Source organism: Marinobacter sp. NFXS11 (assembly GCF_040148675.1).
Lineage (GTDB): Bacteria > Pseudomonadota > Gammaproteobacteria > Pseudomonadales > Oleiphilaceae > Marinobacter.
The window spans coordinates 1,138,503-1,196,173 of record NZ_JAGDDV010000001.1; the positions used below are offsets into that span (position 1 = coordinate 1,138,503).

Sequence of the window (57,671 nt, forward strand, 5' to 3'; positions counted from 1 at the left end):
GGCGGCAACACGGCCACCAGCAGGGTAACGATCTGCCAAACGCAAACCGTTTTGCGTCTGAAACTGTCGGGCAGCGGGGCGTTCAGCCAATCGAGGAAGTGGGTCGCAACAACGAAGGCATAGCGAACAAGGCCCAGGGCCAAAACCCAGGGACCGGCCTTGCCCAGAGCCAGGACAGCCACACTGAGGCCGAGAATAAACAGGGCATCCAGTTCCATGTCGAAGCGGGCGCCAAATTTGCTCTGGGAGCCGGTGGCTCTGGCGACTTTGCCGTCTACGCCATCCAGAATCAGCGCCAGCAATGCCATCCAGGCATAGAGCCAGAGGCTGTCATTGAGGTGGTCGGCAAAGGGGGCCAGAGCTACCAGGACTATCACCAGGCTGCCTCTCAGCAGCGTCGCCCGATTTGCCCACCCGAAATCCCGGGACTCGGGCCAGAACCGGATGATCAGGGCACAAACCGCCAGGTAAAGCGCCGCTGCCAGCCAGTAGACAAGGACGGGGGGCTGGGTTAACCAGCCGGTGACTGCGCAGAACAGGGCGACAAGCCCAAAGCCCCAGGCGAGATCCAGGGCAAGTGGCATCCTTTGCGAAGCTGAATGGCCGTTAGAATCCATCACTGAACTCCAGCGTATAGGTTTGCAGGCATCAGAGACCCCGAATGCGCTGTACACTGACTATAGTTGATATAGCTAAACATGCTTACGAGCATAGACCGTGTTCAGACCTTAAGGTTCAGCCCTGAGAGGGCGACGACCAATACGTTTGAGAAGACCGCCAAAAAGGAGCACCTTTTGCATCGCGACCCTGATGAACCGAACACCGAATCGATGGCCCGGGCCTGGTGGGTAACCGGCGCCGGCAAGGGCGAGATTCTGGAAAGGCCACTGGCGATTTCCGGTGACGAAGAGAAAGACGAATTGGTCACGGTTCAGGCGCTCTATTCGGGTATTAGCCGGGGCACGGAATCACTGGTTTTCCACGGCCGGGTACCAAAGAGCGAATACGCTGCAATGCGGGCGCCGTTCCAGCAGGGTGACTTTCCCTGGCCGGTAAAGTACGGCTACGCCAGCGTCGGCAATGTTGTGGAAGGGCCTGCCGAGTTAGTGGGACAGACAGTGTTTTGCCTCTATCCGCACCAGAATCGCTACCGGGTGCCGGCGTCGGCGTTGACGCCTTTGCCCAAAGACCTGCCCGCCGAGCGAGCAATACTTGCCGCCAACATGGAAACCGCTGTAAACGGCCTCTGGGATGGAGCGCCAGCAGTCGGTGACCGCATTGCCGTGGTTGGTCTTGGTGTTGTTGGCCTGCTCGTCGCCTGGCTGGCGAGTCGTATCCCGGGAGCCCGCGTTACCGCGATCGACACGAATCCAGAGAGACAGGCCGTTGCCGAACAGCTCGGTTTGACCTTCAGCAGTGAGTCGGCCCCTGATGATCACGACCTCGTTATCCATGCCAGTGGCCACCCTTCGGGCCTGGAGACCGCCCTTGGGCTGGCAGGGCAGGAGGCGACCATTGTGGAAATGAGCTGGTACGGGGATCAGCTGGTATCTGCACCGCTGGGGGCCGCCTTCCATCCGCGGCGTCTGACCCTGAAATCCAGCCAGGTGGGCCAGATAGTGCCATCTCGAGTCCCACGGTGGGACTATCGCAAACGCCTGGCGCTTGCATTGGAATTGCTCCAGGACGATGCGCTGGATGCGCTGATTACCGGCGAGTGCAAGTTTGATGATCTACCAAAATCCATGGCGCGAATTCTGATTGATGGCCGGGATACTCTGTGCCATCGCGTTGTTTACTGAAAATCCAAAATTGCCTGCTAAGGAGAGACTATGTTCGGTTTGACGGTCCGGGACCACATGATGATTGCCCACAGCTTCAACGGAGAGATCTTTGGTCCTGCGCAGAAGGTTCATGGTGCCACCTATGTGGTCGACGTGACCTTTGAGCGTCACCAACTGGATAAGGATGACCTGGTGGTCGACATTGGCCTGGCTTCCGAACTTCTCAAAAGCATTCTCTCCGAATTCAATATGCAGAACCTGGACGAACTGCCGGAACTGCGTGGCCGGAATACCACCACTGAATTCATGGCCAAACTGGTTTTCGATCGTATGACGGCAGCCATTCATGGTGGCCGTCTCGGCGAGACAGGAGAAGGGATTGTCAGCCTGAAAGTCACCCTCTCGGAATCCCACATTGCCTGGGCGAGCTACCATGCCGGAATCTGACAAACCGGGCTCCCTGGAGTTTCTTGTCCCGGGTGATCCGGAACAGAACACGGGCGGCTACCGGTATGTCCGCAAGCTGGTGGAGGCTCTGGGCGAGGCGGGTTGCAATGCCCGGGTCAGCGGTTTGCCCGGGCAGTTCCCACGCGCGGACAGGGTTGCTCGCAATGGGATGGATAAGAAACTCGCGAGCTTACCTGATGGCACCTCTGTGGTGCTCGATGGCCTTGCCATGGGTGGTCTGCCGGAGATTGTTGAAAAGCATTCCCAACGCCTCAACCTGATCGCGCTGGTACACCACCCCCTGGCTGACGAAACAGGTATCAGCGAAGCCAATAGGCAGTGGTTTCTTGATTCCGAAAAACGGGCGCTCGGGTTTGTATACGGGGTGATCACCACCAGCCAGCACACGGCCGCCCGTCTGGCGGATTACGAGGTGCCCGCTGAGATGATTAAGGTGGCCGAGCCGGGTGTGACCCGAGCCGCAACCCCAATAGTCTTTGGCGAGTCGTCGCAAACCGGTACCCCTCACATTCTGTGCGTCGCTCATCTGTCACCCCGAAAGGCCCAGCATCAATTGGTGGAGGCGCTGGAAAACCTGAAGGGCGTGTCGTGGCAATGCACGTTGGCAGGGTCTGACAGTCGTGATCCGGAATACAGCCAGCAGGTTCTCCGTGCGATTGCAGAAGCGGGCCTTGAAGACAGGATTGCGCTGGCAGGGGAGGTCGAAGAAGCCGGGCTGGCCGAGCTCTACCGCAATGCGGATCTCTTTGTACTGCCCTCCCTGTACGAGGGCTATGGCATGGTGATTGATGAGGCGCTGGCGGAAGGGCTACCCGTTATTTCCTCCGATGGCGGCGCCCTTGCCAACACGTCTGCCAGGCCCGGTGTGGTTCAGTATTGTGCGGGCGATGTCAGGGCCCTTGAGGCGCGCCTCAGGAACTGGTTGGAACACCCGGAACAGCTTGAGCACGCCCGTAAACTTGCCGCGAGGGAATCCCGACGAATCCGCTCATGGGCGGATACCGGCAAAGATGTCTTAGATGCACTGCACTACTTCAGTGGCCTTTCCACGCATCTTCACCAGCATTCGGAATTCGAGAGCACATGGCTGGCAGCCCGGGAAGCAGCGGATCACCGGGCTCGCTCACAAGGGCTGACCGATCAGCTCAATCAATGGTTGTTGAATCGTTATGATGGCTTGTCGCCCGAGAGCCACTACCCGATGCAAATTGTCGACATTGGTACCGGTCGGGGCTCCAACGCGCTTTTCCTGGTGCCGGCGCTGCAGGTGCCCCAAACCTGGTTGGCGCTGGATCAGGATTCTGCGTTGTTGCGGGAGGCCGGACAGCGTGTGGACTGCCTGGATGTGCCGTTTGAAACCCGCACGGCTCAGCTGACCTCGGAAAACATGGAGCAACAACTGCCCCGCAAGGCGGACCTGATAACAGCGTCGGCACTGATTGATCTGGTTTCACAGCCATGGCTGGACGCGTTAGCCCTCGCAGCCGCAGGAAGGAAGTCCGCGATGCTCATTGTGCTGAGCTACGCCGGGCACTTTGAGCTGTGTCCCGAGCATCCTGATGATGAGCTGGTGAAGACTCTGGTAAATCGGCACCAACACGGCGACAAGGGAATTGGTGCCGCGCTCGGGCCGGAGGCCAGCACTGTGTTGCAAGACCTGCTGGTTGCCGAAGGTTACCGGGTTGAACTGGCGGAATCTCCCTGGATGCTGGATGGCACGGATCACGCGTTGGCTAAAATGCTGATGCAGGGCTGGATCGACGCGGCCATTGAGCAGTCACCTCACGAGGCGGACCGATTGGCACGCTGGCTGGAGACACGCAATCACCAGTTATCCGAAGGGAATCTGATGATTGTTGTGAGACATCTGGATCTGCTGGCGCTGCCACCTGAGGCATTGCCTTGACCGAACTGCGTCAAAGGCAGGTGAAGCTGGCGGCCCGTTGGTTATTGACGGTTCTCGTTATCGGATTCGTGATCCGCTTGATTGATGCGGGCGAGCTCTGGCAGGAGCTTGCCCGCTTTTCTCCCTATGTCCTGGTTCCCGCACTGGCACTTACGGTCTTTCAGGTGGCGTTGTCTGCCTGGCGATGGCGTTACACCGTCGAACGGCTCGGGCTGCCCCTGGCCTATGGAGTAGCGGTACGGGAGTACTATCTGGCGACGTTTCTGAACCAGGTGTTGCCGGGAGGTGTGCTCGGCGACGTAAACCGGGCCTGGCGACATGGCAGCGGCGCCGGAGAGCGCCTCTCCGCGGTGCACGGGGTTGCCATCGAGCGACTTTCGGGCCAACTGGTGTTGGCGCTCATAGTCGTCACATCGGGCAGCTGGCTGCTCGGTTCCGGACGGGTAACGGCTGGTCACTGGAACGGCGGCCTCTGGCTGGGCGTCGGCATTATTGCGGTATTTCTTGCATTCTGGTTGGCCCTGAAAACCGGGCTGGCGGTTTATCTTCGGCGGCTCAGGCGGGATCTCTATCAGACTTTGCTAAACCGAACGGTGTTGCCGGTCCAGATTGGCTCATCTTTACTGGTGCTGGCCAGCTATCTTGGGGTGTTTCTCTGCCTCGCCTGGGGCGCGGGCTATATCGAAAGTACAGAGTCGGCGGCCATCATTGCCAGTTTGGGCAGTATCCTGCTGCTGAGCATGGTGATACCGCTGACGGTTGCCGGCTGGGGCATCCGCGAGGGCGCGGCAGCCTTGCTGTGGCCGATGGCGGGATTGCCTGCGGAGCAGGGTGTGGCGCTCAGTGTGGGGTATGGGGCATTGGTGTTGATTTCCAGCTTGCCCGGGGTAGTTTTTTTGTTCCCTGGCCGGCCGGAGAAGGGGTGAGTCCGGATTGTTTGTCGGATTACGCCGTCGGCTAATCCGCCCTACGTATCACGTGAAAAATCGAGGTCGAAAAGCATATCGCTGCCGAGGTTTATAAGCTGGGCGCGGGGCCGCAACGCATCATCCAGAAAGTCGATTTCTGGAAGCGAGAAGGCTGGTCTGCCGCTCCCAATGATCATGGGCGCGACCATCACGTGCAGGCGGTCCAGCAAACCAGCGTTCAGGAAGCATGAAACGGTAACACCACCCCCTTCCACAAAGACTTTTTTCAGCCCCAGGTCTGCGAGAACCTCAAGGATCAATCTCGGATCGACGGCATCTTCGGACTCGGCATCCCCGAGACAGGGAATCTCTGTAACCCCGGAACCGATTGATGGATTCTTCGCTTTCTCGTAAGTTCCTGCCACCAACCTCAGGGTTGGGGCTTCGCCATCGGTGAACAGGTGATGGCTGTCCGGTACGCGATGGTGACGATCAATGACCACGCGCACGGGGTTGCGGCCACTGGTGCGGCGAACGGTCAAACGGGGATTATCGGTAATGGCGGTTCCGGCCCCGACAACGACCGCATCCGACACTGCCCGGATCCGGTGCAGATGGGTAATCCCATCGTCGCCATTGATAAAACGGGAGCGACCGGTAACCGTTGCAATGCGTCCGTCCAGGCTTTGGCCCAGCTGACCGATAACTTTTGGGCTGCCATCGTCTGGCACGGGCCGGCAAAGAGGTAGGAATACCGAGAGCAGATCCTTCGCCTCACCCGTGGCCGGTTGGATCAGGTGCCAGACCCCGTGGCCGTTGAGTTTTACCGCTTCTTTGTCGGTTCCCGGCAATGGCAGTGTCACATTGCTGCGGTTAACTGCGCTAAGCACCAATTCCCATGCCGAGTCGATATCCAGGGTTCTTGCCGCCATAAATAGCCTGTTTGGTTGTTGCCATCTTCAGTATAGGCAGATTGTGTGCAAAGCTATATGTACGTTACATTTCCGGATTGATTCACTTCGCAGGGCATTATCGGGACGAGTATCCCGGCTTGGATGACGAGGTAAGTGGCCATGCAGCATGCGCAACCCATTCAGCACTGGGAGCCAGAAAAGCCTGAAGACCATGGGCAACTTGAGCTGCCCGGTATTGCCCTGGATAAGAGCGACGAACTTCTGGAGTCGCTGGATGAGCTGGAACAAGTCCTCGAGAAGGTCCAGCTGACCACGGAAGAAGCGGAGCTTCTTCGCCGGTTCCGCAGGACAAGTGCGGAAAACCGGCGAATGATTCTGCAAATCCTGGGCAACTGATCCCGCCCGGGTTTCTTACTTGCCTTTCTTGTAGATATTCTCGTAAACGTAGTTGGTGGCTTCCACAAAGCCATCAATGCTGCCGCAATCGAACCGGCGCCCTTTGAACTGATAGGCCAGTACGCAACCATTTTTCGCCTGTTCGAGAAGAGCATCGGTAATCTGGACTTCACCGTTCTTGCCCGCCGGGGTCTTCTCAATAATGTCGAAAATGTCCGGCGTAAGAATGTACCTCCCGATAATCGCCAGGTTGCTTGGGGCATCTTCCGGAGCCGGTTTTTCCACCATGTCGGTAATCCGGTAGAGGCCATCTTTCATGGATTCACCGGCAATCACACCGTATTTGTGGGTTTCGTCGGCCGGCACTTCTTCAATGGCAACAATGGAGCAGCGGAACTGGTTGTAGAGCTTAACCATCTGCGCCAGCACGCCATCTTCACCATCGGGGCCAATGCAGAAATCGTCAGCCAGCACCACCGCAAAGGGACTGTCACCCACCAGGTTGCGACCGGTCAGGATGGCGTGGCCAAGGCCTTTCATTTCATTCTGTCGGGTAAAGGCAAAGCTGTTGTGGTCGATCAGTTCACGGATGGAATGTAGCAAGTCTTCCTTGCCGGAGCCCGCAATCTGGTGCTCAAGCTCATAGCTGATGTCGAAATGATCCTCAATGGCCCGTTTGCCTCGACCAGTTACGAAGCCAAATTCATGAATACCGGCTTCCGCAGCTTCCTCAACACCATACTGAACCAGGGGTTTGTTCACCACAGGAAGGATTTCCTTGGGCATCGCCTTGGTGGCCGGAAGAAAACGGGTGCCGTAGCCGGCGACGGGAAACAGGCATTTTTTGATCATATCGTTCGTCCTTTGGTGGTCGGTTTCACGCCCTGTGGGCCGCTCAACGCCTCTGCGTAAGCCTATGAACAATTGTTCTATCACAAAGTGTGCCGAGTTTACCCAAGTTGTAACGACAAATGCAGGGGCGTGTTGGAAATTGTAAGGTTTAGCAAAGAGATGTGGCCTGCTAGGGGAGGGTTTCTTCAAGGTCATCAACACCGAAAATTTCTCTGATCAGAGGTCTGTTTGTGCGATCCCTCTTGCCTCCTTGCACCTACTTGGTGCGATTCGGCCAGCGTAGGTTCCTTACCCGAATAGGCTCTCTACCTTTTATTGTTCGTACATAGTTCACGTGATCTTCTCTATGGCAATCTATAGCCCGGTACAGGAGGGGCGAGAACAATGGACAGACGAACGCTGATCAAGGGGCTGGGAGCACTGGTAAGTGCCGGCGCGTTACCACTGTCGCCCCTTGCGATGGGTGCCGGCCTCCAACCAGTATCTGGAAGCAGTCCCCGTGCCTTCAGCTACGCCTGGCTCAAAGGTCGGGCCCGGGCATTGGCAGCTGAGGCGTATGTCTCCCATGAAGACGAATTGCCCCAATCACTGAAATCCATTTCCTGGGATGACTACCAGGCCATCGCCTTCAGGCCCGACCGGGCGCTTTGGCGTGACGACGATACCGCTTTCCAGATTCAGCTCTTCCACCTGGGACTTTATTTCCAGCAGCCCGTCAAAATTCATGAAGTGGTTGATGGTGACGCTACCGAACTGGCCTATCGACAGGATTTGTTCCGTTACAACGGCGATCAGCCCCTGGGCGATTTGCCAGAAGACCTGGGCTACGCCGGTTTTCGGATTCATTACCACAACAACTTTGCTCTGGATCTCGCCGCCTTCCTGGGCGCCAGCTATTTCCGGGCGGTGGGCTCCGAGATGCAGTACGGTCTGTCGGCCAGGGGGCTGGCGATTGATACCGGCATGAATCGGGAGGAAGAATTCCCTCGGTTCTCGGAATTCTGGCTGGAGAAGCCGGCACCGGGCAGCCAGCTGCTTCGGGTATGGGCGCTGCTGGATTCACCCAGCACCACCGGTGCCTATGCGTTTGTGCTCGACCCCGGGCGCAACATGGTCATGGACGTGGATGTAGCGCTTTACCCGAGGACCGAAATCACCCGGGCAGGGATTGCGCCGCTGACCAGTATGTACCAGGTGGGTGAAAATGACGATCGCATGGGCTACGACTGGCGGCCCGAAATACACGATTCAGACGGCCTGGCCATACGTAACGGCAGCGGCGAATGGTTGTGGCGGCCCTTGGTGAATCCCGCGAATCTACGGTTCAACAGTTTCCAGGATAACAACCCCGTCTGCTTTGGCCTGTTGCAGCGGGACAGGAATTTCGACCATTACCAGGATGACGGCGTGTTTTACGATCGCCGGCCCAGCATCTGGGTGGAGCCCCGGGGAGACTGGGGGCGGGGCAGTGTTGATCTGGTGGAAATCCCCACTGTGGATGAAACCTTCGACAACATCGTCGCCTTCTGGCATCCGGAGGAACCTCTGTTGCCAGGCCGGAAATACCTCTACAGCTACCGCCTGCACTGGGGCGAGCAAGCTCCGTTGCAACCTTATGAGTTAGCCACGGTGCAGGCAACCAGGACTGGACTGGGCGGTGTCGTGGGCCAGGAGCGCACCTATTTCTCTTGGCGCTTTGCAGTTGATTTCGCCGGCGGCGCGCTTGAAATGCTCGCCAAGGATGCAGAGGTAGAGCCGGTCATAACCGTGAGCCGCGGAGACGTTGAAATTACTTCCGCAAGACCATTGTCTGCAATCGACGGCTACCGGGCCATGTTTGACCTCGTGCCAGATGATTCCACTGAACCTATCAATATCCGCCTGTACCTGAGGCTGGGCGGCGAGCCGCTGACGGAGACCTGGCTATATCAGTACACTCCGCCACCGGTCGCCGAACGCCAGATCTACTGATTGGCTCTATCTATTGTAAACAATCTGCAGCTCAATTTAGCTAATATTGTTGACAATATGATCGCTCAAGCGTAGCTTTGCTCAAAATCAACCCGGTTTTGTTGACAACCTATGGCTGAGTTACTGTCTACCACCTACACCCGCGCCGATGAGGCGTTTGATTGTCTGCAAACGGCAATCGTCAAAGGGGAACTGGCGCCCGGCGAAAAGATCGGCGAACTGGAGCTTTGTTCCCGTTTTAACCTCACGCGCGGCCCGCTCCGGGAAGCGCTTGGCCGTCTTGAATCCCGCGGCCTTCTGGTGCGCCGTCCCCACGCCGGCGTCAAGGTGGTTTCAGTCAGTGCTTCCGAGCTGATGGAGCTCTACCGTATACGCGAAGTCATGGAGGGGTTGGCCGCTCGACAGGCCGCCGAGCGCATGACCGACCAAGAAATTGCCGACCTACAGGCCACCCTCGACACCCACGAACGCATGATCGAAGAGGCCCAGGGCCAGGCCTATTACCAGGCCGAAGGGGATTACGACTTCCACCACAGAATCGCCACGGGCAGCCGAAACACCAAACTTGCCCAGATGCTGCTTGGTGATCTTTATTACATGGTACGGATGTACCGTTACCGTCTCAGCACCTCCACCGGGCGCCCCCAGCGGGCACTGGGTGAACACCGCCGTATCGTCGAGGCCATCGCCCAGCGCGACGGCGAACTCGCCGAATTTCTGATGAAACGCCATATCAACGCCGCAAGACAGAACATCGAGAAAAAGATCCAGGAAGGCGAACTGACAATTTAACGTAGGTCGGATTAGCCAAAGGCGTAATCCGGCAAAACAAAATCAGAATCCGTAGGTCGGATTAGCCGCAGGCGTAATCCGACAACAAGAATCCAAAAGAGAAGAGGCCAACACCATGTCCAACAAACTCAGCCCCGGCGCCCGCTTCCGCAAAGCGCTCAAAGACAACCAGCCCCTGCAGATTGTCGGCACCATCAACGCCTACGCCGCCATGATGGCCGAGAAAGTGGGCCACCAGGCCATTTACCTTTCCGGCGGCGGCGTCGCAAACGCCTCTTATGGCCTGCCGGATCTGGGCATGACCTCTATGAACGATGTGGTCGAGGACGTTCGCCGTATTACCGCAGCTACCGACGTGCCACTGCTGGTGGATATCGATACCGGCTGGGGCGGCGCCTTCAACATTGGTCGCACCATCCGCGAAATGGAACGTGCCGGAGCCGCCGCTGTCCACATTGAAGACCAGGTTGCCCAGAAGCGCTGTGGCCACCGCCCAAACAAGGAAATCGTGTCCCAGGAAGAAATGGTCGACCGCATCAAGGCCGCCGTGGATGCCCGTGAAGACAAAGACTTCTTCATCATGGCCCGTACCGACGCGTTCCAGAAAGAGGGCCTCGAAGCCGCCATCGAGCGCGCCAAGGCCTGCATCGAAGCCGGCGCCGACGGCATTTTTGCCGAAGCGGTTACTGAGCTTGAACACTACAAGGCCTTCTCCGAAGCCCTTGACGTGCCTATCCTGGCCAACATCACCGAATTTGGGGCCACACCGCTCTACAACCGAAAGGAACTGGCTGAAGCTGGCGCCGACATGGTCCTGTACCCGCTCAGCGCCTTCCGTGCAATGAACAAGGCAGCCCTGACTGTTTACCAGAACATCCTGGAGAAGGGCGACCAGAAAGACGTGGTTGATATGATGCAGACCCGTATGGAGCTGTACGATTTCCTGAACTACCACGATTTCGAGCAGAAGCTGGATCAGCTGTTCCAGCAGAGCAAGGGTTAACCTGGTTTGTTGGATTACGCCTTCGGCTAATCCAACACCCCAAACAAGATAAAGATGGGAGACAACAATGGCTGAAGCAAAAAAACTGAGCGGCGCAGGCCTCCGTGGCCAGGTAGCTGGCGAAACGGCTCTGTGCACCGTCGGCAAAAGCGGCGCAGGGCTGACGTACCGTGGCTATGACATCGCGGATCTGGCTGAAAAAGCCCAGTTTGAAGAAATCGCCTATCTGCTGCTGCGCGGCAAATTGCCGAACCGTGAGGAACTGGATGCCTACAAGAAAAAGCTCCAGAGCCTCCGTGGCCTGCCGGCTGCCCTGAAAACCGTGCTCGAGCAGATTCCCAAAGACGCGCATCCGATGGATGTGATGCGCACCGGCTGCTCCATGCTGGGCAACCTGGAAACCGAGCAGGATTTCAGCGAGCAGGACGACAAGATCGACCGCATGCTGGCGGTGTTCCCGTCCATCATCACCTACTGGTACCGCTTCGCCCACGAGGGCGTTCGGCTCGAAACCGAAAGCGACGTGGACTCTATCGGCGGTCATTTCCTGGAGCTGCTGCACGGCAAGAAGCCCAGCGAACTGCATGAGAAGGTGATGAACGTCTCCCTGATTCTCTATGCGGAGCACGAATTCAACGCATCCACCTTCACTGCCCGCGTCTGTGCGTCCACCCTGTCTGACATCCACAGCTGCGTTACCGGAGCCATTGGCACCCTGCGAGGACCTCTGCACGGTGGTGCAAACGAAGCCGCTATGGAGCTGATCCAGCGTTTCCAGACTCCAGAGGAAGCTGAATCAGGCCTGCTGGGCATGCTCGAGCGCAAGGAAAAGATCATGGGCTTCGGTCACGCGATCTACAAAGAATCCGACCCGCGCAACGCCATTATCAAACAGTGGTCTAAAAAGCTTGCGGAGGAAGTGGGCGATACCGTGCTGTATCCGGTATCCGAGCGCTGTGAGGAAGTCATGTGGCGCGAGAAGAAACTGTTCTGTAACGCGGACTTCTTCCACGCCTCTGCCTATCACTTCATGGGCATCCCGACCGAGCTCTTCACCCCGATCTTCGTGATGTCTCGCGTATCCGGCTGGACCGCCCACGTGAAAGAGCAGCGCGAGAACAACCGCATCATCCGCCCAAGCGCCGATTACACAGGCCCGGCGGATGCCAAGTGGGTTCCGATTGAGGAGCGGCCATGAACACTGAATACCGCAAGAATCTGCCAGGTACCGACCTGGACTATTTCGATACTCGCGAGGCCGTGGAAGACATCCAGGCCGGCGCGTACGACAAGCTCCCGTACACCTCCAAGATCCTGGCTGAGCAACTGGTTCGCCGGTGCGATTCCGAGGTGCTGACGGATTCCCTGAAACAGCTGATCGAACGCAAGCGCGACCTGGACTTCCCCTGGTATCCGGCCCGCGTGGTGTGCCACGACATTCTCGGTCAGACCGCGCTGGTGGATCTGGCCGGCCTGCGTGACGCCATTGCCGAGAAGGGCGGTGACCCCGCCAAGGTGAACCCGGTAGTGCCCACTCAGTTGATCGTCGATCACTCCCTGGCCGTGGAGCACGCTGGTTTCGAGAAGGACGCGTTCGAGAAGAACCGCCAGATTGAAGACCGCCGAAACGATGACCGGTTCCACTTCATCAACTGGACCAAGACCGCGTTTAAAAACGTGGACGTGATCCCTCCCGGCAACGGCATCATGCACCAGATCAACCTGGAGAAGATGTCTCCCGTGGTTCAGAATCGCGATGGCGTAGCCTTCCCGGATACCTGCGTCGGCACTGACAGCCACACCCCGATGGTTGATGCCCTGGGTGTTATTTCCGTGGGTGTGGGTGGTTTGGAAGCCGAGAGCGTTATGCTGGGGCGCGCTTCCATGATGCGCCTGCCGGATATCGTTGGTGTAGAGCTGACTGGCAAACTGCAGCCGGGCATCACCAGTACCGATATGGTCCTCGCCATCACTGAATTCTTGCGTAAGGAAAGAGTGGTAGGCGCTTACCTGGAGTTCTATGGCGAAGGCGCAGACAGCCTCAGCGTGGGCGACCGTGCCACCATCTCCAACATGACTCCGGAGTATGGCGCCACCGCCGCGATGTTTTACATCGACGGCCAGACCATCGACTACCTGAAACTGACCGGTCGTGAAGACGATCAGGTTGCTCTGGTAGAGAAATTCGCCAAGGAAACCGGCCTCTGGGCGGACAGCATGAAAAACGCCGAGTACGAGCGTGTGCTGAAGTTCGATCTGTCCAAAGTGGCCCGCACGCTGGCTGGCCCCTCCAACCCCCATGCGCACCTGCCCACCTCCGAGCTGGCAGAGCGCGGCATTGCCGGTGAATGGGAGCAGGAAGAAGGCAAAATGCCGGATGGCGCGTGCATCATCGCCGCCATCACCAGCTGCACCAACACCAGTAACCCCCGCAACATGGTGGCTGCCGGCCTGATTGCTCGCAACGCCAACAAACTGGGCCTGACCCGAAAGCCCTGGGTGAAAACCTCCCTGGCACCGGGCTCCAAAACCGTCAAGATGTACCTGGAAGAAGCCAAACTGCTGCCCGAGTTGGAACAACTCGGCTTCGGTGTGGTGGCTTTTGCCTGCACCACCTGTAACGGCATGAGCGGCGCCCTGGATCCGAAAATCGCCCAGGAAATCATGGATCGCGATCTGTTCTCCACAGCCGTGCTTTCCGGTAACCGGAACTTCGACGGTCGGATTCACCCTTACGCCAAACAGGCGTTCCTGGCATCTCCGCCGCTGGTTGTGGCCTATGCCATTGCTGGCACCATCCGCTTCGACATCGAAAAAGATGCCCTCGGTTACGACCAGGACGGTAACCCCGTCACCCTGAAGGACATCTGGCCGGACGACGCAGAAATCGATGCCATCGTGAAATCCAGCGTGAAGCCGGAACAGTTCCGCAGCACCTACATTCCGATGTTCGACATCACCCGGGATGCCCAGGCCAACACCAACCCGCTGTATGAGTGGCGTCCGCAGAGCACCTACATCCGCCGTCCGCCGTACTGGGAAGGTGGCATGGTGGGTGAGAAAACCCTGAAGGGTATGCGTCCGCTGGCGGTGTTGCCGGACAACATCACCACCGACCATCTGTCGCCCTCAAACGCGATCATGATGAACAGTGCCGCTGGTGAGTACCTGCACAAGATGGGTGTGCCGGAGGAAGACTTTAACTCCTACGCCACCCACCGTGGCGACCACCTGACCGCCCAGCGCGCTACGTTTGCCAACCCCAAACTGTTCAACGAAATGGTCCGGGACGAAAACGACAACGTGAAGCAGGGCTCCCTCGCCCGCATCGAGCCCGAAGGCAAGGTTGTCCGCATGTGGGAAGCCATCGAAACCTACATGGACCGCAAGCAGCCGCTGATCATCATCGCCGGTGCCGACTACGGACAGGGCTCCTCCCGCGACTGGGCCGCCAAGGGAGTGGCACTGGCAGGCGTAGAAGCCATCGTGGCCGAAGGCTTCGAACGGATTCACCGCACCAACCTGATCGGCATGGGCGTGATGCCCCTGCAGTTCGAGGAAGGCACAACCCGCAAGACCCTGGGCATCGACGGCACCGAAACCTACGACGTGGAGGGCACCCCTGCGCCTCGCGCAGAGCTCACGCTGGTCATTCATCGGAAGAACGGCAGCACCGAGCGCATTCCGGTCGTCTGCCGCCTGGACACCGCTGAAGAAGTGTCTATCTACAGCGCTGGTGGGGTGTTGCAGCGGTTTGCGGAGGATTTCCTGCAATCGGAAGGTGCGGCATGACACACAAGCCACAAATAAAAATCCCCGCCACGTACATGCGTGGCGGCACCAGCAAAGGCGTGTTCTTCCGGCTGAAGGATTTGCCGGAAGCCTGCCAGAGCCCGGGCGAAGCCCGGGACAAATTGTTGTTGCGGGTGATCGGCAGCCCCGACCCCTACCAGAAGCAAATCGACGGCATGGGCGGCGCTACCTCCAGCACCAGCAAGACTGTGATCCTGGCAGAACCCACCCAGCCGGATCACGACGTCGACTACCTGTTCGGCCAGGTCTCCATCGACAAGCCCTTTGTGGACTGGAGCGGTAACTGCGGCAACCTCACCGCCGCCGTAGGCGCTTTCGCCATCAACAGCGGCTTTGTGGCCAAAGACCGTATTCCGGAAAATGGCACCTGCACCGTGCGCATCTGGCAGGCCAACATCAAGAAAACAATCGTTGCCCACGTGCCCATCACCAACGGTGAAGTGCAGGAAACCGGCGATTTTGAGCTCGACGGCGTGACCTTCCCGGCCGCCGAAGTTCAGGTGGAATTCATGGACCCGGCTGATGGCGAAGGCTCCATGTTCCCCACCGGCAATCTGGTGGATGACCTTGAAGTGCCGGGCGTAGGCACCCTGAAGGCCACCATGATAAACGCCGGTATCCCCACCATCTTCGTCAACGCCGAGGACATCGGGTACAAAGGCACCGAGCTGCAGGACGACATCAACTCCGATCCAAAAGCCCTGGCCAGATTCGAAACCATCCGGGCCCACGGCGCAGTGAAAATGGGGCTGATCCAGAACATCGAAGAAGCGGCCAATCGCCAGCACACCCCGAAAGTGGCCTTCGTGGCCAAACCGTCTGAATACGTGTCCTCCAGCGGCAAGAACATCGGCGCAGGGGATGTGGATGTTCTGGTCCGAGCGCTGTCCATGGGCAAGCTCCACCATGCCATGATGGGCACGGCGGCGGTGGCCATTGCCACGGCATCGGCGGTTCCCGGAACCCTCGTGAACCTCGCCGCTGGAGGCGGTGATCGTACCCATGTGACCTTTGGCCACCCATCCGGCACCTTGCGTGTGGGGGCAGAGGCGAAGGAAGTGGATGGTCAGTGGACTGCGACCAAAGCCATTATGAGCCGGAGTGCGCGGGTTTTGATGGAAGGTTGGGTGAGGGTGCCTGGCGATAGCTTCTGACGGAATCTATAGTGGGGGCAAGGAGGCTCCCCTATGTCTGCAACATTTGATCTTAACGAACGTCCCGACTACGACGAAGTCTTGCAGAAAATCGCGGACTACGTCCTTACCTATGAAATAACCAGCAAAGAAGCCTGGAACACCGCCCGCTACTGCTTGATGGACACTCTAGGGTGCGGTCTTTTGGCTCTGCGCTTCCCGGAGTGCACGAAACACCTTGGCCCCATTGTTGAGGGGACCATGGTGCCCCATGGTGCCCGGGTGCCCGGAACGTCTTTCCGGCTTGATCCGGTGAAGGCAGCCTGGGATATCGGTTGTATCGTTCGTTGGCTGGATTACAACGACACCTGGTTGGCTGCGGAGTGGGGGCACCCCTCCGATAATCTCGGTGCCATACTGGGTGTCGCGGACCATCTCTCCCAGAAACGGATTGCCGAAGGCAAAGAACCCTTAACCATGCGAACCGTTCTGGAGGCCATGATTATGGCCCATGAAATTCAGGGCATTCTGGCACTGGAGAACTCATTTAACAGGGTGGGGCTGGATCATGTGGTTCTCGTGAAGGTCGCCTCCACAGCCGTTACCGCAAAACTGATGGGAGCGGACCGCGAACAAATGTTGTCGGCTCTGTCGCACGCATTGGTAGATGGCCAGTCACTCAGAACCTATCGCCACGCCCCGAACGCCGGCTCACGAAAATCATGGGCAGCAGGCGATGCAACAGCCCGAGCCGTGCGACTGGCTGACATCGCCATGCGGGGTGAGATGGGCATTCCAAGTGTACTCACTGCTCCGCAGTGGGGCTTCTACGATGTGCTGTTCAGTAAAACCAACAAAGACCAGAAGCTCAAACCGGAAGGAAAACGTGAATTCTCACTACCACAGGAGTTCGCTTCCTACGTGATGGAGAACGTCCTGTTCAAAATCTCCTTTCCGGCAGAATTCCATGCTCAGACGGCAGCTGAAGCGGCCGTCATCCTGCATCCGCAGGTTAAACATCGGCTGAATGAGATAAATAAGATCGTGATCACCACTCATGAATCTGCGATCCGAATCATTTCCAAGGTTGGGAAGTTGGCAAACGCCGCAGATCGGGATCATTGCCTGCAATATATGGCTGCCGTGCCACTTGCCTTTGGTACCCTTACCGCGGAGCATTACGAAGACAGTTTCCATCGTGCTAACCCAATAATTGATGAACTTCGGGATAAAATGGAAGTAGTTGAGGATGAGAGGTATACCCGGGAATATCTGGAACCGGAAAAACGCTCCATCGCTAATGCGATTCAGGTGTTTTTCAATGATGGTTCGAATACGGACAAGGTTGCGGTCGAGTATCCGATAGGTCATCGTCGTCGTCGGAAGGAGGGTATGCCGCTTCTGGAAGAAAAGTTCCGCTCCAATCTCGGGACGCGACTTCCGTCAAAACGCTGTGATACTGTCTTCAAGTTTTGCAAGGATCAAAAAAAACTGGAAAACACACCTGTTCATGAGTTCATGAATTTACTGTTGATTTAACGGTCCCCGGGGCGGATTACGACAAATTTCTATTTTCGCCCCGGAGCCAGCGGCTTCACATTGCTTGAGGGACTGTAGCGGTCCTCATTGTCCTTTGGGTCTGACGTCATCTGCGAAAGCCTTCTGTCTATACTCTCGAGGGCTTCAGCGATTCTCAACAGTGCCTGAGATGAATCAGCTTCTGCCTCGTTTTGATGCGGCGGACGCTGCCGAGCCTCCACCATGTCCTTCTTAGGGCGCTGACGACTTGGCTTTTGGTCAGCTGACTCGTCGGTATCGTCCTCACCAAGTAGGTCCTTCCGAATACCTTTCAGGTCGAAAGGATCTATGAACGGCCGATCTTCCGAGTAAGCGCACATCATCATTCCGTCACAGAGCTTATTAATCAGTCTGGGAATGCCATGGCTGAGCTTGTGAATCTCACGAACTGTGTCGTCATCAAATAGCTTGTTACCGCCGTGCCCCGAAACAAGAAGTCGGTAATCAATGTACTCTGCCGTTTCTGCAGCTGTCAGCCCTTCTAGGTGAAAGAACAGTTTTACACGCTGAGAGAGCTGCGGTATCGCAGACACTGCAGTCTTTAGCTCTGGCTGCCCAAGAAGGATTACACGCATTGAAGGTCCGCCCATACTTTCCATGCCGGTCAACATTCGAATGTCTTCAAGGTTTTCTCGGGTCAGGTTCTGAGCTTCATCAATCGTCAAAACTACGGGCGTTCCTGCGGCCGCCATTCGTTCAAGGTACTCCGTGATCTGAAAGAGCATGGCGACCTTGCTGTCATCCTCCACTTTCAAGCCTGCCTTGCGAAGGATTAATCCAAACAGATCTTTCGACTCAAGATTGGTGTAGGAAATATTGAGTAGCTTCAGGTCGCCCTCAAGGTTTCTGATAGTTTTCTTGAGCAAGGTAGTTTTTCCGGAGCCTATCTCGCCACTAATTACGACAAAACCTTCCGAGCTCCAGATGGCCGAAGACATATAGACATATGCACGGGAATGCTGCTGACTCATGTAAATGAAATCATCTTCCGGTGTAATCCGAAAGGGGTGCCTGTGCAGTCCAAAAAATTCAAGATACATTGTTAACAACGTCCTTTGCCCGGCTAGGCCAGGCGCACCATTTGGGAGTTTCGAGTCAGAGTTTCGTCAGGATCGTAAGCATTGTAACTTTCACTGACCGTGCCAAACCTGAAGTCCTGTAGGAGCTTTTCCAGGCGACCATAGCAATGGTCAAGGTTGGTGTAGTGCCTGAACCTTGAGAGCCAGCTGGCATTGTTGTATCGCGGTTGGTCGGGATCTATCTCCCAAGGATGCAGGTAAAACATCTGCGGGCGCGTTCCGAAGCCGGATGCGTTACGGAACAGATATCGGAACAAAGGATAGGGAAATTGCCTGAAGTAACCTCCGCCCGCAGCGGGAACTGAGAGACCAAATACCTTTGCCGTGGTCAGTGGGAACTCCCTGATAACATTGCCACTCTCAGTTTGAATCGTATACGGCGCTTTTGGCGAATCTGGAATTCCATAACGATCATGGCGGATCGGAAAAATGCTCGAGTCCCAATTGAAGCCGGCCTCGCAGAGAATGTCGAGCGCCCAGAGTGACGCCCTCGTGATCGAGTAACTGGCCGCTCGATAGCCGTGAATGGGTTTGCCGGTAATGTCTTCGAGGAGTTTTTTGGACCGGATGGTTTCCTCCCGGAAAACTTCCCGGGATTGGTTGTAGATCAACTGGTGGCTATATCCGTGTGAGGCAATCTCATGACCGTGGTCAGACAGTTTTCTGATCAGGTCTGGAAAGCGGTCTGCAACCCAGCCAAGAACAAAAAATGTCGACTTGACGTCATACTGATTGAACAGGTCTAACAGCCTTTCCGTATTTTGGACAACTCGACTGGGGAGGGCATCCCACTGGCTCGGTTTTATTACGTGAGAGAGAGCAGCAACGTGAAAGTAATCTTCCACATCAATACTCATTGCGTGAAGCGGTGATCTTGCGTCCGGGCGTGGCATGGGTACTCCTTCCCAACTAACACCAATAATTTGATTTTCTCCCAGATAGTTGCCGATTACAATCAGTCTTCACTCGGAAGTTCTGGGCAACATAAAACAATGTAAAAGGATGTTACATAAAGATACAATCTGTTGAGATTGCGTTGTGTTCAGCGCAGAATGCCTTTTGAGAGGTCGTGGCTGGTAGCAAAGGGTAGAAAGCTGCCAGGGTAATTTGATGTTAGTCTGTCGCTGATTGTCGAACAGACGACAAGGAAGTTCAGCGTGTCGTACATACGGTTTCGCAAGCATTACATACACATACCGCACTTGGTGCTCGGCATTCTGGAGTTCGTCGTCCTTTTTGCCGTGTTCTCTTTGCTGACCCTGATCCTTTCATTTGTCGGGGTCGATCATGCACCGCTCCACACCGACATCTTGTCCGCTTTTCTGTTTGCACTTGTCCTAAGTTGCGGAACGCTGGCCATGGGTGGATACCTGGTTATGGTGCAGGAAAGTATCTCTTCTCTCTTTTTTAGAACCTTGGTTGCCTACTGTTTTGTGGGGGGCATCGGGCTGACCATTCTCTATGTCATGGTTCCTTCTGCGGATCCTGGAAGCTCCAACCTTTTTTGGGCTGTAATGCTGGCTTCGCTAGTCGTTGTTCTCATGAGACTGATCTTCCTCAGGATCGTGGACTCCAAGCAACTCGTGCGCCGGGTTGTGATTTTGGGTGCTGGTGATTTCGCTGGCAGTTTGCTGGCGGAGTACGAACAGAATATGCGTGCGCTGGGAGTCCGCATAGTAGGGTGTATTTCCGATAGCCCCGAGCCGACCGTGGCAAAAGAGAAACTTCTTTGCACGCCGTACGATTTCTATGAATTCTGTCGTAAGAATCGAATCTCGGAAATAGTCGTCGCTCAGCAAGAGCGCCGCAAAGCTGAGGGAGGTTGGCTGCCTGTGCCAGATTTAATGGAATGTAAGCTGCGCGGAGTTGAAGTGACAAGCGCTCTGGACTTTTACGAGCGGGAACTAAAGAAAGCAAAGCTCGCTATGGTGCACCCATCTTGGATTGTGTTTTCTGAAGGCTTTAAGGCGTCTAAGAGCAGAGCCTTTGCCAAGCGCTCCCTGGACCTCGCTATTAGCCTGACCTTGCTGGTAGTTATGTTGCCCTTCATTGTCCTAACAGCACTGGCGGTCTTTCTGGAAACTGGAAAGCCGATTCTCTATAGCCAGAAACGTGTCGGCATGCTTGGCCGCGAGTTCAGGATCTACAAATTCCGTAGTATGCGGCAAGATGCTGAAAAAGACGGCAAAGCTCAGTGGGCATCGGCTAACGATAGCAGGGTGACCAAAGTTGGCGCTTTTATTCGAAATACTCGTCTTGATGAACTTCCTCAAATCTACAATGTTCTCAAAGGGGAGATGAGCATCGTTGGTCCCCGCCCTGAGCGCCCGGAATTTGTTTCTGAATTGAAAGAGAAAATTCCGTTTTACGACACGAGGCATTACGTCAAGCCTGGATTAATGGGCTGGGCGCAACTTAAATACCCCTACGGCGCATCTATTGAGGACGCAAAAGGCAAACTTGAGTACGACTTATACTATTCTAAGAATCATAGCCTGATGATGGACATCTTGATCATGATACAGACCGTTGAGGTCGTGCTGCTTGGCAAGGGTGTTCGCTAGACGCTGTCAAGAATAAACTGGATCTGGAGAAAGCTCATGGGAAACGCGCAGTTGTTTAAGGGAGTCCTCGTTGTCGCTTTGGTTTCGTTTTTAGCGGCCTGCTCAGGGCTTCCGTCCACGAAGTCAATGCCTACCGCCACCGATGCCCAATCTGAGCCCTATGAAATAGGTGTAGGAGATACAGTTTCGGTTCATGTATGGCGTAACCCCGAACTCTCACAAACCATCGTCGTCCGCCCTGATGGGAATATTTCGATGCCGTTGACTGGCGATGTCATTGCAGAGGGCAAACGTCCCGAGGAGCTGGCCTCAGAGATCCGAGTGGCGTTGAGCGAACTAGTGCGCAGCCCTGAAGTGACCGTCATGGTGGTTAATCCCGCCAGCAAGGAGTATCGCAACAGGGTCAGGATTACCGGCCAGGTGGAAGCGCCCCAGTCGGTTGCGTTTCAGCCGGGCATGACGGTCTTGGATTTGGTTCTTTTGGCAGGCGGATTGACAGACTTCGCCGCTGACGGTCGGGCGACGCTGAACCGACAAGTAGATGGCGAGTATAAGACCTTTGGCCTTGATCTCGGTGAACTAATTTCCGAAGGGAATATGGACTTCAATCATGTCCTCCAGCCAGGAGACGTGATCAGTGTTCCCAGAAAACAGATCTTCAGAGGTGAGCTATAAATGGATCTGCAGTTTATCCTCGACACCCTTCGAGCAATAAAGCGAGAGTTGTACCGATATCGGGTGTCGGCAGCTATCGTTTTTATGCTGGCAACTGCCGGTGTATTGGGTTGGGGATATGTAACTCCAAAGACCTACACGTCAGAGGCTTTGCTTTACGCCGATCAATCGAACATCCTCGAGCCACTTCTTCGCGGGCAGGCCGAAGTCACTCAGATTGATCGTATTAACGAAGCGCGCGAGTTAGTTGAGAGTCGCTCATTCCTCGAACAAATAGCGCTCGATAGCAAGCTTATTACTGGGGTAGAGGCCGACCAGGAAAAGAATGTCGCTATATCGAGTCTGCGCAAGCAGATCTCTCTTAGGGTGTCCAATCGAAATTTTCTTGAGCTTTCCTATTCGAGCAAGGACCCAAATCAGTCTTTTACCGTTCTGAGTTCCGTACTCGACAGGTTTATTGAGCGCACGATTAACAAAAAGCAGGGCGAGAGTCAGGCGGCCTTCGAATTTATTGATTCGCAGGTCAAATCCTACCAGCGCCAACTCGAAGAGGCTGAACAGAAACTAAAAGTCTTTAAATCGAATAATCAGGATGGTACTGAAGGTAACGTGCGTGGCCGCATTGAAAACCTCCGAGCTGAAATAGAAAATCTCAAACTTCAGATTCAGCAGACCGAATCAGAAGTTCGACTTACCCAGCAGCAGCTATCTCAAGAGGAACCAGTTCGCCGGGTTACAGTTGATCCGGGACGATCCGCTGCCGAAAGACGGCTGGTGGCATTAAGACAGGAGTTGGATGAGTTGCTCCTGCGCTACCATGAGCGCCATCCGGATGTGGTGAGTGTCAAAGGGCAGATTGAAGACCTTGAACAACAGGTTTCAACCCAGAGTGATGATTCACGCGAAGGCAGTGTAACCGAAGTGCTCGAGAATCCCGTCTATGAGAACCTCAAGATGCGATTGTCTGAAGGCCGGACCAGCCTTGAGGTTCAAAGAAATCGTCTGGCCTCTCTGGAGCGCCTGCTTGAGGAAGCCTTCGCCCGGGCTGAGCGTGTTGCGGAGAATCAGGCGCAGCTATCTGAACTGACTCGTGATTACGACGTAACGCGTGGTGTATATGAAGACATGCTTCAACGGCGGGAGCGCGCTCGGCTCTCGATGACTCTGGATGTCCAGGGTGAAGGCGTGAGTTATAAAATTCAGGAACCTGCAACATTTCCAACCCAATGGGACGGGCTTCAGCTCTATCAGATTGGGCTAGCCGGACCATTCCTGGGTAGTGCTTTGGTGCTTGGGCTCATAACAGCACTCGTCATGTTTGATCAACGAATTCGTTCCCCTCGGGAACTTCATCTGGCGCTCCCCGAGTCGATTCCGGTTATCGGCACGATTCCCCACTATCGGAGTACCTGGAAAGATAGGCTTTTGCGAAAGGACGTCCTACTACTGCTAAGTGTCCTGGGTGTTTTTATTGCAGCATATCTCGCCGTTCTGATTTTCAGTGTGATGGGTATCAGCCCGGAGCGGTTAATGTCTAAATTGGCAGAGATATTTGGTGCGGGAGTAGGGAATGGACGATAATAAACTCTACAACGCACTTCTCAAAAGCCAGCAAAAGCGCAAAGAGGGCAATTACAGCGACGGCGAAGCTAATCCGGATGATCAATTCAGGAAGGAACGCCCATTTGCGGGCGAGCGCCTACAACCGCCTAACTGGACACATGTCGAGACGGAAACCGATGGATATCCGCCATCTGTCTACGACTCATCTGTATCATTGGGGCTGATATCCAATCCCCGGCCCTGGACGAAGGCAGAGCTGCGGGCTCGCAAGATCGTATTTCCCGGGATGGCAGATAAAGCCGTTCTGGATGCTTATCGCGAGATACGTATTCAATTGCGCAACAACGCCCGCAACAAGTCTAGCTTTTCAGTTCTTTATTCTTGCCTTGGCAAGTCAGAGTGCCCTGTAAGAACAGCCTTTAACATGGCTGCAGCGTTTGCTTCAGATTCTGGTACTTCCGCGCTGTTGGTTGATTGTGACCCTCACAACAGTGGCTTGTCGGAGTTGGTTTCCGTGCCGATGGGTGAAGGGGTGACGGACTATATTCTCGACCCGAAGTTGCCAATCAAGAAGATTATCTATCCAAGTGGCGTAGACAGACTCAGTGTTATTCCAGCAGGGAACCACCCGGCTTCAGCTGTGGAGCTCTTTTCCTCAAGAAGGATGCGAGATCTCATCGAAGAACTCGAAGGGCGTTATCCGGATCGCTGCATCATTATTAACTCGCCACCATTCCGGGAGAGTACGGAAGCCAGGATTCTTGAAAGGTTCTCCAATCAGGTGATACTCGGGGTACCGTTCGGTCGTTTAACAGAAGATGAAATTCTGGAGTCGGTGGAATCTTTCGATGCCAGCAAATTTTCCGGCTTGGTCTTTCAGGAATGAAACTATCTACGGTCAGTGGTGGAATCATGGAACGCTTCACTAGGGTCTTGGCATTTCTTGCTCTGATGATGCCTCTCGGTCAGGCCTGTGCTCAGGCCTTTGATGAGAATCTGGCCCGTTTTGAGGGAGAGGCGTCTGTCTTCACCGCGTTGACTCAGAATCGCGTTGATACGGCTGCGGGCACGGACGCAGAGACGGAAGGTCGGCTTGGATTGGAAGGCAGCGTTGCTGGGGAGTGGCTTAGTGGGGGGAACAGCGTTTTGCTGGATTACGCGGCTCAGGTTGAGACGTCGCGAAATTCAGACGTCGGTAGCGGCGGTGACAACAGTACAATAACCGGTTTGTCACGATTCGCACATGCCGACCCATCAAACCCTTTCGAGTTCAATTTAGGTCACACCGTTCGAACAGTACGAAACAACACGGGCTTTGTGATCGACCCGAAAAACTACGATACCCAGAATATTGTAAACGCGGGGGCGGGTTTGAGATTGAACCCGGGCGCTTTGACCACGGTCAGAGTCTCGGCAGACGCAGCTCGGGCTTATGGCGATTCAGAAGAAGGTGATACGGACTCCTACACGGCCAGGGTCAATCTTGAGAGAAGGCTATCCCAAAGGTCCTTCGGGCTTGTGAATGGCAGCCGGAGTTGGTCCGACGAAGGTGCCACAGAAGTGACGATTGATGCCTATCAAGTGGGGTATCGCTCCGTTGACGACTTTGGAGCTTTTTCCATCGGCGGTGGTGTCAGTGAAGCTGAGACCGAGTTTCCTTCAGGACTTGTCACAAAAAGCGACGGCGTAACCGCTTTCCTGACAAAAGATTGGGTGACGACAGATTGGACGACATCTTTTTCCTACAATCGCACGCTGTCGGATAGTGCCATCGATCTCGTGTTGAATCCGGAAACACCAGATGACTTTTCAGAGAACGTTCGGCTGAATGAAGTGGTGTTGTCTGATCGATTCGATTTACGCCACACCCGTCGAACCCTGTGCGATGTTTGTGATTTTTCGATTCGGGTATCCGTAGAAATTCGCGAGTCCCAGGAAAGCGGCGAAACGACCCATGAGCTCGGCGCCGGATGGGACCTGGGGATTCAAATTACGAATCTACAACGCCTTGAGTTTCGTTATCTGTGGCAAGCAGAAACTGAGGAAAACGCCTCGGAAGTACAGGACCAGGTGCACCGATTCAACTCGCGTTGGGTTCGCCAGCTCGCTGAGTTCACGTCATTTGCAGTGGAATTCAATCAAGCCTATTTGGCAAGTAAGCAACAGCGTCCGGACGAAGAGGAGTATGAGCTCAGGCTGGTCTTATCTCATGGATTTTCGCTTATTGGCCAGGGCCGTTAATCAGGCACCTGTTGTCAGGAAAGGATTCGATGTTCAAAGACTGCAAGGAAATCAAATTGCCGGCGGATTCTCCACCCTATCTGGTCGTGGTCGTCGACGCTGAAGAAGAGTTTGACTGGAGTGCGGCACCGGATTCTCGAGAGAATTCCGTGTCCGCCATGGAGTACATTGGCAGGGCCCAGGCGATTTTTAGAGAATACGGAATAACGCCGTGTTATGTAATAGATTATCCAGTTGCAAGTCAAAAGGAAGGGTTCGGCCTTCTCAAACAGTACTACGACCGCGGTGAGTGTGATATCGGGGCTCAGTTGCATCCGTGGGTGAACCCGCCATTCAAGGAAACGCTGACCCGATCCAATATGTTTCCGGGAAATCTGCCCAGAGAGCTGGAGAAAGAAAAGCTTAGGAATCTCAGGGATCGGATCGCCGAATCCTTCGGATTTCAGCCTACTATCTATAAAGCTGGCCGTTACGGCTTTGGGGTGAATACCCAAGAGATCCTTGCTGAACTGGGGTTCACTATAGACCTTTCGGTTTGTCCTCCTATGGACGGCAGTGAGGATGGTGGCCCCGACTATTCGCGCTTTGGCCCAAATCCTTTCTGGTTCGGTGACGCAGACCGGCGGCTACTGGAAATTCCCTGTACCGGTGCATTTTTGGGGTGGGCTGCCTTGTTTGGCAGACCTCTGCATCATGCCGCGTGGTCGTTGCGACAGTTCCGGTTGCCCGGGGTGCTGGCTCGTTTGGGGGCGGTTGATCGTTTAATGCTTTCGCCCGAGGGCTACTCGTCAGACGAACATTTAAGGCTTACCAAATCCTTGTTCGAACGCGGTACCAGAGTTTTCACCTGGAGCTTTCACAGTCCCAGTGTGGTCCCGGGCAATACTACCTATGTTCGAAACGAGGCCCAATTGCGGGAGTTTTTGCAGCGCTTCCGGCGCTTCTTTGATTTTTTCTTCAACGAAATGGGTGGCAAAGCGCTTTCGCCGACGCAATTGCGATTGCTGGTGGAGCAGGCTGAATGCTAGCCGAGAAGATTTCCGTTGAAATAAAGACAGTCACTTTCTCCCAGTCGAATATCGAGGCGCTGGAAGAAAGGTGGCAGAGGCTGTATGCGCATTCAGACGCCTGCTTTTTTCTATCATGGCGCTGGATAGGGAACTGGCTAACAACTTACAAACCAGAACTTCTCATCCTCGAAGCAGTGAGATCTGATCACTTGATTGGCCTTGGATTGCTGTCGATCACGGAAGAGCGTCGGCATGGATTTGTGGTTTCTAATTGCATGAGGCTTCATCAAACCGGGCAGCCATATGAAGATCAAATCTGGATAGAGTACAACGATTTTTTGATAAAACGGGGCGAGGAACAGGCGGTGAGCAAAGCCTTTCTGGATGCCCTCAAAAGGAATGAAGTCCAATGGGACGAGCTCATTGTGAGTGGAATGGATGTTGCTAGAGCCTCCGAATTATCAAGGGATAGTGGTATGCATGCTTTGATTCGGTGGCAAACGCCCTGTGTGGGTGTCGACCTGGACGGAGTCCGAAGTTCAGCATCCAGCTTCTTGCGGGCGCTGTCTTCCAATGCTCGCTATCAGATAAAGAGGTCCATTCGTTTGTATTCAGAGTTCGGAGATCTGGCGGTTCACCGTCCAGTGAGTGTCTCAGAAGCAATAGATTGGTTCGATGGATTCGGTGAGCAGCATATTAACAAATGGGGGAGACTGCCGGGACAAAGTGGGTATGCCAACCGTGAGTTTGTTCGTTTTCACCATGGTTTGATTCGAGCCGGGTGGGAAAAAGGCGAGGTGGATATCGCCGTTGTGAAGGCCGGAGACGAGCTACTAGCGGGTTTCTATAACTTCATCCAGGGAAAGCGAGTTTACTTCTATCTGGGAGTAACCATCGAAACCGATGATAACCGCCTCAAGCCGGGGCTGGTGGGGCACTCCATGATGATCCAGGAGTATCTCGATAAAGGCCAGGATTTCTATGACTTTATGGGTGGCGAAGATCGCTACAAAAAGAGTCTCGGACGAGAACATGGACGTATCGTAAAAATGGTGTTGCAACGTCCGCGGGTTAGCCTCTATGTCGAGAACGCGCTACGGTCGGCTCGCAACCTTTTGTCTCGTGGAGTTCAATAATAATGTCGGTCGAAGTTCGCGCCTTCACGCTGGGCCAGTGTCCGAGGGAAGTGCTTGACCGCTATCTGAGAAAAACTGAGGAAGCGGGTCCATATCATTCCATGTCGTGGTTGGAGGCAATCGAAAAGGCCTATCGACATCAGGGCAGGGTGATCGTCGCTTATCGAAACAACGAGGTTTGTGGGGTATTGCCTCTTGTGAGGATCAAGCCACCCTTCCTTCGTCCTCAATTGATTTCACTCCCCTTTTGCGATTACGGCGGCCCTGTCGCAGACGATGACACGATTCGAGAACACCTGCTCGCAGCAGCAAAAGAGTTGAAAGCCAGAGAAGGCATTAACTCCGTTGAGATTCGCGTCAGAAGCCCGGCTGGAGAACCCGATACCTGGACCACTGGCGAGAAGGTTCGAATGATTCTTTCTCTGCCGGGAAGCAGTCAGGCTTTGTTCGCAAGTTTCAAACCGAAACTTCGAAGCCAGATTCGCAAGGCTGAAAAGAACGGACTTGTTTGCAGTGTTGGAATGGAAGAAGAGCTTCTCAGGCGATTCTATAATGTCTTTTGCGACAATATGAGGCGTTTGGGCTCACCGGTTCACAGTTTGTCTTTTTTCCAGGCATTGAGGGCGGCTTATGGCCCCAGGATGGTAGTCGCTGTTGTCGACCTGGATGGCTTACCTGTTGGGGCGGGTATCGTTCTCCTTGGCAACGAGGAAGCTTGCATTCCCTGGGCATCCACGCTGGCGGAATATAATCACCTTGCGCCGAACATGCTCCTATACTGGCGCTTGCTTGAGTGGGTCAGCGATAGTGGCGCGACAACCTTTGATTTTGGGCGTTCCTCCTTCGGCGAGGGCACTTTTCGCTTTAAAAAGCAGTGGGGAGGCCAGCCAGCAGCTCTCAGGTGGTACCACCTAGACGATGACCCCAATTTTGACAACCCAATTGTCGTGTCCACCAATCTAAAATCCAGGATCAGGCAATGGATAGTGGCCGGCTGGCAATGCTTGCCCCTTGATTTGGCCAATTGGCTTGGTCCAAAGATAAGACGATATATCAGCCTATGAGCGCGATTCTGATTGCAACCATTGTATGCTTCTTGGTCCCGGCCTATGTCTATATCGGGTATCCGCTCCTGCTTGGGGTTCTGTCGTCATTGAAGAGGTCGGAAACAATAGCGCTGCAGACGGATAGTGAACTGCCTTCGGTGACGCTCATTATTTCCTGTTTCAATGAGGCGGATGTCATTGAAGAAAAACTGCGCAATGCATTAGAGCTTGATTACCCGAAAGATCGACTAAGCGTATTGGTGGTTTCCGATGGCTCAACCGACGGCACGGACGAGATCGTTAAACGATTCGCCGGCAAAAGTGTACAGCTGATAAGGCAGGAGGGGCGCTTAGGTAAAACAATGGGTTTGAACCTGGCCATGGAGAGTGTGGTTTCCGACATTACGGTGTTCAGCGATGCCAATGCGATGTATGCGCCAGATGCTGCTCGTCTGCTGGTTCGCCACTTTCAGAAGCCCGATGTCGGCTATGTGGTTGGTGCGGCGCTCTATACGGATGGGGATGCCGGAGCGAGTGCTCAGAATGAAGGCGTCTACTGGCGATATGAACTGGCGATCAAAACCATGGAATCGCGCCTTTCGTCGGTTGTCGGAGGTGATGGCGCCATTTACGCCATACGAAGTTCGTTGTGGCAGCCTCTGGATCGAAAAGACATAAACGATTTTGTGAACCCCCTTCAGATTGTACTCAAGGGCTACCGGGGGGTTTTCGAGCCGCAAGCTCAGTGTTTTGAGGAAACTGCCGGAGAGTTTGACAAGGAAATTGCCCGTAAAGAACGCATTGTAAATCGGAGTATTCGAGGGCTTTTCCGGGTTAGGGGCGTCATGAATCCCCTTAGAACCGGGCTTTTTTCCTTCATGGTGATTTCTCACAAACTGTTGCGTTGGTTGATACCCCTTTTCCTCGCTTTCGGTGGTTTTGGGAGTCTGGTGCTGTCTTTCTATGGCCTGGTTGTCTTCAAAATCATTGCTCTTGGCGGTTTGCTAACGCTTGGACTAGCGGCCATTGGTCATCTTTCCTCCAATAAGAACGTACTGCCAATCTGGATTTCATTTCCATACTACTTTATTGCCGTGAACTGGTATGCGGTTCGGGGGATTATCAGAGCAATTCAGGGCGAAACCCAAGTGACGTGGGATAGTGCAAGGCCAGGGAGGGATGGTCGTTAGATGTCGAAGTTTGCGCTTCTATTCCTTCTGGTATTTTTCGGTGGCATTGTCGCGGCCCTCGCTTATAGCGGTACCGCAGCATTTGTGGTCTATCAGATCGTCTATTTTTTTAACCCTGACAATCGGTGGTGGGCTAGCAGTATTCCCGGATTGCGCTATTCGCTCATCGCCTCTGTACTGATGCTATACGCTCTTGCAATAAAATATCGTCATTATTCCGAATTGAGCCCATGGGGAGAGATGGCGCCGTTCAAGTGGATGCTCGCGGTTCTGGCCATGTACTACGTTGCGTACACTTTTGCGCTTGATCTTCCCAACCATAAACGCTTCACGTTCGAATTTCTCAAGCTGATCATCATTGTATTGGTTGCGTACAAGCTCATTTATTCGGAGAAGGCGCTCAAGGCATGTTTGTGGGTATACATCATGGGGTGTGCCTATATCGGTTACCTGGCCCACGTAACGGGTCGAAATGCGCAAGGAAGGGTTGAGGGTATTGGAATGGTTGATGCTCTGGACGCCAATGATACGGCGGCTGCTCTGGTCCCTTCGGCAGTCCTGCTACTTTATTTCGCTTGGATGGGCGACAAAAAAATCCGGGCTCTTTCAGTTGTATGTGGTGCGCTGATTGCCAACGGTCTCGTTCTGATCAACAGTCGTGGTGCATTTCTTGCGGGAGTTGTCAGTTTGGGCATTTTCATCCTGTTCATGATTTTTTCCAGCCAGCAGCGCAAAGGACAGCGATTCACGGCTGTGTTCATGGTTGTTGTCGGGCTCTCAGGCGCAATCTACGTCACCGATGACTTGTTCTGGGAACGTATGGGAACGCTGAAAGAAATCGAAGACAAGGAAACCAGTGGCTCAAGTCGTATGGTGTTCTGGTGGACAACGTTTGACATGCTTGAAGATCATCCAATGGGCATGGGGATCAACGGATATAACAGACTCGCCCCACAATACATGGACGACGAAACCCGCGGAGGAGTGGAGCATCGCTCTGTCCACTCGATGTGGTTCCAGGGATTGTCGGAACTGGGCTGGCTGGGCTTCGGCTTTTTCTGCTGCATGTTGCTGTCGCTCTATCGCCTGGCCCGCAAGGCCAAGAAGTATGTGATGTCCATGGATAACACCAAAGCGTATTTTCAGATATTGGCGCTGGAGTGTGCGTTCATCGGATATCTTGCCGCGGGCACCTTCATAAACAGATTCCGGGCCGAAATCCTTTATTGGATGATTCTTTTTCTGGCTGTTGCGATCAAGGTCTATTACTTGCAGGCCAAGAAAGCAAATGCTGGTGCCGCCGGAGAAGGCGACGCAGCATCGTGCAAACGAGCCAAATTTACACGCAAAAGCAGGGACGTATACACGTGAGTCAGATCAAGGTGCTTCAGTTTATCTCACCTTCGGGTTTTTACGGGGCCGAAAGATGGGTACTGGCATTTGCCAACAACATTGATCCGCAGCGAATGCGATGCGATCTGGCAGTAACGAGGGAAAGCCCGAACCAAGACCTGCGCGTAGCAGATTTCCACCCGGACTCGGCTGGCCAAGTCCATTACATTGACATGGCAGGTCGATTTGATATCAGAAGCGTCAAAACGCTGGTGAACATTATCCGGGAGCGCAAAATCGATGTCATTCTGACCCATGGCTACAAATCCGATATTTTGGGCTTAATCGCAGGCAGAATCGCGGGCATTCGTTGTGTGAGTACACCCCACGGATTCTCCGGCAATGTCGGCTTTAAACTCAAAATGTTTATCCGGCTTGGAACGTCCATCCTAAGGTACTTCGATGCCGTCGCGCCCTTATCGGAGGAATTGGTTGAGGACATGCTCCGGTTCAGAGTGCCGTCACCAAAGATTCGATTTATCCGGAATGGCGTCGATATCAAGGACATAGACGCCACACTTTCAAATACCAGTTTCCGGGAAAAGTCGGAAGCCGGTATCCGACCAATCGGATTTATCGGACAGCTCATTCCCCGCAAAGGACTGCTGGATCTATTGAGTGCTTTTGAGTGGCTGCACGGACATCGCCAAGGCCTGGAGCTACAGCTCATAGGTGAGGGACGGCAGCGTCCAGAATTGGAGGAAAAGTGCACCCGCATGAAAGCAGGGCCGGCTGTCAGATTTCTGGGCTTTCGCGAAGATCGCCTGGAGCTGCTTTCCAAGTTTGAAATGTTCGTTATGACCTCTTCGTTGGAGGGGATTCCCAGATGCTTGATGGAAGCGATGGCGGTTGGTGTTCCAGTCGTTGCCTACGATATCCCTGGCGTAGATCAACTGGTCGAGGACGGAGTTACAGGATTATTGGTGCCACACGGCGATGTCGGTGCATTAGTTGAAGCCTGCAATAAGCTGCTTGATGACCCTGAACTGAAGGCCACACTGACTGCGAATGCCAGGGCCCGAGTAGAAGAAGTCTATTCGGCGCGACGAATGGCTGATGAGTATCTTGAACTCTTTCAGCAGCTTATGTCCTCCCGCACTTCAACGGTAACCGGGGGGGCCGACTAATCATGTGTGGCATCGCAGGATTTTTGCGCACCGATACGTTGCCGGATCGAGAACACCACCACTTATGGGCCGAACGGATGGGCCAGGCCATTGTTCATCGAGGGCCGGACGCAAACGGCGTCCACATCGATCAGGACGTCGCTCTTGTTCATCAGCGCCTGAGCATCCTGGATTTATCATCCGCCGGTAACCAGCCGATGGTGTCGTCGTGCGGGCGGTACACTATCGTTTTCAATGGCGAAATTTACAACTTTCGCTCGCTCCGCACCGCATTGGAGCAAGACGGTGTTTCGTTCAAAACTCAAACAGATACGGAAGTGCTCCTCGCTCTCTATGCGAAGCATGGCGAATCCTGCCTCAGGGAACTGAACGGAATGTTCGCGTTCGCCATCTGGGATACCAGGGCCAAGTCACTGTTCATTGGTCGCGATCGACTCGGGAAGAAGCCTCTCTACTACACCGACACGGATGGGCAGTTCCTCTTTGCCTCTGAAATCAAAGCGCTATTCGCAACGCCCGTTGTGCGCCCAGCACTGAGGCCGGATGCGATCAAGGACTTTTTTGCCTATCAGTATATTCCCGACCCCAAAACGATCTATGCAAACGTCCACAAATTACCTCCCGGGCATTGTATGGAAGTTTGTGACGGCCGTCTTTCAGTGAGGAAATACTGGGATCTCTCCTTCAGACCTGTAGACGGGCGGACGGTGAGTGACATAAAGGCCGGACTTTACGATGTCATTGACGACGCGGTTCGCCTCAGAATGATCAGTGACGTTCCCTTGGGCGCTTTCTTAAGTGGTGGAATCGACTCCAGCGCTGTTGTCGGTCTGATGGCTGGTCGGTCTTCTCAATCTGTTACTACCTGCACTATCGGATTCGATGATAAAAAGTTCGACGAGGTGAACTACGCGGACCGTGTGGCCAGGCAGTTCAAGACAGACCATCACGTATTTACGGTCAAGGAGACGGTAGCGGACAACCTCGTTGGTATTAGCCGATTCTTTGATGAACCATTTGCCGATCCTTCTTTTGTGCCCACGTTTTTCGTTTCACAACTCGCCCGCACCCAGGTTACCGTCGCGCTCGCAGGTGACGGCGGCGATGAGAATTTTGCGGGTTACTCCAAGTATCGGACAGATGCCATTGAAAACCGAGTCCGGTCTTTGTTCCCCTCGACTCTGAGACATTCACTCTTTCCTGGGCTATCCCGACTGGCAGGCCATGTCCCGGGCCCGTTGGGTAAAAAAGCGTCGTCGCTCCTTGGGACCGTAGCACTCGATCCGGATCGCGGATTCTTTACGAGCAATTGCTTTTTCAATCCCATGGTATGGGAAAGCGTTGTCTCCCCTGAGTTTGCCGCGTTAACCCATGAGTACGACCCTGCGGACAGTACCCGGCTTCACTATCAGGAGGCACCTGCGGATGACCATCTCTCCCGCATTCTTTACACAGATATCAAGACTTATTTACCAGGGGACATCCTGGTAAAGGTTGACCGAATGAGCATGGCGAATTCCCTGGAAACCCGTGCTCCGCTCCTTGATTACCGGGTTGTGGAGTACGCCGCCGGCATTCCTTCTGCGCTGAAGCTGAAAGGCAAGAGCAAGAAGCACATTCTCAAGGAATGTTTCTCTGAGTTGCTCGATGAAGACATACTCTACCGACAGAAAATGGGCTTCTCGGTGCCGCTCGCCCAATGGTTGAGATCGGAGATTCGTTCTATTGCTGAACCGCTTTTGACGGGGGCCGATAGTGGTTTGGCCCTTTATTTCAGAATGGAGCAGGTAAGGGCACTCTGGCAAGCACACCTTTCAGGAGATAACCGTTTCACCCAGGAGCTCTGGAGCATGGTGGTCTTCGCCCTCTGGTATAAGCACTACAAAGATTTCATAAGATGACAGAGCCCTCAATCAACGTGCTTCATGTCACCTTCAATATGGCCATAGGTGGCACTGAACAAGTGATCAATCAGCTGGTGAGGCACTCCAGATCCAGCAAAGTCCAACATCAGATCGCGTGCATCGATAGTTTTGTTGGGGAGATCGGTCAGGCCCTGGAAAATGAAGGTTTGACGGTGTTTTGCCTGAGTCGGCAGCCAGGGTTTGATCTGGCGTTGGTCAAATCGCTGAGAAAACGAATTCGGGAGGGACGGTTCGATATCGTTCACTGCCATCAGTACACGCCCTATGTTTACGGGTGGCTGGCATCGTTTGGCACCGGCGCCAAGGTGGTCTTCACTGAACACGGGCGGTTCTTTCCGGACAGATACCGGTATAAGGCCCTCATGATCAATCCTTTGATGGCACTTATGACGCCTGCGATCATCGCTATCTCAGGAGCGACCCGAGAGGCGCTTTCCCGATACGAGTTCATCCCTAAAGCCAAAATTGAAGTGATCTATAACGGTATCGATTCCCTTGAACGGGACGAGGAACAGGTATCAAAGATACGCACTGACCTGGGCATTTCAGCAAAAGCCCCGGTTCTGGGTACGGTGTCGCGACTTGATAGGGTTAAAAATCAGAGACTGATGATCGATGCTTTTGCAAAGTTGTTGGAAACCTATCCTGCGGCCGTTCTTCTAATGGTCGGCGACGGGCCCGAAAGGTCGGCGTTGGAGAAGAGGGTGGCCGCCCTCAATATTGCAGAATCAGTCAGGTTTACTGGATTTATTAACAGACCCGCCCAGTATCTGGGCTTGATGAATGTCTTCCTGTTGTCCTCTTTCACTGAAGGAACATCAATGACTCTGCTCGAGGCCATGAGTCTTGGCATTCCCGCCGTTGCGACTCACGTTGGGGGCAATCCTGAAATCGTTGTTGATGGGCAGACGGGGTTTCTAACCCAAAACAATAACAAAGAGGCATTTTTGTCGGCGATGTTAAGACTTCTCGAGGACCCCGGCCTTTGGCGTGCATGCTCTAGGATGTCCAAAGAGCGTTTCAATGAACATTATTCGATAAGTCAGATGACGAACCAGTATCTAACTATCTACCACCAGTGCAGAGGCAACTGATCCACCTATGTCAAAAGTTCGACGTGCACTGCTGTTTTCATTTCTGACCCGGTACGGAGGAATGCTCATAGGCTTGGCGACCACGATGATTGTGGCCCGCCTTCTTACGCCAGACCAGATTGGCACGTTTGCGATTGCCAGCGCCATCGTCATGGTTATAAGCGAATTTCGCTTATTGGGCGCAGGGATGTATCTGGTGAGGGAATCCGAGGTGACCGAGGAGAAAGTAAGGGCTGCTCTTGGCCTGACAATGCTGATCTCCTGGGGGATGGGTATCGGGATCTGGTTTTCCGCGATTCCGGTTTCGGAGCTTTACGACTTGCCGCCGGTTGCAATAATCTTCACGATCCTGTCGGTCAGCTTTTTTCTGGCTCCCTTCATCAGCATACCCGCAGCGATATTGACGAGAGAATTCAGGTTTCGCGAACTCTTCTTCATTCGCTTGGGGACGTCGCTTTCAAACCTGATTTCTACCGTTGCGCTCATTCACATGGGCTACACCTATTACGCGTTGGCGTGGGGTTATACGTTCTCAGTTGTCGTCGAATTTCTGATTATTTTAACCTTGATGCCGGCCCGCATCCGTTGGAAGCCTTCATTCAGAAACCTTAAGCCGATAGCGAGCTTCGGAATCTACAACTCACTTGCTGGTTTCTTCCGGCGGGGAATGGTCACCGCCCCGGACATGATCATTGGTAAGCTGGGGACAACGGCTCAAGTCGGTCTGTTCTCCCGGGGCCTGGGGTTCATTGAATTCATGTCGCAAATTCTCCTCATGGGGGTAAAGCCAGTAGTTTTGCCGTTCCTGTCTGAAGTACAGCGGACCGGTAAAGACGTAAACAAGGCTTACATCGGTGCCACGGTATTGCTTGGCGGGTTTGTTTGGCCGGTTCTTGCCGTAGCGAGTGTTGTTAGCCTTCCTGTCATCCGTCTCTTTTTTGGTGATCAGTGGGACGCAGCGGCGCCGTTTGCGACCATGTTGGCATACTGGGCCATGTTCCGTACGGTTCACTGGTTCTCGAGCGACCTTCTTGTGGCTCGAGGAAAAGAGCGGCTGATGGTTTTAAAGGAAGGCGTGATGTTTGCGCTGTATTGCCTTGGGATCGCAACAGCCTATCCTCACGGCTTAATATACGTAGCGGGAAGTTTTGCGGTTGTGGGTTTTCTGGACTTTATGTTCACGACAATTCTGTTGGGCACTTTCCTTAATCTGGAGATCATCGCGTTCTTTCAGGCTTGGATAGGTAATGCCGTAATTACCACGGTATGCTGGGGATCAGCCTGGGGAATCTACGGGTTAGGTAAACAATGGTTTGATGGAACCATTACTCCCTTCTTGGCAGTGGCCTGCCTCTTACCTCTGGTTTGGGTGAGCAGTGTATTCTTTATCAAACACCCCCTGAAAAATGAGGTTATTAACGGATGGGTGTGGTGTCTCAACAAAATGCGATCGGGGAGGCTTTAGAACCGCTCCCTCTTTGTGTGGTTTTTTAATTGCCAATCATTACATCCATTGCGTGGCGTGATTCAGTACCGATGACGATACTGACTATTCGAGACTAAACACCCCTTCCTCAGGTTTTGGAGTCTGCCATGGCAACTGGAAAGCTTGTTCCGTTAACCTTGACTGCCCTTTTCCTATCAGGATGTCAGTCCTGGACCATGAGAGGTGTCGATTCATTACCTCCAACCGCAGCCCTCCCGGAGACCAGCGAGGCAGGTTGGGCTGAGCTTCGTTATTTTGACGGAGTGACTGGAAACTCAATAGCTCAGCTCACCAGTCTTGCCCGCTACCCCGATAATCCGGATCAAGTTCTGGAACTAACGCGCCTGTCGGTTACCCCCAATCGCGCAGACAACTATGGCAGCCTCGTTCGTGGTTTCATCGAGGCCCCAACGAGCGGGCTGTATAAGTTTTATGTGTCTGGTGATGATGAAACGCAGTTTTTGCTGAGTCCGGGCCAGAATGCGTCGGATGCCAGAGTTATCGCCTCTGTTACCGGGTGGACGTCTGCAGGCGATTACTCAAAGTACAGTTCCCAGGTGTCCGCGGTTCAGGAGCTGACGGAAGGCAAGCGTTACTATTTTGAACTAAGGCACAAAGAAGGCGGTGGAGGTGATCATTTCAGCGTGGCCTGGGAGGGGCCGGGTTTTGGAAGATCCGTTATTGAATCCCAGTACCTTTACTCACCCCGGCAGGAAAGCCAATTGTATCCCGATACGGCAGACGCCAAGCGGGGCTTTTCAGCAGGATACCGTGTCGGCTTTTTTGACGGGGAGCAGAGCCTGCCTTTCAACGATGCATACCCACCGCTGGATGAAGATCAGGATGGCCTTTATGACAACTGGGAAGTGCAGGCAGGCCTCAATCCGGCCGATCCTGAAGATGCGAAGGCCGACCCGGACAATGATCTGCTAACAACCGCGGACGAATATCAGCTATGGATTGATCCCACATCCGCGGACACGGACGGAGACTCCATACCCGATGGAGCAGAATTTGCGTACGGTCTCGATCCCTCAAATCCGTTGGATGCCCAGAGGGACTCGGACAGAGACGGATACTCCAACCTTCGTGAATACAACGAAGGAACGGATCCGAGTAACCCTGACGATAAGCCTGCTGAGCCAGAAGCCCCGGCGGATGTACCTTATACCCAAGGTCTGGTTGGCCAATACTTTTCAGGGAGAAATTTCGACACGTTCGATTTCTCACGCCTGGATACTAGCCCAACTAATAGCTGGGGCGGTGGTTCACCTGGCGGTAACCTCCCAAACGATCGATTTAGCGTTCGTTGGTACAGCACTCTGGTTCCAGCATTTGATTCAGGGCAGCGGAATTATGAATTCCGTATTAGTCGCGATGATGGAGCAAGACTTTACGTTGGTGGTGACTTGATCATAGATGCGTGGACAGGACTCAATTCCACGACCTATCGCACTCAAAAAGCCGTTTCGGCTGGGGAAAAATATCCGGTGGTTCTGGAATACAATGAAGGCTACGGGGGGGCGAGTATCGTGCTTCAGGTTGTGGACATGAGCAATGGCCAAACTGTTAACCCCTCCGATATCTTCCTGGTAACGCCGCTTGACGCTGAGGTGTCTCTGGATTCCGACGGAGACTCAATTCCTGATGTTTGGGAGATGGAATACGGCTCTGATCCCTGGACGGATGATGCCGGACAAGTATTGAACTCTCAGGGGGTCTCGGTCCTCAGTGCATTCGAAAGTGGCGTAAGCCCTCGCAATCCTAGCGAGGCGGCAATATGGGAGGGCAGCATCGCTGGAAGCGGCGATTCGACCACGAGTGAGCCGTCTGCTCCAGAGCCTGATCCAGAGCCTGCGCCAGGCCCTGTCGTAACCCTCAGCTGGACAGCTCCCGGGACACGGATTGACGGTACGTCAATTTCCCTGAGCGAGATTCAGTCGTACCAGATTAACTATGGGCAGAGTCAGTCTTCACTTGAACAAACGGTGACGGTATCCAGTGATATAACCACTTATAGTTTTGAGGGACTGAACTCGGGCGTCTGGTACTTCAACCTCCAGACGAGGGACCAAGATGGATTATTTAGCCCTCCATCGAATACCGTTCAGTACAGTATTCAGTAGTCAAGGAACGGGCGTGCCTGATTGGTACGCCCAAGTTTTTCAGGGACTGTTCACACATTCGTCGAAGCGTTGGGCCAAGGTCTGGGTAATATGTGATATTTCGAACTCGTTTCGATTTTCATAGCCAGAAAACGAACTGAGATTTTCGTCCAGGGCATAAGCTTTCAGGAGTTCAGTCAATTGTGATTCTTCCTCAAAGCTAACCAAATCCCCAAGCTTTTTATTCATAACAAGGGTGCCCAAAGCTCCGTCTGGAGAAGTAATGTTGATAATTGGCTTGTTGATAGCCAGGTAATCATAGAGTTTGGACGGAATCTGGGTGCGGGTTCCTGGTTGGACATTGACGACAAGATCAGCTGACGCAAGTGCTGAGAGACATTCCTTATAAGGTCGGGCGTGATCCAAAATCAAGCTGCCATCTTGAAGCAGGTCGGAGAAACGCTCTTTTAAGTCGTAACCGAGATTTACATCGCCTATCTGTCGGAAAACGATCTTTCTGCCCGAGTCTCCTAACTGTCGATTTGCCGCTCTGATGGCTTCGAGCAACACCGCAGGGTCGCGAACGCCATAGAGAAAACCTGCGTGACAAAGCAAAAGAGCTTGTTGATCGGTCACTCTCGGTTCTGCCACGATATCCTGAAATTCACTCGAATCGAATCCATTGGGCATAACAAAGAATTTGCTCGCAGGTTCATCTGGATACCGATGAATGAATTCAGCGTGCAGGGGGTCTGTATTGAGAGATACGGCCGATGCATGCTTCACAACACGCCGTTCGAGCCTTGCGCTCCAATTATCCAACAATCGCCCTTTCGATTGGTGGAAAGGATTATTCATCCACGGGTCACGAAAATCCACGATTAGCGGACGGGAGCTCAATCTACTGATGAGATAGCCGGCGACCAATCCGGACCAAGGCGAACCCGTCGCAAAGATAGCATCAACCTTGTGTTCCTTGACAACCCCGATGCCTCTTATTACCGCTGGAATTATCCATGGCCCGGCTTGGTCCGGGAAGTAGCAGGCGTCATAAATAAAGTCTTTAAATTTTTGCACCTTGCTTCGACTGGCTACTTCGCCGTCAGTATTGGAAGTTTTTAGAACTGACTGGACAGTCTTCTCTAACGATTCAGGGTTTTTTGAAGAAGATCTTAGTAGCCGAATCCGCTTTCTGACCCACAACAGAAATTTAAAGATGTCTAAGCTTTTTACCCTGTGTATTTGTTCTCTATTAATCGGTAAGTGAAGATGTGCAAGCGCATCATGAGATGATTTTGTTTGAGGAGAGGTTGTGAGCACGTGACAGCGACCATTGGTCAGGTTGCGCACGAATTTTACCGTTCGCATGCATCCAGGAACACCTGTGCTACTGGTAGGGGGGTAGAAATAGGCGATAAACAGAATGTGTTTACCTTTGAGATCTGCTTTAGTGCTCGACATATTCCTTTGCCAGAAAGCCTCATCGTATAAATTTTCAATTGCCTTCGTTACGACTCTGGATGGCAGGACCATTCAGTTGCAAGATGGTCATGTTCCAGTAGCCGATAAAGTGTAAAAATAACGAAGTGCGATTGGTGTGGTGGTTTCAAACATAGGAATGTTGTTTTCTGATGATTTGAACACACCCAAAATTGTCTAGCTCGCAAATCTATCAGATTGGAGTTAATAACTGTAGAGGATATGGCGCCGCTTTTGGGAAAAATTAGGTCTATCCCCACCAATGGCTGCTTGCTCGGTAGGTGCTAGACTGAAATACAACGTTACATAAGGTCGCCAATCAACACAGTCAGTTGCCATGGAAATGAAGCCTGTTCACATACTGGGGACACGGCTTCGAGTACCTTTTGAAAAGCCAGTACAACTTGGATAGCGAAAGGATTACCTATGCTCCCGTTACCTAATTTCTCAAGAAAGCTCTGTTTGATTGCTCTGGTTGCCTCAAGTGGAATAGCCAATGGCGAAATTCTATTTCAAGACAGCTTCGACGGTCAGCCAGATTGGCACAGTGGTCTAGAGGTCAACGCGACCTCAGCAAATCCTGCCGGAAAGCCGGATCGTGAACAGCGCGCCTCCACGCACAAAATTCCGGCAGGATGGTTCTCTGTGAGGCAGGATCCGGTCTGGGCTCCTTCTACCGGCCATCCTGATCGCCATGAAACGATTGAGATATTGGCGAAGAACTCGAGTAAAGCGCGCGGTGGAAACGGGAAGTCCTTCGTTAGTTGGAGAGATTCTTACGATGCCGGTTGGAACTACTGGGGTTCAGAGTCGATGCTAGTGCAGTATCTTCCCGAGGGGCACGACTCACTCTACGTTGAGTTTTGGATCCGCTTTGGTGACAACTGGACACGCGAATACGTTAGCGGAACGCCGGCAGCAGCGTCAAAACTCTTTCGTGTTTCTAGCTGGAGCGGTGACGGAAGCGAGTATCAAGCATTCGGCGGCGGAGAACTTGGTCCAATATTTTTATGGGATCACACAATCAATAGCTATGGGGTGCGAAATGCCCTGGCCTTCAGAGGCGGCCCGCATGGAGATAACTACGGCTTCTCAACTGGGGACATCTCAGGATTGCCGCGGCAGTTGGTGGGAATTGGTGACCTAAATATGAACTTCACTGCCGATCTATCGGGTATGGGGCCGAATGGCTCTGACCCTGAATTGGAAGATCGAGTAAATGGTGGCCTTCTTTCAAGGGATCCGTACGTCAATATCTCCCACGATCAGGTCTATGGTCGAGGAGGCTCGTGGACTAAATTGGCTTTCTACGTGAAGATGAATTCGTCGCCGGGCGCGAAAGACGGAATAATGCGGCAATGGATCAATGGAGAACAGGTTTTTAACGTCACAAGCATTCCTTGGATTCGTGGCTCGACCTCTGAAGACGTGAATGCCAAGTGGAACCTTGTGGCGATCGGTGGCAATGACTTTTTCCAAACCTATGACAACTCAGAGCGTCGAGAAGAGTGGTACTCGATAGATGATTTCGTAATAAGAAGTGACATTCCCAGTGATTTAATGGGAGAGCCGATTGCATCTCCACCTGCACCCCCAACATCAATTGAGATAAATTAATGGTCGCAGTTGACTGAGGAGAACAGCGGAAAGGCCGATGGATCGGCCTGCTAAATAGAGTAAGTCTAAATAGTATGAGTTTGCGGCTTCTGAAAGTGAGCACGGTATCCGCGACACTCTTTTAAAGCGTTTTGCTGTAAGTATCGCTGGGAGACTTAGTGCAAACATCAAGGCCAGCATCGACGCTTTTGGTGCTAGAAACAAGGAGAGACCGCCTAAAGTAGCCAGTGCAGTGAACAATCCGGCAAGAAGGAATATCGGATCACACATATTGTTTCTGAGGTTTGACGCATAGGACTTTGCATGCCAGATTTGGCGCTTTAGAAAGGCGTTTTGCGTCTTGGCGTTTCCCCAATGAACAACGTTTAGAGCTCTTTTCAGGCTAACCGAGTTTCCTGCGATTTTCAGCCGGCGAGATAACTCACTGTCTTCTCCGGATGACATGCCCTCATTGAAGCCATCCATTTTTTCAAATAGTTCGCGTTGCAGGACGATTGAGCAACCGATGAGTTCTCTGGGTAGAGTATTTCCTTCGCGCCCCTCCAGAAGCCAGCATCTTTCAATCCAGCTTGCGTTGGGAGGAAGCAAGCAGCCACCTCCGAAAGCCGTTTTCTCATTGCGGCTAATAAGCTCTAGAGCACGATTCAGCCAGTCATCGTCCAATGTGCAGTCAGCATCTATGAAAACGAGGTTCTCGCCTTTTGCTTCTGATGCGCCCCTATTCCTGACCGCTCCGACTTTACCATCGGGATACTCAATGGTCCGATCGGCCAAAGCCTGGCTTATTTCTACAGATGCATCCTCGGACCCATTGTCGACAACAAGAATTTCAAACTGGTCTCTCGGAAAATTCTGATTGTTTAGCGATGAAAGGCATTTGCCGATATGCTCGGCCTCGTTAAAGCAGGGGATAACTATGGTAAAAATGATCATGTTCGACTATGCCTTAGCTGCCCGTACAACACTCTTGAATTTCCCGTTTGCAGCCCTTGGGATTTGACATGTGTATTCAATAAGGAGCTTCATTTCCGGACCTGTCCGAGCGTGAAAGTTCTCCCGTAGGGTGTGCTCGTTTAGTGATGATTCGTCGGAATCTTTTACAATAAGTATTCGGCAATGTTCGTCGGTCTCCTGAATAACCTGAGCCTCCTTAATGCCACGTAACCCCTTAAAAATATGGTCAATTCGACCAATTCTTCGACCATCCGGCGTCTCAATATAGTCATCTAGCCGACCGTTTATCCCTGCGAACACGGTCTGAACGTTTCCTTCACTCTCACTGATCAGTGTCGCAGAATCACCTACTCGGTAGCGTAGGAGTGGCATGCAATAATTGGTAAGAGAGGTTGCAATAATATCGCCCTGCAGCCTATTGCTCTCGCCGGTTAGCACTTCTGTGATTCCCAGCGTCGGGTTAATCTCATAAAGGCCTTTCTCGTCCTGTCCCGCAAAAACAACGTACTCTGCGGTTCCATAATAATCTCGTACCGGGCACTGGAAGACGTTCTCAATTCTCTCTCGCTGCCAGGAAAGAAGCGTTTCGGAGTTTGTAATAATGGCTTGGGGTCTGAACTCTGGCCTGGTTTCAGTCAACTCGTAGTATCCGGCAATGTCCGAAATAGCGGACGGATACCCGATTAACTCGAGCGGAGCAAATGAATCGAGATCCTTTCGATAGAACGGGAAGGTGTCCTTGTTCAGATGGTAACTGGAGTAAAGCCGTTGGTTTTCGGCGCGATTGAAGCGCCAGAACGGTGGGGAAAGATCATTTGCTCTCTGGACCATTCTGCCGGCAAACGTGGCTCTGCGGGCGCCGAACGGAACTCCGTGGAACTCTTCATGATCCACCACCAATGCCATGGCCATTTTATACGTCGTTTCGTCAACTGCCAGGGTTAGCGGGGTACCGGTACTTCCACTGGTGTTCTGGAGAATATAGGGCGTTGAGCCAGCTGCTCTGAAATTCCCCTGGTCCTTGCGCAGGGTATCTTTGTCCAGAACCGGGATTTTGTGGAGATCGTCAACGTGGGTGATGTCCTGGTCACGCAGTCCGTGTTCGGCAAATAGCTGTTGGTAGTAGGGCACGTTCTGTTTACAGAAACGAACCATCTCATAGAGTCTTTCATTTTGGTAGGCGAGCCGTTGGCTCTCAGTCCAGTGACGCGCCTCGAAGAGAAGGGAGCGGGTCTGATGATAGCGGCCAGTGTATCGTTTCAGGTAGAGGCGATAGCCCAGTGCGCTGACAAGCATGTTTTGCAACCACACGGGGCTTGAATAATAGAGGCTTTCGATTCGACCACCCATATCAGTTTGCATTCTCCCCTTGTGTACCGGATGGCTGTTCACTGAAGCGTGAACGTACCTTTTTTGCCGGATTGCCCGCGACGATACATCCGGGCGGTGTTTCCCTGGTTACAACAGCGCCGGCCGCCACAATACTGTGGTCGCCGATATCACTCATCACAACGGATGTGTTTCCGAGCCAACAATCCCGGCCAATCCTGATTTTCGTAAAGGTCCCACCCTGTTCCTGAATGAGGCGTTGTGGATCGTTAAATTCGTGTTGCTTGCTGCCGCTGAGCACATGCACGCCACTGCCCAGCAGGGTATTCTCCCCAATGGAACACTTGCCAATGTTGCATTGAGGGCCCACATAGACCCCTCGTTCGATGGTTGTGTCCCAGTGGGACAAAACCGTCAGAAAACCAATGGAAATCTCGCTGGATGTGTCGGGGCAGGCGAGGCTGTAAAAGCTGGCTCTCAAATAGATTCCGGGTTTTCCGGGAACCAGGCTCAATAACTGGGAAACGGACTGAAACACGGAATCCTGGTTGCCTATGATTGAAAACCCGCGGTAAGCCAGCCATAAAGGTAAGACAGCCAGTGTAAATATGATTCGTGCAAGAGTCTTCACCTGCGATTTCATGTCAGCGCTCCAAACGTATCTTTAACCAGGATCTTTCTCTGGAGGGACGAAATTGCATCAACCCGCGTCCAATTCGGCAGCCGATCTGGACGAGGACTCTCAGGGTAGATCTGGCTTTTGTTAACGCCATCCGGTGGGTATTTTTGGGCGACAGAAGGTGTCCTTTCTCTGGTATTGATGTTTGGAAATTATGCGGGCCGTAATTTTGAAGCAGTATAATCAGGATTCTGGTGAAAGAGCGTTCTTCGCTGGCCTGGAGCTTCTGAGTCACATAGTGAGACCATTCAGATGCCTTTTCTTCGTATTTTTCCCGGTGCGCGGTATCGAACAGCGCCGCCTGCTTCATCAAAACTGCTTTCCTGAAATCCTGTGCGACCCAGGTGTCGTTCGGAAATTCAAGGTTTTCCGAAGCATCCATAAACGGACGTTCATTTTTAACCATCCAGCGCCAGTAGTGCCTGAGACTCGCCAGCGTGTATTGATAAGATTCGTCTATCGCGTTGTTGTCCAGTTTCATCCAGAGGTAACGAGTCATGGCCGAAAGCAACACAAGATAGTGCCAACCCGTTTCAGCGTTCAATAGGCCACGCTGTTCAATGTTATCTATTGGGCCAATAGTGCTGCGAATCACGCTTTCGGCAAGATCAAGCCAGCCCTTTTCTGGTTCCAGCAAACTGGCATCGAGCAATGTGTTTATGTAGTTTCCCGTGCCGCGTGTGAACGGATATCGATAAACCCCGTTCGTATTACCGCCCAAAACCTTCTTTAAGCGTGGGAGATCCGTTTTCTTGACAGCGAGCACCTGCGCTAGAAGACCTTTTGATCCCTCATGAGCATTTCTCATCCAGGTCGCAAGTTCGATAACGGCTGAACGCGATGACTCAGACCCGGTCATCCAGAAATGATAGAGCAATCCCGTGCTGTAACAATGCTCCGCCGCGGGTCCCCCACCGGTTTGGCCTGGTATCGAGCTGGTTGAATTAAATCTTGAATAGGTGCGGTGCGTGGCGGTGTGGGCATCAAGGTAGTGATCTGTGTGCCAGAACATACCATGGTTGTATTCAGTGCGGTCATCGTCAGTGTGATAAATGTCGATGTCTGCCACGTGTTTTGCGAGATCATCCATTAGCTCGAACCAACGACGATCCCCCGTCAAGGCAAACTGGCGTGCGAAGCCGTAGATGGCGTCGTACTGATTGTTGTAATGGGTAATAAACCTGGGGTGATCGGATGGCAGGTACATGCATTCATGATCAGCATAGAGGTCGCCGAAGTTCCGCCATCCGTATTCGTCAATGATCTCCCGTTTTTTCAGGAAGCCCTCGTCCGGTGACAGCCCCAGTGCTATTAGCGCATCCACCTCATCGGGCTCCTCCGGAGGAGAAAAGCACGAGAATGCTTTGGTTTTGGCATAGTGTTCGGCTGGAACAACGGGCGTCACGGGTGACTGGAGGTTCCTCAGGGTTTCTCCATCGCGTGTCAATTGGATCCAGGCTGTTTGACACTTTTGTTCGCCCCCCTGAAGCTCGTTATCCAGATCGGTCTCAGGATAGAAGCCGATATTTACACAACCTTTCTCGGCCTTGATGGAAGACGGGAAGTTTTGCCAAAAGTTGGACAACAGCACACAGGTGCCAGAGCCACCTCCCGTTACCCCAGCGACCGGAGATGCACGATATCCATGGTCTATCACTTCGGAGTTCCGGAAAAGCCTGAATCCGCGGTACTTCGTCGTCACAACGCCATCCCGATTGAGATGGTTGTTGCTGTTCCAATTTTCGCCACCGCTGGACTCCTGGTGGAGGAAAAGCGCTTCATTCTCGCTGAAAATTGGCTCGACACCATGCTGGGGCCTGATCCACTGGGAGCGGCTGTCCATTTGTCGAATATTTAGCGAGAATGATTTGAAATAAACGGAACCCGGGTCGCCAAGATCCCACAAGCCGCCTTTGTGAACAGCCCTACGGGGATTGTGAAGACCGGCGTCGACACGAATCAGTTCGCCCACTTTAAAGAGTTGGATATCAATAAAAAACCGGACGAGATCGGTACCCGCTGAGGTAAGGAAAACGCCTTCTGAACGGCGGCGTGAGAAATAGGCGCCGTCTTCGACAACAACCCATTTTTTCTCGAATCGTACCGGACAAGAGGTATTCAAAGGATCCTTCAGCTCGAACTCCAGATCCCGACAATCGCCGTTTGGCAGCATAATCCTGATGCTAAGGTCACTTTCACCCGCCTGAACAGGCGGAACGACCCGCGAATCTGGGTATTTGAAACAGGGCTTTTCATTGAAAAGCTCGACGACTCGGGTTTGGTTCGGGGCAAGGCCGGCCGGGAAGGCCACTTGAAGCCAACGTACGCTGTTATCTGGCCAATAGCTGAGAGGACGGGTCTGAAAAGGTGTGACCAATTCACCGTCAGAATATTTCAGACAATGAGGTTGCTCGTCCTGGAGATACCCTTGCGCAAGTGGAATTCCAAGTTGAATCGGTTCAGAGGTCCTCGAAAAACCTTGTTCTTCTCGGAGTACAACGCTAGGCCGCGACATGCTTACTGCTGATCTCCTTTGATCGCCAGGGCGGCAATAATTCGATACTGTTCGTCAAGCGCCTGGATGTATCGTGAGTGCTCTTCAGAAAGCTTGAGAGAGCCAGTAGAAATTCGCTCGGTCAGGGCCTTATACTTTTGAAATAAGGTCTTATCATCGAAATCATCAATGTTGACGAAGTAATCGCCTAGCCCAACATCCACAAGTAGCTCTGCAGCTTTCCGGTAATAGCAAATACCCAGTACAGGAATGCCAAGTTGTAGTGGTAATACGGTGGCGTGAAACCGGGTGGCAACTACGCAATCTGATTGGCTGAGTGTCTCCATCAGTTCGGCCACCGTTCTGCTGCAGGCAATCGAGGGCCGAGCGGTAACCTTCATGGCTTCGATCAAATCGTCGATAACGTCTTCATCCTTCAATTGTGTGCTGAATAACGTGAGATGAGCTCCCTCTTGAACAACGTATTCACAGAGTCTTGCCAGTTTCTGGACGTAGTCGTGATATAGGGTGTCGTCCGGATGGTGCCAGTAGCGCCTGTCAAAGACAGGCATTGGGTTCACAGCGACCCGCAGCCTATCGCTTCGCTGTGGTCGACTTGGAATGGACCCGCCGTCGTAAAGACTGTGGGCCAGGTCTGGAAAGACTGGCCCCTCTATACCTACCTTTTCACGAACCAGTGTTTGCGAGCCTTCGTCCCTCAATGAGAGGTAATCGGCCCGCTTCAACGCCCTGCCAAGCATCCAGTAACTGAGAGGGTGGGTGAGCGGGCCGGCACCTATGCTCAAAAAGGCCACCTTTGTGCCTGAACGCTTTGCGAGCCACGTCCACTTAAGCAAAGTGTATGGGAACCCCCATGGCCCGCCAAAATTGTCCAGGAACTGGTTTGAGCCTGAGATCAGAAGCAGGTCAACGGTTTCCAGTCTCATTCTGGCGGCTCGAAGAAACACAACTTCCTGCTTTAACGTATGGCGGAACTCGACTACGTTCTGGCCTGTGCGAAGTAGGCTGCCCAAAAGTGGGAAAGACTTGAGCCTGGTCTTCCAAGATTTTGCTAATGGAGTGGCTACTTCGTTTACAGCCGCTGGTGCAGGGGTGTCTTCCTGTGCGGGCGCTTGGGTCCGGGGCGGATTGAAATAATCGGCACGATACCGGATCGGGAATGAATCGACACCGTGTCTGCTGGCGCTGTCCGAAGGATTGATGGAAAAACAGGAGAGTTCCGCATTGGGTAGGTGGTGACGAAGATTTTTCAATACCGCTTCGATTATGGCCTCATCACCAAGGTTCTGGTTTCCATAATGACCAAAGACAGCGATTCTGGGTGAAGGAGAGCGCGCTGACATCAGACCGACAGGACCATTTTGCGAGAGTAAAATGCTTCTGCGATGGTGTCAGCAGCGTTGGATTCCATACCCCGGATTCTCATCAGGCTCCAGAACAGGTCTTGGCTGAACCATGCTTTTGCCGCCTGTGAAGTGTAGGCTTCGTGTAAGAATCGGATTTTGGCCTCGCCAGTAGCCCTGGAAATGGGGAAAAAAGCGTTCGGCTGCCCCATGTCTCCGTCCCACTTCGGAATTTCATATTCCAGAATCAATTGGTTTCTGAACGTGTTCCAGGTCAGATCTGAAACAGTGCGATGATCCTGGTGAAGGTCATGACGATAGTGAGTGAAAATTATGTCAGGTTGGGGGATGTCATGTTTCAGGTGTTCGAAGGTCTCCTTTAAACGCTCGGGCTCCGTTGGAAGAAAACCGTCCCGAAAATCATGAATCCTCAGCTCCAAAGAGTCCGCGCCTTCGCTAAACAGCCGTGCGCCCGTTTCGGCCTCTTGCCGGCGTGCAGGGTTCGAAGCAAACACCACCCAGGTAAGGTGTACATCGATTCGCTCTGTGAGAATTTGAAGCAGGGTACCACCGCAGCCGATCTCAATATCATCGCAGTGGGCGCCCAAGCACAAGATGTGTAGGGGGCTCTGTGCTTCACCAAGCACACTGTTTAACATAGCGGCTACACCTTCTCTCGCCAGACCTGCCAGGGGCATTCCCCGCTGGCATTAAGCTCATCAAAGGCCTGCTTGTCCTTAAACGTGTCCATGCATTTCCAGAAACCGTCGTATCGGTAAGCCACCAGCTCATTTTCTGCTATCAGTCGCTCGAACGGCTCGTGAACGAGTTCCTCACCGTCCTGTATGTACTCATAAATTCGTTTCTTGAAAATGAAAAAGCCGCCGTTCACCGTCAGGCCAGTATTGGTCGTGTCCTGGATGCTGTGTACGGTACCGTCGTCGTTAAGCCGCACGTAATGGAATGACTGTTGTGGCTGCACACAAAGGAAACAGGCAGTTTTCCCGCTTTTCTTGAAAAACTCCAGCATGTCATCTAGTGGAACATCCGAAAGGCCATCCGCATAGTTGGCCATGAACATGTCGTCGGGGCCGAGATCATCCAGATACTTCTCAACTGCCTTCAGGCGCATCCCGATGTTTGATTTGAGCCCGGTATCGGCGAAGGTAATCTTCCAATCGTGGATGTCGGTTTTGGTCAGGTGCGGTTTGCCGGCTTCAAGCACGAAATCGTTAGTAAGGCACTCGTCATATTTCAGGAAATACTGTTTGATTACATGGGCGTTGTGGCCAAGGCAGATAACGAAATCCTTGTGGCCGTAATGGGAGTAGAACTTCATCAAATTCCAGACAATCGGCCGGTGGCCAATGGGCACCATCGGCTTGGGAATGTTTTCTGAGAATTCACGCAGGCGCATTCCTAGTCCGCCACAAAAGAGTACAACCTTCATAACACTGACTCCCTTCAACTGCCGCTATGAGCAAAGTGTAGCAATCATTTCTTCTCTGAGTTGGTCAATCAGGCGCCCGTCGGGCAACTCAACATCATCATAGGTAAGTGCCTGGTCCATAGGCACGTGGCGCTTTACTTTGCAGTTCTGGGCAACGCCCATTGGCAACAGGTTGTCCCGCAGGCTGGTCCCGAAATTGTCGATCAGGGCGTAATTGGTAAAGCCTCCTATGCCATCAAGGATGTCGCCCTCGTTGAGATCCTTTTTCGCGATTGCGACTGCTTCGCAATAGGGCTTTCCAAGAGGGGTAACGGCAGCGTCATTACAAAGGACGCCACGACAAACCGTGATGGGTATTTCCAGCTGCGGAAGGTGGAAGGGGGTGTAGAACACGTAAAAAGGACCGTCGCCCATCTTCAGGTACTTCAGGTATTCCTGCTTCATCGGGTTGTCGGTGTAACCAACAATAAATGCGCCGGTGTATGGAGAGGCGCCAAGAAGGAAGTCCACGATACCTTGGCCGGGAGAGAAGGCATCGTCGGGGAAATGGCTAAGGCAGGTTCGTACATCGTCACACGCGGGCCCGTACATGCCACGCTTGCCCACACCAAAGCCAAGTGCGTTCGCGGTGACCGTAAGCTCCATGGACAGTTTGGTGCCGTCCACGAAAGAGGTCATCATGTGTGGTTTCTGGTAGTTGGCCTCTGCAAACGCCTTTTGGGTTTCAGGCGTTCTGTGAACATCGTAGAAGCCTTTGAGATTGCCGGCGCCCACAACCTCCAGCCCCATGGTGCGAACGTGACGAGCCAGGTTGGAAGCTACACCAGGTTCGTCGCCGTCTGAGTTTGAATAGACTACGCCATTCTGCTTGGCATAGTGCTTCATCAGAGGACCAACGGTTGCGTCCATTTCGCAGTTCAGTACGAACGTGTGCTTGCCTGCCTTGATGGATTCCAGAGCGACCCAGGCGCCATACTCCACTTCGCCAGTCGTCTCAAGAACGGCGTCGATGGTAGCAGCGTCAAACGCGACTCTGGCGTCGTCCGCAATACAGGGAGTGCGGGACTCAATTGCTTGTTCCAGTTCGGCGCTGGTCGAAACAAACTGAGTGTTGTCTACGCCAGCATTGCGAAAAACTGCTTCGGCGTTCTCTGGGGTTCGGTTGACAATTACCGCCAACTGAATCGCCGGGAATGAACTCTCAATCTGTGCGGCGATATGCTTCGCGCTGTAACCCGCGCCGACCATAGCCAGTCTGATCGGACGGTTTTCCTGTACACGCTTTGCAATCTCTGTGTCGACTATGATCATTTTGCTTCCCTGTCTTTCTATTTATTTTATTGTCAGAAATTATTCCAGTTCTTGTCGTTGTCCGAGATCGCTGCGATGGGCAGCGGCCACTCGATGCCAAACGTAGGGTCATCGTGGCGAACGCCTGTTGCAGATTCCGGATGGTAGAATTCACTCGTGTGGTAATAGATCTCGGTGTCGTCTACGAGTGTCTGGTAACCTGTTGCGCAGCCCTCGGGAACGTAGAGCATCCGGCTGTTTTCCGCTGTCAGTTCAACTGCAAACCACTTTTTGAATGTAGGTGAGTCAGGGCGCAGATCCACAATGACATCGTAAATGGCGCCGCGCGGACAACGAATAATTTTCACTTCCTGATGTGGAGCTGTTTGGTAATGGAGTCCTCTGAGAGTGCCTTTCAGAGGGCTTACACCGATGTTGGATTGCTTAATTGAGGATACGAGGCCCATCTCTTCCATTTCTCGCTCGCACCACAGACGGCCGAAGAAACCTCTGTCATCGCCAATGCGCTTGACATCTATCAGGTAGGATCCCGAAATTTCCGTTTCAGTAAAGATCATCTGTTCGACCCCTAGATCTGCCAGACCAGGTTGCGATCGAGTTTGCCTTCCTCAATCAAATTCATGATGTGAGCAATACGTTTGTAACGAATGCCCTCGTAGTCGTCTTTACTGAGTCCGAATCGAAGATAGGATTCGTAGCACTGTTCAACACCCTTGCGCGCCGTCCACCTAGTTTTGAATTCTGGAAACACCTGATGAATCTTGTCAAAATTGACGCGGTAAGAGCGCGGGTCCGGACCGGCATCCTCTGCGTATTCGACCTCGCAGTTCGGTACGGTTTCCTTGACGAACTGCGCCAGATCCCGCATCTGGTAGTTTTCTTCGTTACTACCGACGTTTACTGCCAGGTTATGTATCACATCGCGTTCAGCCTTGAGGGCGCAGATCACTGCCTGGGTGATATCTTCAATATGAACAAGAGGGCGCCAGGGTGTGCCATCGCTCTTCAGCAGAATCTTGCCGGTTGTGTGGGCCCAGGCCACCAGGTTGTTGATCACAAGGTCGAACCGGATCCGCGGCGAAACTCCGTAGGCGGTTGCATTGCGAAGAAACACCGGGCTGAAAGTATCACTGGCCAACTTGGAAACGTCTTCTTCTACCAGCACCTTGGATTTGGCGTAGGGAGTAACCGGGTTGAACTGGGCAGTTTCATCAAGAACGTCTTGTCCCGCTTTTCCGTACATGCTGCAGGAGGACGCGAACAGGAAACGTTGCACGCCAACAGAACGTGCCAGCTCTGCGATTTTCACGGAAGCGTGATAGTTGATGTCATACGTCAGATCGGGATTGATATTCCCGAGCGGATCGTTTGAAAGTGCTGCCAGATGGACAATAGCGTCAAAGCCCTCAAGGTCTTCGGCTGAAACGTCGCGTACATCTTTGTAGATGGAGGGCACGTCCATGGGCTCGTCGCCATACGTGCAGTAGCGATAGAGATCGGTATCCAGGCCGGTGACATCGAATCCTTCCTCAAGCAGCATCGGCACCATAACCGTGCCAATAAAACCTCTGTGGCCTGTAACTAATACCTTCATAATCTCTCCTTGCAGATTCAGGGGCGCTTGATGAGCCCGTATTTGATGACGTCCATAAGTTCATTCTTCATCGGATCTTTATACCAATAGGCCCGTTTGAGAAGAAACATAGACAGCACCCGTTTGTCCTCAAGCGGTATTGGTGCTCTCCAGACGGCTTTGTAGTACTCCTTAATGCTTCGCCAGGTCTGCATCACCAGCTTTCGCTTTGCCGGATCCCAGAAATTCTTCTGGCGTTCGCTATCATCACGTTTCCAACTGCTGGCCTGCGGATGCATGCGGCGATTGAAGAGGTGAACAGGCACTTCTCTGAACTTCCCATAAAGAGACAGCTCGACAACCAGATTGATATCTGCTGCCACGTAGTTGCCGAGTAGCGCCGTGCGTGCAAGGGCATCTCGCCGCATAAGTCCGTAAATTACGTTTTGCAGGCCCAGATTTTGAATGCAGTCTTTAAACCGCTGGGAGGCAGACTCCGAAGTGAGATTCAGCTTATCGTCGTAAGCTTCTGTAAAAGCGCCGTATTCATCAATTATGTGGGTCTTGCCGTAGGCAAGAACTACATCGTGATTGGCCTCTAAAACCTCAAAACACTTTTCGATCAACGTGGGTTCAATCGGGTCATCTGCGTTCTGCCATCGAAAATATCTGGATCGGGCCGGTTCAAAACAGACTGTGTAGTTTTTCGACGCGCCCAGGTTAATCGAATTACGAATATACCGGATTCGCGAATCTCGCCCGGCGTAATCTCGGCAGATTTCTTCGGTACGGTCTGTGGAGGCGTTGTCGGCGATGAAGAGGTCAAAGTTGTCGAAAGTCTGGATCAGTACAGAGCGCAGGGTGTCTTCCAGATACCGCTCGCCATTATAGACAGGCAGGCCGATAGCCACCGGACTGGTTTCGTCGTACTGCTGATTCATGGTGCTATCCCTCGCCGAACCAATGACTTCAACTTAATGTTAATATTAGTACATTATTGTAACGAAGTGTAGCGAGCGCCCCGAAGTTTTCCGGCTCTGCGAGGCTCCGCTTCCTGCTAACACACGGACGTTTCTGGGACTACAGATTATGCAGCCTTTACGCATTCTGACACTGGCAGTTTTCGTCGCACTAACCGGGTGCGACTCATCCCATCCCACAGATTCAGGACCCGCGAATTCATTTTTCGAACGCGAAACCATCGACCCGAGTGGTCCAAATGCTCCCTGGGGCAAAACGTTCGGCGATATTGATGGCGATGGCCTTTTGGACATTGTAATCGGAGGGCATCGGCCGAGAAATCTGACTTTTTTCGAGAGGGTCGGGCGCAAACTCGGCATAAACGATTTTTCAGATCGTTTGGGCGAACTGGTGTGGTATGAAAACCCGACGTGGAAGCGCCACACAATTACCGAATCGTTGGCGACGAGGACAGATCTTGAAGTTTCGGATGTTGACGGCGACGGCGCCAACGACATTGTTTTGGTTTCCGACAGCGGCATCGTGTGGCTAAAAAATGGTGACTGGAGTCGCTATTTGATTGGTGAAGGCAAGTTTCATGATGTTGAGGTGGCCGACCTGGACCGTGACGGTGCACTTGACGTGATCGTCCGGAACCAGTCTCTGTTCGGCTATAAGAATGGAAATTTTATTCGGGTTTTCAGGCAGGTAACTCCAGAGCAATGGGCCTATGAGGACATCTCTGTCCCGCATGGTGAGGGGCTCTCGATTACAGATCTCGACAAGGACGGGTTCAAAGATATTGTGGCCAGTGACGTGTGGCTCCAGAACCCGGGTGACTCCCTTAATTCTTGGGAAAAGATCCAGTACACCGGCTCTGGTGAAGGTGGTTGGCACTGGCATGATGTCTACATCGATACCGGTGATTTCAATGGTGACGGTTGGCCGGACATTTTGCTTTCCCCATCGGAACCAACTGGGGCCTTCTATGAAATTGCGTGGCTGGAGAACCCTGGCGAAATAACTGACCAATACTGGGTAAAACACATAGTTGCCGAGGACGTCGAAACGGTCCACCACTTTGTGGCTGCGGCGGATGTCGATCTTGACGGAGATATGGATGTGCTCACTGCTGAAATGAATCAGGGTGAGGGTGAGAACCCGGTTTCGGTTTACTTGAACGAGCCGGACGGCTGGGTACAGGAAACCCTTTCTCTAGGGGGAGCGCATAGCCTCAGAGCGGTTGATATAGACAATGATTTTGATGTCGATCTGATCGGGACGAACTGGCAGATCGAGAATTTCCGGGGGGATTACCCAGTTTGGATCTGGCGAAATCAACTGAACTCCCGCCAAGGTTGGGTGCGGCATGTCATTGACGATGACCGACCCGGGCAGGCCACCGCCGTTCTCGCTGAGGATTTGGATGGGGATGGTCGGAAAGATTTGGTAAGCGGTGGGTTCTGGTATCGAAACCCTGGTGCGTTGGGTGAGCAATGGCAGCGCTCGGAGTTGGGGGCCGGGGCGACTGACGCTGCTCTCATTCATGATTTCGATCGGGATGGAAGGCCTGATGTCCTTGCCACTGGGTGGCGAGCCTATGGTTATCAGGCACCCTTTTGGGAAAAGCTGGCGAACTGGGTTGCTGATTCCCGGGATAAAGAAGGTAACCACGGAGAGCGACTTGTCTGGGCCAGGAACCTTGGCGCTGGCGAGTTCGAAATTCTTCAGAACATTCAGAGTGCAAGCGGAGACCTCCTGCAGGGTAGCGCAGTATTACCTGCAATGGGTTACAAGGAGGAACGTGTCCTCTTGTCCTGGCATGCTGCAGGCGAGGGCATCCAATCGATTACTGTTCCGAAAGAGGCTAGAAATAAGGAATGGGCGTGGAGTGAGTTCAGTTCCCTGTCATTGGATGAGGCCCTTACCGTCGCAGATCTGGACGCCGATCTAAACCCGGACGTCATTCTCGGGACAGTCATATTGTTTGGAGGAGAGGGCGGTGATTGGGAAACCGTCTGGATAGACGACGAGGGCCTGAAGCCCGATCGTCATGTGGTTTCGGATTTGAACAGTGACGGCCTCCCGGACATTGTCGTGGGGTTTGAAGCCGTAAGTGAGACAGGTGATTTGGTCTGGTACCAGCAATTGCCTCAGAAGGGCGACTGGGAAAAGCACTTGATTGCGCGAATAACAGGGCCAATGAGTCTTGGCGTGGCGGATATGGATGACGATGGCGATCCGGATGTGATCGTGGGAGAGCATGACCTCCGGAATCCAGAGCGGGCGAGGCTCCTGTGGCTTGAAAACCGGAACAATGGAGAATCGTGGTTGCCGCGATTGATACACAAGGGTGACGAACATCACGATGGCGCATTGGTCTTGGATTTGGATGACGACGGCGATCAGGATGTTGTTTCGATTGGTTGGGGACATCACAAAGTGATTGTTTACGAAAGCGCCAATTCTACTGGAGTTGCCTCTGACTAGCGCCTGAACTCTTTAAGTATGTATCGAACCTGATGCCACTCTTCGGTTTTCTTTAATAGCAATATCGCTGCGCAAATTGCTGCGAGTGCCGACGTGATAATGAATAAACACCCACGAATAGCCAATTCCCAGAATCCTTGAATCTCTCCGAGATGCATAACCATCATCAGGCCCGTACCTGCGGTCGATCCCACTGCTCCGGGTATTATTAGGAATAGGAGCTTCGTTTGGCTGAATCCAGTCCAGTGGTTAAGAAGCACCAATAATGCGATGGTGGTTGCTATCGCCAGCCCTCCGCGAATCCAGGCCATGTTTGTCAAAGAGCCTGTCGCAAAGACAAGCAAGACAATGATAATGATGGCCGTCGAAATCAGATCGAAGGTAAACAGTGCCCGCACTCGCCCAAGCGCAATAATGGCATCGCTGATCAGCGCGAAAAGACAAAAGGTCAGGAAAAAGAGTGCGAACGGTCGCAATAGGTGGCTGTACGCCTGCCATTTTTCGCCGAGAAGAGTCAGGACAATTAGGTCGGGGTACAGCATCAGAAAGGTTGTGAGGGGGGTGAGAACGGTCACCATGATTGCGAGGCTGAATCTAACCCGGTAGGCCAGTGAGTCAGGATCGTCCTTCACCCGGGCAATCGACGCCAGAAGCGGCTCGCTCATTGGAATGATTGCGGAGAGGGCTGGCAACAGGCTGATTTCACGGACCAGGTTGTAACCGCCTAGTGCAGAAGTGCTGAACTGCTTGGAAACGATCAGGTTGTCTATTTGTGAACGCGTAAAACCGACAATGCCCCGCAGCAAAAGCCACTGAGAAA

Annotated in this window: 47 protein-coding genes (2 of these 47 cut by a window edge); 29 read left to right on the forward strand and 18 right to left on the reverse strand. The window is 53.2% G+C overall.

Features of this window, described 5'->3' with window-relative positions; translation table 11 throughout:
• Positions 1-617 carry the 5' portion of a CDP-alcohol phosphatidyltransferase family protein gene (locus J3362_RS05385; protein WP_349518455.1) on the reverse strand. 118 nt of this gene lie to the left of the window's left edge, so the window shows 617 of its 735 coding nt (coding positions 1-617); its start codon is at positions 615-617; its stop codon lies off the left edge, out of view.
• A gap of 177 nt (positions 618-794) precedes the next feature.
• Here J3362_RS05385 and J3362_RS05390 point away from each other — a divergent pair, with 177 nt between their 5' ends.
• The 4 genes from J3362_RS05390 to J3362_RS05405 are packed head-to-tail and all read left to right on the forward strand — an operon-like array spanning position 795 to position 5,084.
• Positions 795-1,802 carry a zinc-dependent alcohol dehydrogenase gene (locus J3362_RS05390; RefSeq protein WP_349518456.1) on the forward strand — a complete coding sequence of 336 codons (1,008 nt, stop codon included), beginning with the start codon at positions 795-797 and terminating at the stop codon, positions 1,800-1,802.
• A gap of 30 nt (positions 1,803-1,832) precedes the next feature.
• Positions 1,833-2,231, forward strand: coding sequence for a 6-pyruvoyl trahydropterin synthase family protein (locus tag J3362_RS05395; protein WP_349518457.1), 399 nt, complete (start codon positions 1,833-1,835; stop codon positions 2,229-2,231).
• Positions 2,218-4,158, forward strand: a complete 1,941-nt coding sequence (locus J3362_RS05400; protein WP_349518459.1) for a glycosyltransferase family 4 protein — start codon at positions 2,218-2,220, stop codon at positions 4,156-4,158. The genes J3362_RS05395 and J3362_RS05400 overlap by 14 nt, the downstream gene beginning before the upstream one ends.
• Positions 4,155-5,084, forward strand: coding sequence for a lysylphosphatidylglycerol synthase transmembrane domain-containing protein (locus J3362_RS05405; protein ID WP_349518460.1), 930 nt, complete (start codon positions 4,155-4,157; stop codon positions 5,082-5,084). Before J3362_RS05400 ends, J3362_RS05405 begins: the two co-directional genes overlap by 4 nt.
• A gap of 41 nt (positions 5,085-5,125) precedes the next feature.
• Here the strand turns inward: J3362_RS05405 and J3362_RS05410 are convergent, their stop codons facing one another.
• Positions 5,126-5,998, reverse strand: coding sequence for a RibD family protein (locus J3362_RS05410; protein ID WP_349518461.1), 873 nt, complete (start codon positions 5,996-5,998; stop codon positions 5,126-5,128).
• 141 nt (positions 5,999-6,139) lie between these two features.
• Here J3362_RS05410 and J3362_RS05415 point away from each other — a divergent pair, with 141 nt between their 5' ends.
• Positions 6,140-6,376, forward strand: a complete 237-nt coding sequence (locus J3362_RS05415) for a hypothetical protein (protein WP_041645256.1) — start codon at positions 6,140-6,142, stop codon at positions 6,374-6,376.
• Between the two features lie 15 nt (positions 6,377-6,391).
• Here the strand turns inward: J3362_RS05415 and galU are convergent, their stop codons facing one another.
• Entirely contained in the window at positions 6,392-7,228 is an 837-nt protein-coding gene (galU, locus tag J3362_RS05420; RefSeq protein ID WP_349518463.1) for a UTP--glucose-1-phosphate uridylyltransferase GalU, read from the reverse strand.
• 384 nt (positions 7,229-7,612) lie between these two features.
• Here galU and J3362_RS05425 point away from each other — a divergent pair, with 384 nt between their 5' ends.
• The 7 genes from J3362_RS05425 (at position 7,613) to prpD (ending at position 17,479) form a co-directional block, all read left to right on the forward strand.
• On the forward strand, positions 7,613-9,199 hold the full coding sequence (locus J3362_RS05425; protein WP_349518464.1) for an OpgD/OpgG family glucan biosynthesis protein: 1,587 nt from the start codon (positions 7,613-7,615) through the stop codon (positions 9,197-9,199).
• A 111-nt stretch (positions 9,200-9,310) separates the two neighbouring features.
• On the forward strand, positions 9,311-9,991 hold the full coding sequence (locus J3362_RS05430; RefSeq protein WP_349518465.1) for a GntR family transcriptional regulator: 681 nt from the start codon (positions 9,311-9,313) through the stop codon (positions 9,989-9,991).
• A gap of 115 nt (positions 9,992-10,106) precedes the next feature.
• Positions 10,107-10,994: a methylisocitrate lyase gene (gene prpB, locus J3362_RS05435; protein WP_104270119.1), complete on the forward strand. Its 888-nt coding sequence runs from the start codon at positions 10,107-10,109 to the stop codon at positions 10,992-10,994.
• A gap of 67 nt (positions 10,995-11,061) precedes the next feature.
• The gene (prpC, locus tag J3362_RS05440) at positions 11,062-12,192 is read left to right on the forward strand and encodes a bifunctional 2-methylcitrate synthase/citrate synthase (protein ID WP_349518466.1); all 1,131 of its coding nucleotides are present in this window, start codon (positions 11,062-11,064) and stop codon (positions 12,190-12,192) included.
• Complete coding sequence (gene acnD / locus J3362_RS05445) at positions 12,189-14,786, forward strand: Fe/S-dependent 2-methylisocitrate dehydratase AcnD (RefSeq protein WP_349518467.1); 2,598 nt, start codon at positions 12,189-12,191, stop codon at positions 14,784-14,786. The genes prpC and acnD overlap by 4 nt, the downstream gene beginning before the upstream one ends.
• Positions 14,783-15,961 (forward strand): 2-methylaconitate cis-trans isomerase PrpF, encoded by a 1,179-nt coding sequence (gene prpF / locus J3362_RS05450; protein ID WP_349518468.1) that lies wholly within the window; start codon positions 14,783-14,785, stop codon positions 15,959-15,961. The genes acnD and prpF overlap by 4 nt, the downstream gene beginning before the upstream one ends.
• A 33-nt stretch (positions 15,962-15,994) precedes the next feature.
• Positions 15,995-17,479 carry a 2-methylcitrate dehydratase gene (gene prpD / locus J3362_RS05455; RefSeq protein ID WP_349518470.1) on the forward strand — a complete coding sequence of 495 codons (1,485 nt, stop codon included), beginning with the start codon at positions 15,995-15,997 and terminating at the stop codon, positions 17,477-17,479.
• A gap of 29 nt (positions 17,480-17,508) precedes the next feature.
• Here prpD and J3362_RS05460 read toward each other — a convergent pair whose 3' ends face one another.
• Both J3362_RS05460 and J3362_RS05465 read right to left on the reverse strand, forming a co-directional pair.
• The gene (locus J3362_RS05460; protein ID WP_349518471.1) at positions 17,509-18,558 is read right to left on the reverse strand and encodes an ExeA family protein; all 1,050 of its coding nucleotides are present in this window, start codon (positions 18,556-18,558) and stop codon (positions 17,509-17,511) included.
• 23 nt (positions 18,559-18,581) lie between these two features.
• Positions 18,582-19,490: an XrtA system polysaccharide deacetylase gene (locus J3362_RS05465; protein ID WP_349518472.1), complete on the reverse strand. Its 909-nt coding sequence runs from the start codon at positions 19,488-19,490 to the stop codon at positions 18,582-18,584.
• Between the two features lie 264 nt (positions 19,491-19,754).
• Between J3362_RS05465 and J3362_RS05470 the strand changes: the two genes are divergently transcribed.
• The 15 genes from J3362_RS05470 to J3362_RS05540 all read left to right on the forward strand — a co-directional run bounded on the left by J3362_RS05470 (position 19,755) and on the right by J3362_RS05540 (position 39,172).
• Entirely contained in the window at positions 19,755-21,161 is a 1,407-nt protein-coding gene (locus J3362_RS05470) for a TIGR03013 family XrtA/PEP-CTERM system glycosyltransferase (RefSeq protein WP_349518473.1), read from the forward strand.
• Between the two features lie 36 nt (positions 21,162-21,197).
• Positions 21,198-21,836 carry an XrtA/PEP-CTERM system exopolysaccharide export protein gene (locus J3362_RS05475; RefSeq protein ID WP_349518475.1) on the forward strand — a complete coding sequence of 213 codons (639 nt, stop codon included), beginning with the start codon at positions 21,198-21,200 and terminating at the stop codon, positions 21,834-21,836.
• The gene (locus tag J3362_RS05480) at positions 21,837-23,417 is read left to right on the forward strand and encodes an XrtA system polysaccharide chain length determinant (protein WP_349518477.1); all 1,581 of its coding nucleotides are present in this window, start codon (positions 21,837-21,839) and stop codon (positions 23,415-23,417) included.
• Positions 23,407-24,285: a P-loop NTPase family protein gene (locus J3362_RS05485; RefSeq protein ID WP_349518478.1), complete on the forward strand. Its 879-nt coding sequence runs from the start codon at positions 23,407-23,409 to the stop codon at positions 24,283-24,285. Before J3362_RS05480 ends, J3362_RS05485 begins: the two co-directional genes overlap by 11 nt.
• A gap of 26 nt (positions 24,286-24,311) precedes the next feature.
• Positions 24,312-25,640 (forward strand): hypothetical protein, encoded by a 1,329-nt coding sequence (locus tag J3362_RS05490; RefSeq protein WP_349518480.1) that lies wholly within the window; start codon positions 24,312-24,314, stop codon positions 25,638-25,640.
• Positions 25,641-25,669: 29 nt separating this feature from the next.
• A complete protein-coding gene (locus J3362_RS05495; RefSeq protein WP_349518481.1) occupies positions 25,670-26,668 on the forward strand; it encodes a polysaccharide deacetylase family protein in 999 nt (332 codons plus the stop codon).
• Positions 26,662-27,786 (forward strand): GNAT family N-acetyltransferase, encoded by a 1,125-nt coding sequence (locus J3362_RS05500; RefSeq protein WP_349518483.1) that lies wholly within the window; start codon positions 26,662-26,664, stop codon positions 27,784-27,786. The genes J3362_RS05495 and J3362_RS05500 overlap by 7 nt, the downstream gene beginning before the upstream one ends.
• A 2-nt stretch (positions 27,787-27,788) precedes the next feature.
• Positions 27,789-28,850, forward strand: a complete 1,062-nt coding sequence (locus J3362_RS05505; RefSeq protein ID WP_349518484.1) for a FemAB family XrtA/PEP-CTERM system-associated protein — start codon at positions 27,789-27,791, stop codon at positions 28,848-28,850.
• A complete protein-coding gene (locus J3362_RS05510) occupies positions 28,847-30,022 on the forward strand; it encodes a glycosyltransferase family 2 protein (RefSeq protein ID WP_349518486.1) in 1,176 nt (391 codons plus the stop codon). Before J3362_RS05505 ends, J3362_RS05510 begins: the two co-directional genes overlap by 4 nt.
• Positions 30,023-31,393 carry an O-antigen ligase family protein gene (locus tag J3362_RS05515; protein ID WP_349518488.1) on the forward strand — a complete coding sequence of 457 codons (1,371 nt, stop codon included), beginning with the start codon at positions 30,023-30,025 and terminating at the stop codon, positions 31,391-31,393.
• The gene (locus J3362_RS05520; protein WP_349518489.1) at positions 31,390-32,541 is read left to right on the forward strand and encodes a glycosyltransferase family 4 protein; all 1,152 of its coding nucleotides are present in this window, start codon (positions 31,390-31,392) and stop codon (positions 32,539-32,541) included. The genes J3362_RS05515 and J3362_RS05520 overlap by 4 nt, the downstream gene beginning before the upstream one ends.
• 2 nt (positions 32,542-32,543) lie before the next feature.
• Complete coding sequence (asnB, locus tag J3362_RS05525; protein WP_349518490.1) at positions 32,544-34,442, forward strand: asparagine synthase (glutamine-hydrolyzing); 1,899 nt, start codon at positions 32,544-32,546, stop codon at positions 34,440-34,442.
• Positions 34,439-35,560: a glycosyltransferase gene (locus tag J3362_RS05530; protein ID WP_349518491.1), complete on the forward strand. Its 1,122-nt coding sequence runs from the start codon at positions 34,439-34,441 to the stop codon at positions 35,558-35,560. Before asnB ends, J3362_RS05530 begins: the two co-directional genes overlap by 4 nt.
• Before the next feature lie 73 nt (positions 35,561-35,633).
• The gene (locus J3362_RS05535; RefSeq protein ID WP_349518493.1) at positions 35,634-37,025 is read left to right on the forward strand and encodes an oligosaccharide flippase family protein; all 1,392 of its coding nucleotides are present in this window, start codon (positions 35,634-35,636) and stop codon (positions 37,023-37,025) included.
• Between the two features lie 128 nt (positions 37,026-37,153).
• Positions 37,154-39,172, forward strand: coding sequence for a PA14 domain-containing protein (locus J3362_RS05540; protein ID WP_349518494.1), 2,019 nt, complete (start codon positions 37,154-37,156; stop codon positions 39,170-39,172).
• 39 nt (positions 39,173-39,211) lie between these two features.
• Here J3362_RS05540 and J3362_RS05545 read toward each other — a convergent pair whose 3' ends face one another.
• Positions 39,212-40,519, reverse strand: a complete 1,308-nt coding sequence (locus tag J3362_RS05545) for a glycosyltransferase (RefSeq protein ID WP_349518496.1) — start codon at positions 40,517-40,519, stop codon at positions 39,212-39,214.
• A gap of 573 nt (positions 40,520-41,092) precedes the next feature.
• On the opposite strand from J3362_RS05545, the gene J3362_RS05550 reads away from it, so the two are divergent.
• A complete protein-coding gene (locus J3362_RS05550) occupies positions 41,093-42,247 on the forward strand; it encodes a hypothetical protein (protein WP_349518497.1) in 1,155 nt (384 codons plus the stop codon).
• On the opposite strand, the gene J3362_RS05555 is transcribed toward J3362_RS05550, so the two are convergent.
• From J3362_RS05555 to J3362_RS05605, 11 genes are all read right to left on the reverse strand, one after another.
• The gene (locus J3362_RS05555; RefSeq protein ID WP_349518498.1) at positions 42,230-43,180 is read right to left on the reverse strand and encodes a glycosyltransferase family 2 protein; all 951 of its coding nucleotides are present in this window, start codon (positions 43,178-43,180) and stop codon (positions 42,230-42,232) included. The two genes, J3362_RS05550 and J3362_RS05555, sit on opposite strands and share 18 nt — an antisense overlap.
• A gap of 6 nt (positions 43,181-43,186) precedes the next feature.
• Positions 43,187-44,551: a phenylacetate--CoA ligase family protein gene (locus J3362_RS05560; protein WP_349518499.1), complete on the reverse strand. Its 1,365-nt coding sequence runs from the start codon at positions 44,549-44,551 to the stop codon at positions 43,187-43,189.
• A gap of 1 nt (position 44,552) precedes the next feature.
• Positions 44,553-45,068 (reverse strand): acyltransferase, encoded by a 516-nt coding sequence (locus tag J3362_RS05565; RefSeq protein WP_349518500.1) that lies wholly within the window; start codon positions 45,066-45,068, stop codon positions 44,553-44,555.
• A gap of 106 nt (positions 45,069-45,174) precedes the next feature.
• A complete protein-coding gene (locus tag J3362_RS05570) occupies positions 45,175-47,724 on the reverse strand; it encodes an RIFT barrel domain-containing protein (protein ID WP_349518502.1) in 2,550 nt (849 codons plus the stop codon).
• 2 nt (positions 47,725-47,726) lie between these two features.
• Positions 47,727-49,067 carry a polysaccharide pyruvyl transferase family protein gene (locus tag J3362_RS05575; RefSeq protein ID WP_349518504.1) on the reverse strand — a complete coding sequence of 447 codons (1,341 nt, stop codon included), beginning with the start codon at positions 49,065-49,067 and terminating at the stop codon, positions 47,727-47,729.
• Positions 49,067-49,726, reverse strand: a complete 660-nt coding sequence (locus tag J3362_RS05580) for a PIG-L deacetylase family protein (protein WP_349518505.1) — start codon at positions 49,724-49,726, stop codon at positions 49,067-49,069. Before J3362_RS05580 ends, J3362_RS05575 begins: the two co-directional genes overlap by 1 nt.
• 5 nt (positions 49,727-49,731) lie before the next feature.
• Positions 49,732-50,517 carry a sugar phosphate nucleotidyltransferase gene (locus tag J3362_RS05585; RefSeq protein WP_041645248.1) on the reverse strand — a complete coding sequence of 262 codons (786 nt, stop codon included), beginning with the start codon at positions 50,515-50,517 and terminating at the stop codon, positions 49,732-49,734.
• A 24-nt stretch (positions 50,518-50,541) separates the two neighbouring features.
• Positions 50,542-51,828, reverse strand: a complete 1,287-nt coding sequence (locus J3362_RS05590; RefSeq protein WP_349518508.1) for an NAD(P)H-dependent oxidoreductase — start codon at positions 51,826-51,828, stop codon at positions 50,542-50,544.
• Between the two features lie 32 nt (positions 51,829-51,860).
• Positions 51,861-52,385 (reverse strand): dTDP-4-dehydrorhamnose 3,5-epimerase, encoded by a 525-nt coding sequence (rfbC, locus tag J3362_RS05595; RefSeq protein ID WP_349518510.1) that lies wholly within the window; start codon positions 52,383-52,385, stop codon positions 51,861-51,863.
• Positions 52,386-52,396: 11 nt separating this feature from the next.
• Positions 52,397-53,422 carry an NAD-dependent epimerase/dehydratase family protein gene (locus tag J3362_RS05600; RefSeq protein ID WP_349518512.1) on the reverse strand — a complete coding sequence of 342 codons (1,026 nt, stop codon included), beginning with the start codon at positions 53,420-53,422 and terminating at the stop codon, positions 52,397-52,399.
• Positions 53,423-53,439: 17 nt separating this feature from the next.
• Entirely contained in the window at positions 53,440-54,342 is a 903-nt protein-coding gene (locus tag J3362_RS05605; RefSeq protein ID WP_349518514.1) for a glycosyltransferase family 2 protein, read from the reverse strand.
• Positions 54,343-54,490: 148 nt separating this feature from the next.
• Here J3362_RS05605 and J3362_RS05610 point away from each other — a divergent pair, with 148 nt between their 5' ends.
• Complete coding sequence (locus J3362_RS05610) at positions 54,491-56,851, forward strand: FG-GAP repeat domain-containing protein (RefSeq protein ID WP_349518515.1); 2,361 nt, start codon at positions 54,491-54,493, stop codon at positions 56,849-56,851.
• Here the strand turns inward: J3362_RS05610 and J3362_RS05615 are convergent.
• A protein-coding gene (locus J3362_RS05615) for a lipopolysaccharide biosynthesis protein (protein ID WP_349518516.1) crosses the window boundary here: on the reverse strand, positions 56,848-57,671 show its 3' portion. Its footprint extends 622 nt past the window's final position; 824 of the gene's 1,446 nt are visible here — the last part of the coding sequence; its start codon lies off the right edge, out of view; the stop codon is at positions 56,848-56,850. The genes J3362_RS05610 and J3362_RS05615 overlap by 4 nt on opposite strands.

Coding starts and splice junctions, on each gene's coding strand:
- J3362_RS05395 (WP_349518457.1), top strand. CDS start 1,833: ATGTTCGGTTTGACGGTCCGGGACCACATGATGATTGCCCACAGCTTC.
- J3362_RS05400 (WP_349518459.1), top strand. CDS start 2,218: ATGCCGGAATCTGACAAACCGGGCTCCCTGGAGTTTCTTGTCCCGGGT.
- J3362_RS05410 (WP_349518461.1), bottom strand. CDS start 5,998: ATGGCGGCAAGAACCCTGGATATCGACTCGGCATGGGAATTGGTGCTT.
- J3362_RS05415 (WP_041645256.1), top strand. CDS start 6,140: ATGCAGCATGCGCAACCCATTCAGCACTGGGAGCCAGAAAAGCCTGAA.
- galU (WP_349518463.1), bottom strand. CDS start 7,228: ATGATCAAAAAATGCCTGTTTCCCGTCGCCGGCTACGGCACCCGTTTT.
- J3362_RS05425 (WP_349518464.1), top strand. CDS start 7,613: ATGGACAGACGAACGCTGATCAAGGGGCTGGGAGCACTGGTAAGTGCC.
- J3362_RS05430 (WP_349518465.1), top strand. CDS start 9,311: ATGGCTGAGTTACTGTCTACCACCTACACCCGCGCCGATGAGGCGTTT.
- prpB (WP_104270119.1), top strand. CDS start 10,107: ATGTCCAACAAACTCAGCCCCGGCGCCCGCTTCCGCAAAGCGCTCAAA.
- prpC (WP_349518466.1), top strand. CDS start 11,062: ATGGCTGAAGCAAAAAAACTGAGCGGCGCAGGCCTCCGTGGCCAGGTA.
- acnD (WP_349518467.1), top strand. CDS start 12,189: ATGAACACTGAATACCGCAAGAATCTGCCAGGTACCGACCTGGACTAT.
- prpF (WP_349518468.1), top strand. CDS start 14,783: ATGACACACAAGCCACAAATAAAAATCCCCGCCACGTACATGCGTGGC.
- prpD (WP_349518470.1), top strand. CDS start 15,995: ATGTCTGCAACATTTGATCTTAACGAACGTCCCGACTACGACGAAGTC.
- J3362_RS05460 (WP_349518471.1), bottom strand. CDS start 18,558: ATGTATCTTGAATTTTTTGGACTGCACAGGCACCCCTTTCGGATTACA.
- J3362_RS05465 (WP_349518472.1), bottom strand. CDS start 19,490: ATGCCACGCCCGGACGCAAGATCACCGCTTCACGCAATGAGTATTGAT.
- J3362_RS05475 (WP_349518475.1), top strand. CDS start 21,198: ATGGGAAACGCGCAGTTGTTTAAGGGAGTCCTCGTTGTCGCTTTGGTT.
- J3362_RS05480 (WP_349518477.1), top strand. CDS start 21,837: ATGGATCTGCAGTTTATCCTCGACACCCTTCGAGCAATAAAGCGAGAG.
- J3362_RS05485 (WP_349518478.1), top strand. CDS start 23,407: ATGGACGATAATAAACTCTACAACGCACTTCTCAAAAGCCAGCAAAAG.
- J3362_RS05490 (WP_349518480.1), top strand. CDS start 24,312: ATGGAACGCTTCACTAGGGTCTTGGCATTTCTTGCTCTGATGATGCCT.
- J3362_RS05495 (WP_349518481.1), top strand. CDS start 25,670: ATGTTCAAAGACTGCAAGGAAATCAAATTGCCGGCGGATTCTCCACCC.
- J3362_RS05500 (WP_349518483.1), top strand. CDS start 26,662: ATGCTAGCCGAGAAGATTTCCGTTGAAATAAAGACAGTCACTTTCTCC.
- J3362_RS05505 (WP_349518484.1), top strand. CDS start 27,789: ATGTCGGTCGAAGTTCGCGCCTTCACGCTGGGCCAGTGTCCGAGGGAA.
- J3362_RS05510 (WP_349518486.1), top strand. CDS start 28,847: ATGAGCGCGATTCTGATTGCAACCATTGTATGCTTCTTGGTCCCGGCC.
- J3362_RS05515 (WP_349518488.1), top strand. CDS start 30,023: ATGTCGAAGTTTGCGCTTCTATTCCTTCTGGTATTTTTCGGTGGCATT.
- asnB (WP_349518490.1), top strand. CDS start 32,544: ATGTGTGGCATCGCAGGATTTTTGCGCACCGATACGTTGCCGGATCGA.
- J3362_RS05530 (WP_349518491.1), top strand. CDS start 34,439: ATGACAGAGCCCTCAATCAACGTGCTTCATGTCACCTTCAATATGGCC.
- J3362_RS05540 (WP_349518494.1), top strand. CDS start 37,154: ATGGCAACTGGAAAGCTTGTTCCGTTAACCTTGACTGCCCTTTTCCTA.
- J3362_RS05545 (WP_349518496.1), bottom strand. CDS start 40,519: ATGCGAACGGTAAAATTCGTGCGCAACCTGACCAATGGTCGCTGTCAC.
- J3362_RS05555 (WP_349518498.1), bottom strand. CDS start 43,180: ATGATCATTTTTACCATAGTTATCCCCTGCTTTAACGAGGCCGAGCAT.
- J3362_RS05560 (WP_349518499.1), bottom strand. CDS start 44,551: ATGGGTGGTCGAATCGAAAGCCTCTATTATTCAAGCCCCGTGTGGTTG.
- J3362_RS05570 (WP_349518502.1), bottom strand. CDS start 47,724: ATGTCGCGGCCTAGCGTTGTACTCCGAGAAGAACAAGGTTTTTCGAGG.
- J3362_RS05575 (WP_349518504.1), bottom strand. CDS start 49,067: ATGTCAGCGCGCTCTCCTTCACCCAGAATCGCTGTCTTTGGTCATTAT.
- J3362_RS05580 (WP_349518505.1), bottom strand. CDS start 49,726: ATGTTAAACAGTGTGCTTGGTGAAGCACAGAGCCCCCTACACATCTTG.
- J3362_RS05585 (WP_041645248.1), bottom strand. CDS start 50,517: ATGAAGGTTGTACTCTTTTGTGGCGGACTAGGAATGCGCCTGCGTGAA.
- J3362_RS05590 (WP_349518508.1), bottom strand. CDS start 51,828: ATGATCATAGTCGACACAGAGATTGCAAAGCGTGTACAGGAAAACCGT.
- rfbC (WP_349518510.1), bottom strand. CDS start 52,385: ATGATCTTTACTGAAACGGAAATTTCGGGATCCTACCTGATAGATGTC.
- J3362_RS05600 (WP_349518512.1), bottom strand. CDS start 53,422: ATGAAGGTATTAGTTACAGGCCACAGAGGTTTTATTGGCACGGTTATG.
- J3362_RS05605 (WP_349518514.1), bottom strand. CDS start 54,342: ATGAATCAGCAGTACGACGAAACCAGTCCGGTGGCTATCGGCCTGCCT.
- J3362_RS05610 (WP_349518515.1), top strand. CDS start 54,491: ATGCAGCCTTTACGCATTCTGACACTGGCAGTTTTCGTCGCACTAACC.